We start from the raw sequence: 57,671 nt of genomic DNA on the forward strand, positions 1-57,671 counted from the left end.
TCTCTTTTGCCGCTTTTTCTAATGCCTGTATATCTATATCAGCAAAAGTTTTGTTTTCTCTATAGGTGTTGCCAATAGCTTTATTGGCCATTGCCGCTTCTATTTGTAGCGGCGATAGGCTGGCATGGCGCACAGTTTCTTTCAACAAAGAAGGTAATTGGGAGAAGTTTCGCAACGAAGGCAATAAATCCCTTAAAGCATCTGTATTGCTGCTGATGCTTTCCAATTCGTCTATAATGGTAGCTATATCCTTTTCGTTATAGCCTACCAAGCATTGCTGTAATTGCTTTTCAGCGTCATATACAACTACACTTAACTTGATAAGCTGTGCAATTAAGGCGTTGGCATTTTTATGCGTTGTCAAATAGCTTATTTCGTTTTCGCCATGTTTTGCCCTTAAGCGCTCTATGCTCAGGTATATCATTTCTATATTGTCTACCTGATAGTCTGTTTCCAACTCTTGTTTTGTCTGAGAAACCAAGTTTGCCACTTGGTACTCTGTTTGCAAAAGGGTAAGAACTTGGGTATAGGTTGGCGTCACTGGATGTTTGGAGAAATCATAAACAGCATCCAACTGCCTTTTCAGGCTTTTCCATTGGCCATTCAGGAAGCTGAAAAAGCGGCCTTCTTGTTTTGTGGCAATGGTCAATGCCTGCATGGTATCTTGCTCGCCAAACTTGGTTTTCCAGTTGCTTGCCTGCTGCTTTGCCTGTTCGTGTTGCTTTTGCTGCTGCCGATAGGTTTTTATCTTCTTTTCAAACTTTTTGGTAGCAGGGTTGGTTGTATCTGTCAGGAACAGGTTATTGCCTACCAGCAAAGGCTCAAGCAAAGTAGCGTATTGAACTAAGTTTTTTATTTGGGTAATCGTACTTGCACGTTCAGGGTCAATATCTTCTTTTTGGATGATGGTATTAATTTGCCCCAATAAGCCAATGCTGCTTTTAGTCAGCTTATCCAATAGGTTTTGTGGGTTTTCTGCAACAAAAACAGACCCTTTTACTTTGCTGAAAGGATGGTTGGCAAATATATCTTCTGCCCCTGTTTCTTCTAATGCCTTGCCCAGGTCCTTGATAATCTCTCCAAACTGTAGCCAATCACAATAAGGGGGTAATACTTCTTCCTCTTGTTGGGAGATGGGTTGCAAATGCGCTTTCAATTCTATCAAACGCTCAATCAACTGCCGTATGGATATGCCATTTTTTATGGTAATATCCATATTGCTTGAATGGAATTGGTGCAATATTTCCATTTGCACATGCATAGTCTGTAGTATTGCCTTGCGCTTTACTTCAATACCTGTCAAGTCCATTCGCCGTGCTGTGAAGTCTTCGTACGTAGTTTTTAAATCCTTTACAAAAGATCGTTTGTCGCTTTGGCTATCATGAATATAGCAGCACAACTCGTCCAGCCCCTGTTGTTTCAAGCGATGGTACACTACATCCAGCGCAGCCCTTTTTTCGCAAACGAACAAGATGCTTTTGCCCCTAGCCAAAAAATCTGCTATTAAATTAGTAATAGTCTGGCTTTTACCTGTGCCTGGGGGGCCTTGTATAATATAACTTTCACCCGTCCTACTTTGCAAAATGGCCTTGGTTTGTGTAGGGTCTGCGGTAATGATGTGCTGCCATTCTTCTGGCTTGTTCAGATCATGCACTGCTTCGCTTTGTTGCCTGGGTTGAGTGCTGAACAGTTGCTCAAAAACCTTGTGTTCTATCTGTCTGTCTATAATCTGGTTATAGTCCCTCACCAAGCTCATCTGCTTGTAGTTGAAATTGCCCAGTACCATATTGCAAGTGTCAAAATCCCAGCTATAGGGATTGCTTTCGCTATCGGTCAATTCAATAGACTGACTTTTATCGGTTATAACCTTGCCATTTGTTGTATTGGCTGCCGTATCTACTGTGTCATCATCTGCCACAAACTCAAAAATGGGTTTACGCTGTAAACTTCCTTGTTGGTTGCCTTTTTTCAGCATCTTCTTTTTGTAGCTGACAATGGTTTGCACAGCAACCGTATAAGTTAATTTTATGCGGGGCTTGTCAATAAGGCTCAAGGAAATGCCTTGGTTAGCCCCTGCTATCTGCGCTTTCAACACATCGTAAAATTCGGCTACGCTCATTTCATCCAGATCAATAAAATCGGGTAGCTGTATGCCATACAAGTCTTTTAAAACATTGGCTAGAATTGGGTTTACCTCGGCCTGGTTGTCTTCAATGGAACATATATAGTGGTCTTCGTTCAGTTTCTTGTTTTTCTTCAATTCGGTTGGTACAAGCAGCAATGGACTTTGTATCCGCTCTTCTTTTTCATCTTTCAAATTGTGCCAATTCAAGAAAGCAATCACTATTTTTAATTGGCTAAAACCATATTCCTGTATGTTTTTCTTGTTTTCCGAGCGTATTTTCTCTAATGAAGAAGGCAAGTAAGCATGGTCTTCAAAACGCAGGTATTTGTTGAGCAATATTTCTTTCATGCCAACCACCTTGTCCGCTATTTCTTCGTTCCACGTAAACAATAACTCTGGGCGTATACTTTGATAGTGTAGCACCATGGGCATACTGCTAACCGTAAGGTTTACAAAACGGACATTGGGCTTGTAATACAAAAGGCGGTTGCGGCGGCTGGTATCAAACAGGCGGTTGCGCAGCTTATTGAGTATGTACTGGCTCCTACCTGATAAATCTTTATTGATCCAGCCGCTTAGGTTGCTTAAATCTGCCTGCTTTTCGGGGTTGTAATCACGGTAGTGTTTTAAACGTAGGATAATATCGTACAAATCTGCACTACGCTTTTGCCTGTCCAGCTCCGTCATTTCCGTTATTAGAGAAGCGATGGCAGGGTGTATTTTCGGGTTGATTTGCAAAGGGGTTGCCCCGTGCTGGGCAAATGCCTTCAAATCCTTTTCATTGTGCAAATCAATGCCAAGTGCAATGCTCGCCAAGAGCAAGCCAAGGCAAAATATATCGGTAAGGGCATCGTGATGGCCTAGCAAATGCTCATAAGATTGGTAGCCTAATAAATAGGCAGTATATTTTAAGGGTTTATCAATGTCTAAATGTATTTGCAGGTTTTCAGTTGATTTGGTGCCTTTGTCAAGATTGTCGTTTGTTTTAACCAAATTCGTTACTTCAAAATGCAATGCTTCGTTTTTAGCGAAAAGTAATTTTATTTTTTCAAGTGCTAGGACAGGGGCGTGGGCTTGTTTTGTATCTATATATAAAGTATTGTTGCTAACAAATAGTGTCTCCTCTTTTTCAAAAGGGGCTACCAAGCCTGTTTCGTGCAATTCCAATACTTGTTCAAATAAGGGCAATATGAAAGATACCACATCATCTGTGCTGTACAACCCGTTTTCAAAAGCGGTTGCTATAAAATGATTAAAACTAATTTTTGGGGTGCCTTGCATTTGCCATGGGGTTTTGTTTATCTGTTAAATTTAGGTTGGCTAAGAAACAAGCAATTTAACCACAAGGAACACAAATGTTTTAAACAAAGTACACTAGATAAAGACACTACCCTGGGTTGTGCAGATTCTTTGTGCCCTTTATATGTCCCTTTGCCTTGTGTTCTTTGTGTTTCCCATTCCTTGTGAACCTCGTGGTAAAAACTATCCAGCACAAGATTTAGGATAGCCTAAAAATACGCTGTAGTGAAAATACACTAAAATCCAAACTTGTACTTCGTCTCAAAATTCAATGGCACATTAACGTTGATCCCAGCTTTGCCGATGCGGGTATTCCCTTTCACGCTTACCAGTGCTTCTTGGTTCATCAGGATTGAAAAACCCTTTTTCAGGAAGTCCCCCCAGTTAAATTCTACCGAAGCCGGCACTACAAAAACTGACCTTTTGTCAATGTGCATGCTCGTGTCTAGCAGGTACTTCCCAAGCAAGCTTTGGTTTAAATATACATCGCAGTCTATCTTTTTCAATGTAACGCCAAAACTATTAGGGTTGTAATAAACAAGGTTCATGCCGATGGCAGTCCTGCTTAAACCTAGGTGTTTTAGCTGGATGTCCTTTACTTCCCTGTATTCAAATGCTTGTGGACGCTTGCAAGCGTGCATTGCCAAAAAGGGCAATAGGAGGGCAAATAGGCGTATTTTCTTCATGGTAATGATATTTATAGCAACAATAATAAATAAGGGCGGGATTAAGTCATTTCGTTTCGATTTTTATCGTAATTTTAAGCTAATAAAGTTAGTATTTCCTGTAATTTTATTTTTTAAAATTCAATAAAATTTTTGATTAATTATTTAGTATAAAATTTAGTTATTATTATATTGAAAATCAATGTTTTATAAAATATTTATTCATTTAAAATAACAAGATATTTATTGATATAAACTATAATATAGCCAGTTATTTACCTCTTTTTAGTACGTTCTTTAAAACCCTATTTTAATATATGATTATCATTGAAAATCAATACTTTGCACCTGTAAACTACTATGTTGCTTTGTTTGAAAACACACATTGCAAGATTGAGCAATTTGAAGCCTACCAGAAAATGAGTTTTAGGAACAGGTGCATCGTCGTGGGGAGCAATGGGTTGATAAACCTCACCATTCCCGTGGAAGGAGGAAGGAACAGCAGGCAATTGGTGAAGGACATAAAAATTAGTTATTCCGAGGCTTGGCAGGATAGGCATTGGAAGGCAATAGTGAGCAGCTATGCCAAAGCCCCCTTCTTTGAATATTATAAACACGTTGCAGAAAAACTGATAAAAAAGCAGGATGCTTTTTTGCTGGATAAAAACATGGCCATTTTAGCATGGCTAAAAAAAGTGTTTCATCTGCCCACCGAAATTGAATTGACAAATGAATATGTGGACACAATGTCAGTTGGGGAAAAGGATTTTAGGAATCATTGGCTGCCTAAAAATTACAAGGATGTGGATAGTTCTCAAGTGGTGTATAACCAGGTTTTTGAAAGCAAGCTTGGTTTCAAAAAAAATGCAAGCATAATGGACCTGCTTTTCTGTGAGGGGCCAAATGCTAAAGACTTGCTAAAAGCGGCTGCCACAGGCAACGAAGCAGGATAGTTTGGTATATTGTAGTTATTTTGTATAGTTTCTATTTATCCCTACCTCCTTTAGTACCTTTTTTTAGCTGGATAATGATTAAAAAATTATTTTTCTTTTTTGCCGCCTGTTTAGTTTTTTCATGCTTGAGTGCGCAAAACTTCTCAAATAAGGGGAATGATTTCTGGCTGGGGTATGGGTATCATATTAATATGGATGACCAGCAAACGCAGGCTAACTACAATGCACAGGAAATGGTGCTATATTTTACAACTGACAAGGATTCGGCAATTGTAAATGTAGAAATGCCAGCAAATGGGTACAGGAAAACATATAAAGTAAAAGCCAACCAAGTAACCGAGTCTGATCCATTGCCCAAAAGCGGTGCGCAAGATGCAAGGATAAATGATACAGGCACATTTAACAGGGGTATACATATTTACAGTGACAAGGATATTGTAGCTTATGCCCATATTTACAATTCCAGCATATCTGGTGCAACTTTGCTGTTGCCCACTGCTGTATTAGGAAAGGAATATTATAGCATTAATTATACGCAGTCTTGCAATGATATTAACGCCAATTCTTTTTGCTTTGTAGTAGCCACGGAAGACAATACAACTGTGGAAATTACACCTGCGGCAGACAATAACAATGGCATTTCAGTTGGAAAACCTTTTAACGTAGTGCTGAACAAAGGGCAGATTTACAATGTAATGGGTACAATAGACAAAAATAATGGCAAAATAGGTTCAGATTTAACGGGTACCCACATACGAAGTATTGCAACTCCTGGTACTACTGGCTGTAAAAAAATTGCTGTTTTTTCTGGCTCCGGAAAAATGAGCATTGGTTACGTTACGCCATCCCGCAATAATGCGGGGGGCAACCAGACGGGCAGTGCTGATAATTTATTTGCGCAGGCAATCCCCGCCTCAGCATGGGGCTTGCATTATTTAACAGCACCCACAGGCTCCCAACCCAATAATTATTACCGTATTTGTGTTTCAGACCCTACTACAATAGTAAAATTGAACGGGGTTGTTATCCCATCTGCTTATTTATTAAGGAATTTCTTTTATGAATTAAAAAATAGTCAACCGCTCAGTGTGGCGGGTGATGGTACTAAAACTGTAAGTACAGCAGTTCCAAATGATATTGAGGCAGACAAACCTATTACCATTGCGCAATATTGTACTACGCAAAATACAGATGGCAACCCTGCTAGCCTCGGCGACCCGGAAATGATTTATTTAAGCTCTGTAGAACAAACAATTAATAATATTACTCTTAATTCTACGCGACATTATCAAATTACAGAACACTGGATAAATGTAATTATTGGGGTTGGAGGCGTTAAAAGTTTTACTTTGGATGGTGTTTCGAGGACTGGTGATTTTAAAGTCCACCCACAAAACCCCAATTATGCGTATGCTAAATTTTCTGTTCCTAAAGGTTCCCATTCATTATATTCTGATACTGGCTTTAATGCCATAGCTTATGGCTTTGGCGCCAACGAAAGCTATGGCTACAATGCAGGCACCAATGTGAAAGATTTGTACCAGCCTGTATTTCAAAACCCTTATGCCCGGTTAGATTTTGCGGCAACCTGCACCAAAACGCCTTTTACTTTTGCTGTGCCATTGTCTTACCAGCCTACCACCCTAACATGGGATTTTGGCAATAACCCCAATTTATCACCCAGCAATACTGTTGGCCCTATTGCTTCCCCGGTATATGATAGTACAAATGTTATAGGTGGAAAACACATTTATTATTACAGCACCAACACCACCTATTCATTTTCAAAATCAGGGAATGATACTATTATGTTATATACCACAAACCCTACCCCTGATGGGTGCAATTCAAACACCGCTACATTAGTAGTGCCAGTGGTAGTAAATGACAAGCCAACTGCTAATTTTGTAACCAGCAATACTAAATGCTTGGGCGACAACCTTCAATTTACCGATGCTACTTCGGATCTTGGTGCGAGCACTGTAATATCGGGGGTTTGGGATTTTGTAGATGGTAGCCCTGCACCATTAACCCAGTTGAACCCGCTTCACCAGTTTCCTGCGGCTGGAACATACAAGGTTAAATACCGAGCAATCACCAACTTTGGATGCAGTGGCGACACGGTGCTGCCTGTAACCATTTATCCTTTGCCTGTTGGCAATTTTGGCATAAGCGTTGCAAATTGTATAAAGGACAGCATCGTGTTTTCAGATTCGTCAACAATTAGCAGCGGCACAGTGGTGAAAAGGTATTGGGACTATGGCAATGGCGTAAAAGATACATTGACTACCATTGATTCCAAGCCGCAAGTATATACTGCTGCAGGGCAGGTAACCGTAACATTGGTAACCGAAAGTGCCAATGGGTGCAAAAGCGCACCTGTTGCTAAAACCTTTACCGTGCACCCGCTGCCAATACCAGATTTTTCCACCCCGGGCATTTGCTTGCCGGCTGGGTCGGCTATTTTTAATAATGCCACTACTGTTGCCGACAACTCAACCCTCACGTACTACTGGTTGTTTGGGGATGGAGGGATAGATAGTGTTACAACGCCTGCGCACAATTATGTTACTGGTGGACCATTCACCGTAAAACTAACAGCCACTTCGCAATATGGTTGCAAAAATGATACTTCAAAAATTGTTGCCAATATATACGCCCAGCAAAAAGCAGGTTTCAGCGTAAGCAAGGAAGTTTGCCTTGGCGATTCAACGGTTTACCTAGATCAAACCGTGGCCGCAACAGGCAACACCATTGTAAAATGGCATTGGGATTTTGGCGATGGTAGTGCCATTGACACAACGCCCAACCCCAAGCACCTGTATGCTGCTGCTGGTACAGACAGTGTAAGGTTCTTTGTTTATACAGACCATGGCTGCCCCAGCGACACGGTGGTAAAAGCCACGGTAGTAAATCCATTGCCCACTGCTATTTTTGACATAACAACTCCCCAGTTGTGCGAAACAAGGCCAATCAGTTTTGCCGATAGGAGCAAAGCCAATGTAGGAAATATAGTTAGCTGGCACTGGGATTTTAAGGATGGAACCACGTTAGATGCTACCAACGGTAATCCTGTTATCCATACATATCCTGTTTGGAAAAACGATTCTACGAAATTGGCCGTACAGACAGACAAGGGCTGCAAAAGCGATACTACCAAACTAGTAGCCGTAAGCCCTTTGCCGAAAGTAGGCTTTACCATGCCGGATATTTGTTTGTCTGACAAGAATGCTTCTTTCTTGGATACTTCACATATTGCAGATAACACTGAGTTATCCTTTAAATACCACTGGCGGTTTGATACTACCATAACAGCAGTGCCATTAAATAAATATCCAACGCCGCCAACTGCTACTGGCTACAACCCAAGCGTTGCTTATCGTTACCCGGCAGATTATGTGGTGATAGATTCTGTTACTTCCAGCAATGGCTGTACCAGCGTATTGGCACAAACATTCACCGTGAATGGGGCAAACCCAGTGGCTGGGTACAAGGTATTGCAACCAGCAAGGCTTTGCAGCAACGATAGTGTTAGGATATTGAACACCTCCACTGTTGACTTTGGGCGGCTGGTAAAAGTGGAAGTTTATTGGGACTATGCAAATAACCCCACGGTGAAAGATGTGTATGCAAATTACCCAGATAGCGGGCAGGTTTATAGCCACATATATTCTTCTTTTTTGGTAACCAATGCGGCTACAAAACAATACAAAGTAAGGCTGGTGGCATTTTCAGGCACGCAGTGCAGCAATGAAATTACCCAGACTGTAACGCTAATCCCTGTGCCTAAAGTGCAGTTTACCACCATGCCAGGCATTTGCCACGATACCACTGCCCGACAAATAACACAGGCATCAGAAGTTACGGGCATACCCAAGGCAAGTGATGTGTTTAGCGGCATGGGCGTAAGTGCCACAGGCTTGTTTACCCCGCAATCTATTGCTCCTGGCAAGGATAGCATTCAATATAAATTTACAAGTACCAATGGGTGCAGCGACAGCACGAAGCAAGCAATTGTTACTTGGCCTTCGCCAGTGGCTAAATGGGGCATCAATAGCCCTGCTTGCGAAAGGCAGGCGGTTACTTTTACAGACAGCTCCGTGGCCAAATTTAGCAATATTGCACAATGGGAGTGGAATTTTGGGGACGCTACTACTGCTGTTAAAAACACAGGCGCACCCTTTACCAAAATATACACAACTGCCAGCCAAAATGGTTTTAATGCCAGCCTGCGTGTAATAACCGATAGCGGCTGTAGGAGTGTGTATAACACGCAAAAATTGGCTATCCAATATACCCCTGTGCCAGATTTTGAATTGCCAGTTTCGGTTTGCTTGCCCGATGGCAATGCAACGTTTACCAGCACCACAACCATTGGCGATAAGAGCAGTTTGTTGTTGATAAACCATGCTTGGGATTTTGGCGACCCGAACGACCCAACCCCTTCCACCTCTGTGCCTATCGCCACGCATAGATATACATCCTTGCCGTCAGCAAGTGGCTTTCCAGTAAAGCTTACGGTAACCAAAAATGGTTGTAGCGAAAGCACAACTAAATATTTTACTGCCGTCCACCCGCAGCCAAAAGCTAAGTTTACAGCCATTCCATCAGCAGTGTGCAAGGGGGATTCTATCTATTTTACAGATGCAACCATTAGCCAAAGCCCAGTTACAAAATGGAAGTGGGACTTAGCGGAAGGGTTTACAGACACCGTACGAAACCCCGCACGGGCATTTAATGATAGTGGCATTTTTACAATTACCATGTACAGCTACAACCAGCAAAATTGTATAAGCGATACTGCCAAGCAAACAGTAACCATCAATCCATACCCACATTTGGAACTAGGGGATACTAGATATGTGTTCCTAGGCAGTTCTATTCGGTTAAAACCAGTGTTGGTGTATAATGACAGTGCATACTTATGGAGCCCGTCTACTTATTTAGACGACCCCACGGCACGCGAGCCGTTGTGCACACCCATTTTTAATAAGCAATATAAACTTACGCTAACAGGCAAAGGCAGTTGCAGTATCAGCGATGTCATTGATGTAGTAGTAGTTAGGGATTTGGAAGTGGCCAATGCTTTTTCACCCAATGGCGACCATGTAAATGATACTTGGAAAATAAATAATATAGAAAGCTATCCCAAAGTGGTGGTAGAAATATTTGACAGGTCGGGCCAGCCAGTTTACAGATCAGAAGGGTACAACAACCAAAATGGATGGGATGGCACATATAATGGAAAGCCACTGCCTGTGGCTACCTATTATTATATCATTACCCCGCACAATGGCAAGCAAACAAAAAGTGGGTCTATAACTTTGATTAGGTAGGGGTGAAAAGAAATTTTACGATAATAGAAGTTTTCGGAAATTGCGAATATGCTATCTTGCACGCCGAGAAAAAAGTGAATGAGGGAATCGGGTTGCAAGGTATGTAGGGGCAGAAAATATTCTGCCCCTACAGTGTAAAAGGAATCAGTATAGCCCAGAGAATGGATAATAATATCTTGTGTAGAAAGCATTTTTGAAAAAAAACACATCTATTTAGTGGAAAATCAGGTTTAAAATAGTATTCTTGTTTAAAATTTATAACCCCAAAAGAATAAATTGACTGCAATTGGCAAACATATAGATGGAATGGTATATGCTTTTGGGCTTGTAGTTGTCGTAAATTCAAGAAAAAAGGGGTTGCTAAACAAGAAAATCCAAACTATTAAAACCAATCCATACTAATCTTTATGCGAATATTTTGTTTTGTTTTATTGCTTTTATCAATACATGCCACTGGGTTTTCGCAGGAAGATGGGTATCTTTCGGAAACGGGAACTAATGGCAGGTTATTGGTAAAAAAAAATAAAATAACAAAGGAAATAGTTTGCAACTATTCATACTGCACCAATCTCAAGGGCATTCCTATTTTTGCTGACGTAAATAAAATTATACTTACAGACTCTGTAACCATTTTTTTTGACGAGTATGGCTGTATGCAAAAAAGGATAAGGGAAATGAAAAAAAGCCCCGGTTCTACCTTGGTAGATACTTTTTACTACGATTTAAGCAATAGGCTGGTGCAAATTGGTTCTACCACAAACATGAATGGGCAGGAAGCCGATATAGGATATGCCATATACACATATAACAATTTTGGCAAAGTTGCTCGCCATAGCTCTTCATACACGCTTCAAAACGGTATTATAAAAAATAGCGAGGATGAATATGTTTATAACGATAATGGGCAGTTGATAGAAGTATGGAAAAAATCTAACATTAGCTCTTTGGTGCTTAGTGAAAAATATTTTTACACAAGAAGGGGCAGGATAAAGCGGATTGAAAATTATGATGGCGACTATAATTTGGTATTTAGGTATTGGTGGCGGAGCATCCGCATTTTTTCCAATAATGAAAATGAGTTTTACCATAAAACCAGGCTCTTTTTTAACAGGCACAACCAATGTGTTAAAAAAGTGCATGGCGACTGCGTAGAAGAATTTGTTTATAACCCCGATGGAACGCTTGCTGAGAGTAGCAAGCATTATGATGGAAATATGGTATCTATTACCACGCACAAGTATGTAGTGGAATAGAAAGCACTGTTATTCACACGTACATAGCATAGATATCCAAGAAAAGAAAACATAGAAATTTTCCTCTGTTTTTAGTTGTATAACCTTTTAAAGAATATGGAATGGAGAGAACAACTATGTTTCCTTTCTATTATACTAGCATATGTATATGTGAACTGGGTGTATAAAGCTTTTTCGCTTCATCCTGATACCCCCCAATCTATAAAAACCTTATCTTTGTCCTAGAAATGTACTTGATACAAACTACTTACAAAACTAGTGTCTTGGCATCCTAATCGTAGTTCTTTTTTTACTAATATTAAGATAGTTGTAGTCTCAAAATTTGGTCTTGTATTTATGGCTTTAAAATAGGCACAAATCAGGCACAAAATGAGCATAAATTAAGCACAAAATAAGCATAAATTACGCATAAAATAGGCATAAAATAAGCACAAAATACGCACAAAAATTTGATGTTATTGTTGATAATCAATGGCTTACAAGGGCGGCAACGATTTTTGAAAAAAACAGATAGAGTAAAAATTCCACAATAATGGCAAAACTGAAACTATTTTAATAAAAATGCAATAAAATAGATATTATAAAAATATTCAATAAAAAAAGCAAAAAACTTTTATGCACCCTGTGAACTATGTGCCTATGTGGTGAGTATATTTTTAAATATATTGCACCCTTCAAATTTTGCACATGAAATACCTGCCGCTCAACCCTGAAATATTCATCAATAACCGCAAGCGTTTTATAGCAGAAATGCAGCCCAACAGCATTGCCATATTTGTAAGCAACGACGAATTTCCCAAGAATGGGGATGCCCTCCATCATTTTAAGCAAAACAGCAGCCTTTACTGGCTTTCAGGCATTGAGCAGGAAGATTGCATGGTGATTTTATACCCAGGCTGCTACGATAAGCAGTATGAAGAAATATTGGTGCTAGTAAGGCCAAATGAACTAAAGGAAAAATGGGATGGCAAACGCCTTCGTGCAAAAGAAGCAACTGCTATAGCTGGCATACAAAAAATTGTATGGGTCGATTCTATAGATCCTATTTTGCAAACACTAGTGCATTTAGCAGATAATATATACCTGAATACCAACGAAAACGACCGCAAGGCAAGCCAGATACAATCGAATGAATACCGATTTATTGAGGAAATGAAAAGCCGCTACCCTTTGCACCATTACCTGCGTTCTGCTAAAATATTAAAAGTGCTGCGGGGCATTAAAACAAAGGAAGAAGTGGAAGTGCTGCAAACGGCCATTAACATTACTCAAAAAGCCTTTGAGCGTGTTTGTAAATTTATACAGCTAGGGGTTTTTGAGCATGAAATTGAAGCCGAAATTGTGCATGAGTTCCTGCGGAACAGGGCAACTGGGGAGGCCTATGGCAGCATTATTGCCAGTGGCGATAGGGCAAGGACACTGCACTATATTAGCAACAACCAAGAATGCAAGGACGGGGAATTGATATTGATGGATTTTGGTGCAGAATATGGTGGCTACTGTGCCGATTTAACAAGGACAGTACCTGTAAACGGCAAATTTACCCCAAGGCAAAAAGAAGTATATAATGCTTGCTTGGCAATACACAACTATGCCAAAGCCTTGCTGAAACCGGGCATTACCATAACAGATTACACAGACAAAGTAGGGGAGGAGGCAACTCAGCAGTTTATAAAAATAGGCTTGTTAACACAGGAAGACGTAGATAAGGAAGACAAGGAAAATCGGGCTTACCGCAAATACCTATATCACGGCATCTCCCATCATTTGGGCATTGATGTGCATGATTTGGGTACAAGGACAGAGCCACTGCAAGCGGGAATGCTATTAACGGTAGAACCAGGCATATATATAGAAGCCGAGCAAATGGGCATACGGATAGAAAACAACGTATGGTTAACCGAGGATGGCAATATAGACTTGATGAAGGATATACCGATTACGGTGGAAGAAATTGAAGCAGCGATGACGAAATAGCTATACAAATCTCATAAAACATTGCAGGGTAGAATAATAGTAGCCAAGGGTGAAATCTGTGGCAAGAGAATAGTTGAATAAACCACAAAAAAATATTTAAAATAATAAAATAATGAGTTCAATAAATAGTAGTGGTGAATTAATGATAGGGCCAACTAACCGCTTGATGCGCTTTATCCCTAATATCTTCACCTTACTTAATTTGGTATTTGGGTGTTTGGCTATTATTTACACCGTTCAAACAGGGTTGATACTTAGTTATGATAGCAATGGCGAAAGTTTAGTGGTTATACCTGAAAAAATATATCTAGCAAGCGTATGTATTGGCGCAGCGGCAGTTATTGATTTTTTGGATGGTTTTGTTGCTAGGCTGCTGAACGTGCCATCTGAAATGGGCAAGCAATTAGATAGCCTTGCTGACGTAGTAAGTTTTGGCGTAGCCCCTGGCATGATCATCTACCAGTTCTTGCGCCTTAGTTACGCACAGCAGCCCGATGGGCTTGATGTTAGTACATTGTGGTTGTTTCCTGCTTTTATAGTGCCTTGTGCAGGGGCTTATAGGCTGGCAAGGTTCAATATCGATACCCGGCAAAGTTATGGCTTCCGGGGGGTGCCTATACCTGCTGCGGGCTTGCTTATTGCTTCGTTCCCATTAATATATTGGTACAGCAATTCTGCTTTTATTGTAAGCTTGTTTAGCAATAAATGGTTTTGGTATGCGGTTATTTTTGTAGTCAGTTATTTAATGGTTTCTACGTTGCCAATGCTCGCAATGAAGTTTAAAAATGTAACCATAAAAACATTCCTGCCTTTTATAATTATTGCGGTAATTGGCTTAATAGCAGCATTCCTGGTAAAATGGATGGCTGTACCCGTTACATTTGCATCCTATGTTGTTTTATCCTTATTTTTTAAACAAAACAAAGCATGATTTATACAATTCATATCAATGTAATGCCGCTTAAAAATTTATTGGACCCGCAAGGCAAAGCGGTATTGAGTGGCTTGGCGAATTTAGGGTTAGCCGATGTAAAAGATGTAAGAGTAGGCAAGCGGGTAACCTTGCAAATTGAGGCCGATAGAGAAGATGCAGCTAGGGCAATAGCCGAGGAAGCATCAAAAAAGTTGCTTGCCAATGCAGTGATGGAATATTTTGAAATAGAAGTAGGATAATTAGTTAACAGTTAACGGTCAATAGTTAACAGACGTTGTCCTCAATCTTTAATTAGTACGCATCCTACAAACATTCAGCAAAGTCTGTTAACCGTCGTCCGTAAACTATCAGCTTGAAATTATGCTCTACCTCGTCCCTACGCCTTTAGGCAATTTAAAAGACATCACTTTCCGGGCAATAGAAATATTGCAATCGGTAGATGTGATTTTGTGCGAGGATACCCGGACATCATCCAAATTATTGCATCATTACAATATACAAAAACCTCTTTCTCCCTACCACCAGCACAATGAGCATAAAATAGCCGCACATTTGGTGCAGCAAATGCAGGCTGGCAAAACCTTTGCCCTGATTACCGATGCTGGCACACCCGCCATTAGCGACCCTGCTTTTTTATTGGTAAGGGAATGTATTGCCAACGATGTAAAAGTAGAATGCCTGCCTGGTGCTACAGCTTTTGTGCCAGCTCTTGTAAATAGTGGGTTAACCACCAATAGTTTTGTATTTGAAGGGTTTCTACCTTTAAAAAAAGGCCGGCAAACCAAGTTGAAAAAGTTGGCTTTGGAGGAGCGTACAATAATAATTTACGAAAGCCCCATGCGGTTGGTAAAGTCGCTGGAAGAGTTTGCGGTTTACTTTGGCAGCGAAAGGAAATGCTGCGTAAGCCGTGAACTCACTAAAATGTTTGAAGAAAACAAACGGGGTACTTTGCTGGAAGTGGCTGCATATTTTAAAGCCAAAACGGTAAAAGGGGAGATTGTGGTGGTGATAGAAGGAAAGGAATAGCTTATTATTAATATAGTGCCACTTAGTGCCTTCAAGGCTTTGTGGCTAATTTTTTTTCAAATAGCAAAAAATAATGTTTGATTTAGAAAAACTCATAAGGCCAAATATTAAGTCTTTAGTGGCCTATTCTTCTGCCCGTGACGAGTTTAGCGGCCAGGCAGATGTTTACTTAGATGCCAATGAAAATAGCTTGGGCAGCCCACTGACCAAATGGTATAACCGCTACCCCGACCCACACCAATGGGCTGTGAAAAAAGCATTGAGTGCCATAAAAGGCATTGCCCCAGAACATATTTTTCTTGGCAATGGCAGCGATGAATGTATCGATTTGCTGTACCGCTGTTTTTGCAACCCTGGCAAAGACAATGCAATTATTTGCCCACCTACTTATGGCATGTACCAAGTAAGTGCCAATATCAATGATGTTGAGCTAAGGATTGCCCCTCTGCTGGATGATTTCCAGCTAAACCTTGCCCATATTGAAACCTTGATAGATGAGAATACAAAACTTATTTGGCTTTGCTCGCCCAATAACCCAACAGGCAACTCGCTAAACAGAACGGATATAGAAATGGTGCTGAACAATTTTAGTGGCTTGGTGGTGATTGACGAGGCCTATATTAATTTTGCGAAGCAAAAGACCTTTATACAAGAATTGGGCGAATACCCCAATCTAGTAGTGATGCAGACATTCAGCAAGGCTTGGGGCTTGGCGGCCTTGCGTTTGGGGATGGCTTTTGCCTCAAAGGAAATTATTGATATTTTCAATAAAACCAAGCCACCATACAATATCAACCAAGCCACACAGGAGCTTGCCTTGAAAGCATTGGAAGAAGTAGGCCAGGTGAACGACATGATCAATGAAATTGTAGATATGCGTGAAGCCTTGGCAGATGTGTTGAAGCAAGTGCCAACAGTGGAGAAAGTGTACCCTTCAGATGCTAATTTTCTATTGGTGAAAATAAAGGATGCACATAAATTATATGGGTTCTTATTAACCAAGGGCATTGTAGTGCGGGACAGGAGCAAGGTGAAACTTTGCGAGGACTGCCTACGCATTACAGTAGGCACAGAAAAAGAGAATACAGATTTGATAGATGCGTTGGCAGAATGGCTTGAAGTAGCTAATTTTGGGTAGTGAAATAAGATTGGTTTACCCTAAAAATCATGAAATGTCAACAGAAGGAACAAAAGCAAACACGTGGAAATTAAAGACACCACCTCTATCCTCTGATTATGAAATGTATAAGGATGTAAAAGATGGCAAGGAAGTAATTGTGTGCGTGGTGGGCAAAACAACTTTGTTGTACGATTACCGTTGTTTAAATGATTTGCACGCAATGCTAAAAGCACATGGCAACTGGATGGAACTTGGAAGTGCAGACGAGCAAAAACCAGCAAAAGAAGGAACCGTAGAAGCATGGGGCCGTTCGGAAACAAACCCTGTTGGTGGGTGGTATGGCCTAAAAAAAGGGTTGCGTGGGCGTTTTGGTATGTATGTGCCACCGTTGATGGAAAAGCTGGGATTGGCAGAACTAACGCATGAACCCAAAAACAATAAGATGAAAGCTATGTAGGTTTATTATATTTTTTAAAGCTTGAGTAAAGCCTTTGACTAAATACTAGCATTTACCAAGATGCAGCTTATTCATCTCCAATTATTTTAATTATTTGCCCAATTTAAAAAACTACTTATATATTTGTTCAACAAGGTTGAATTAAAATAAAATAAGTTGAAAGTTGATAAAGACAATTCCCTGCAAAATATAGGCACCCGTATCAAACAAATGCGCATTTCCCAAAAAAGGGTATTGCAAGAAGTCGCAGATTTATGTGGACTATCTAAAAGTATGCTGTCAAAAATTGAAAACGATAAAGCGCTTCCTTCTGTAGCAAGTTTGGTAAAAATTGCCACTGTGCTTGGCACAACTATTTCCAGCCTAATGGAAGAAAATACAGGTTTAGATGCAATTTATACACCCAAGCAAAAATCGTTGAGCGGCCTTGCAAGAACTGGGAAAGGCTATGCCATTTTCCCTTTTGCATCTGGGTTCCATCACAAAAAAATGCAACCTTTTTTGTTCACGGCCAAAAAAGGGGAAGTAAAGCCACACCTTTTATCGCATGAGGGCGAAGAGTTTGTATTTGTATTAAAAGGAGAAATGAAAATGGATATTGGCAATACCAGCTATCATTTAAAAGAGGGGGATAGCCTATATTTTAATGCTACCCAAATGCACGGTATAATGCCCATTTCTGACGAGGTGGAATATATAGACATATTTGTATAAGTACCAAAATTAATCAATAATCATATAGAGATAAATAGCTTGCCATGAATCGGATTTTTTTTAAAACGTGTTTTGCTTTTTTTGTAATGATATGCTTCTTTATTAATGTAGAGGGGCAGGAGCAATCAGCAAGTAAGGCAATAGTGAATATAGACTTTGCCAAAGAAAAAGGTGAAATGAAACCGATATGGGCTTGGTTTGGCTATGACGAGCCAAATTACACCTATATGAAAGACGGCAAAAAACTGCTTTCAGAAATTGCTGAGTTAAGCCCAGTACCTGTATATGTAAGGGCACATAATTTATTAACGTCCGGCGATGGTACACCTGCCCTTAAATGGGGCAGTACTAATGTTTATACCGAAGATGCCAATGGCAATCCTGTATATTATTGGAATATTGTTGACAGTATTTTTGATACCTATATCCAGCGGGGCATGAAGCCATTGGCACAAATAGGTTTTATGCCAGAAGCATTGTCCACGCACCCACAGCCTTATAAACATACTTGGAAGCCTGGCGATCCTTATTCCAAAATAATTACAGGCTGGGCCTATCCGCCAAAGGATTACAAAAAGTGGGGCGATTTGTGCTACGAATGGGTAAAGCATTGCGTTGCTAGGTATGGGGCAAAAGAAGTAGCCAGTTGGTATTGGGAGGTTTGGAACGAAGCTGACGGTAGCTACTGGAAAGGAACAGCGAAAGAATTTTACAAGTTATACGATTACGCAGCTGATGGCGTAAAAAGAGCATTGCCTACGGCAAGGATTGGTGGATGCGATGCAACAACTGGGGGCATTAAATTTTCGGAGGGCTTTATTAGGCATTGTTTATACGATACCAACTATGTTACAGGTAAAATAGGCTCTCCGCTGGAAGTTTTTTTGTTCCATGCCAAAGGCAGGCCAGGATTGGTGAGAGGGGTAGTGCGAATGGATGTTAGCAAACAATTGCGGATTATCACGGACTATCTTACATTATTTGGCAAATACCCAGAGCTGAATGGGTTGCCAATTATTATTGGTGAATCGGATCCGGAAGGTTGTGCAGCTTGCGGCATGGCCACAAACCCGTCTAATGCTTATAGAAATGGCACCATGTATTCTTCCTACACAGCCGCTTCCATTGCAAGGGTATATGAATTGGCAGCAGCATACAACGTAAATTTGATAGGCGCGGTAAACTGGTCGTTTGAATTTGAAAACCAGCCTTGGTTTGCGGGCTTTCGCGACTTAGCTACAAATGGTATTGATAAGCCTGTTTTAAATGTGTTCCGTATGTTTGGCAAAATGGGGGGTCAATTTGTTGAAGCTAGCAGCAGTAGGATGTATGATTTAAAAGACATCCTCGATTCCAGCGTAAGGAAGCAGGCTGATGTAGGCGTATTGGCCTCTAAAAATGGTAAAAAAGCGGCTATTATGCTGTGGAATTACCACGACAATGATGGGGTGGGCGTTTCAGAACATGCCCAATTGAATATAAATGGCATTCCTGCTGAAAAAGCTACGATGGTTCAGTATATTATAGATACGGATCACAGCAATGCGTATGAGGCTTGGAAAAAAATGGGTTCACCTCAGCCGCCTTCTGAAAGCCAAATTGCTATGTTGGAAAAATTGGACGGGTTGCAAAAACTAGAAAAGGAACATAAAATAAATATTGTAGAAAAGGGCTTGCTCCTCAATATCGAATTACCTAAACAAAGCGTTTCTTTGCTTACTTTTGAGTGGAAATAGGGAATGTAGTAGCCTGCCACTTCGATACTTAGTGGCTAAAAAAATAATATTAATTATGAATAAAAAATTGTTGCCTGTATTGTGGCTTTCAATTATTGCTTTTGCGGGATCGGCAAATGGGTTTCCTGTAGAAATAGCCAAGAAAAATATGGCGAAAGATTTAATTGGTGATACCACTAATGCAGGCTTAAAACTTCCCCAAGGATTTACAGCCATAAAAGCGGCGGATCATATAGGTCAAGTTAGGCATATAGTAGTAACACCTCAGGGTACTTTGTATGCAAAAAGTTTCCGCACTGTAAACGGAAAAGGCATTTTTGTATTGAAAGATTTAAAAGGCAATGGCACGTATGAGGTGGTATCTACATTCGATAAGTTTGCTGGTACTGGCATAGCAATTAAAAAAGGCTACTTGTATGCTTCCAGCGATGAAGAGGTTTTTCGTTATAAATTAGATGCTAAGAACGAAGTGATTAACACCGATGCCCCTGAAAAAATAATAACAGGTTTAATCAATAGGCACCAGCACGAAACAAAATCCATAGCCTTGGATAACGAAGGCAATATCTATGTAAATATTGGTGGCTATGCCAATGCTTGCCAGGAAAGCGATAGGCAAAAAGGCTCAAAAGGAATAATGCCCTGCCCCATATTGGACAGTTCAGGTGGTATATGGGTGTTTAAGGCAAACAAATTGAACCAAACTTATGGCGATGGCACCCGCTATGCAACTGGCTTGCGCAATGTAGTAGGGCTTGATTGGAACCAGCAAACAAACTCACTTTTTGTAATGCAGCATGGACGTGACCAATTGTACGGCAACTGGCCAGAATATTTCGATTCAAAAGCAGGTGCAGAGTTGCCATCAGAATGTATGTACGAGTTGCACAAAGGTTCCAATTGCGGCTGGCCTTACATTTATTACAACCACTTGCTGCACAAAAAAATATTAGCACCTGAATATGGTGGCGATGGAAAAAAAGAAGGCAGCAGCGAATACCAAGACCCTGTTCTTGCTTTTCCTGGGCATTTGGCTCCAAATGGATTGCTGTTTTACACAGGCAACCAATTCCCTGAAAAGTATAAAAATGGTGCGTTCATTGCTTTTCATGGCAGTTGGAATAGGTCGCCCTTGCCACAGGCTGGTTATTTTGTAGTGTTTGCCCCTTTTAAAAACGGCAAGCCAACAGGAGAGTGGGAAGTATTTGCAGATGGCTTTTCGGGCAAGGAAGTTGTAACATCTACCCGTGGTGCAGAACACCGCCCTTGTGGCTTGGCCCAAGGGCCAGATGGTTCCTTGTATGTAAGCGATGATAGTAAAGGGACTATTTATAAAATAAACTACAAGAAGTAATTATGAATTAGGAATTAGGAATTAGGAATTAGGAATTAGGAATTAGGAATTAGGAATTAGGAATTAGGAAAGTTTGAAATCTATGTAAATTACCAAATTTCGTATTATAAAGTTAAAGCATTTTAAATAGCGTGTATGAAGAAAATGTTATTGGTAGCTATTATCTGTTCAGCTACAGTTTATGTATGGGCGCAAACACAAAAGCCAGCCAAGAAAAGCATTGCCCAATCCCCAGCAGCTTCTGCGCAAAGAGGGGCTGGCGTATATAAAACCGAATGCCTTAGTTGCCATCAGGCAGATGGGGGAGGGGTGCCACACTTAAACCCGCCTTTGTATGAAAACACGGATGTAGTGGGTGACAAGAAAAAAATTATCAGTATTGTTTTAAAAGGTATGACCGACCGGATACCTATTGATGGTGAATATTACGGCAATAACATGGCTAGCCATGCCAACCTTACCAACCAGCAAATTGCAGACGTGCTAACCTATATCCGCGCCAGCTTTGGCAACAAGGCTAGCGCGGTTACGGCAGAAGATGTAAAAGCTGTAAGGGGTGGAAAGAAAGCCTAGCTTTATAAAAAAGAACAAATGCAATGACTCCCTACTTTTAGGAAGGAGCAATTACATTTTCATCCCTGTAGCTGCTTTTGTTTTTACTAGCACTAAAGTCATCCCACAAATAGGGCATTTGCCAGGCTTGTCGGCAATTACTTTTGGGTGCATAGGGCAGGTGTATTTTTTTGTAGCTGTCTTCGTTTTCTTGGCAGTGCTATCTTGCATTGTTTGAGAAAAACTGACAACTGTTGCAAAAGAAAGTGTAAGGACTAAAAGTAACTTTTTCATTTTTTATATTTTATTGTTTAAATAAGAATGACCATACAAAAGTAACATCCTTTGTATGGCCATTCTTATGGAATTATGGGTAAGAGTTGTAAGATTATTGATTCTAAGTCAATAAAATGCGCTAGCTATTCTTCTTTACAGGTGTTAAAGCCATACCACATTTAGGGCATTTGCCATCTTTATCTATTCTTACACTTGGGTGCATGGGGCATGTATAGCCAAGTTTTGCTTTTTCCTTTGCTGATAGGTTCAAATTCATGCCACATACTGAACATTTGCCGGGCTTGTCGCTAACCTCGGTAGGATGCGATGGGCATATATACGTTTTTGACTGGGCTATTTTTGCCGCTTCTTTTTTAGAAAGGTTCAGCTTCATGCCACAAATGGGGCAATTGCCTGGCAGTTTCATGGCTATGGTGTCATGTTTTGGGCAGGTGTAATACTTGGTATGTTGCATCGTGTCTTTCCTGCCCCCTTTTATTTGTGCAAATACGGTTACAGATAAGATGGTTAAAACTGCCATCATCAGGATTTTCATTGTTTTCATTGTTATAATTTTATTATACAAAGTGAAACAAAAAAGCTGCCTTTGAAAATGACCCTTATCACGTTTGCTCATGCGTTAAGTCATTAAAAGCTAATAGGTAATGGTAATGCCGACCCCTAACCCCATATCGCTATCGTAATGGGTAGAAATATTGATATATTTTGTAGCGATATAACGTAGGCCAGCCATATATTCCTTATCTGTGTTCACCATAAGGCTAAAGCGCAAACGGCTGGTAACAGGAACATCTTCCCGGCTTAGTTGAAATCGGAATTTGCCATCGCCATCTACCCTTGCATCGGCAATTGCTAACATCGGGAGTGTATATGCAATACCTGCAACGGCAGTATGGCGGTTGCTTTTATTACTTGCCTGCCCAAACCAGTTTTTTTCTTCGCTGCCAAAAATGTTTTTGGGGCCGCCTTCCATTTTGTAATGGTAGTCGAACCCTATATATGGGTACCACCATTGCATCCTTCCTACATAACGCCCTATCATTGTTTCGCTTTCGTAGCCGTGCATATCGTGGTAGCCTAAGTGCCAAAGGGTGCTGGCTTTCCAACGGGTTTGTGCCAGCATTGCCATGCCATCGCTACCATTGGTCTCTATGCCCACTTTTGCCATAAAGTGTGGCATCCTATCATCGGCAAATAGTTTTCTTTGCGCCAGTTTGGGGTAGGGTATTTCTGGATTAACGGGTGAGTTGACATAACTAAATACCCTGCCCATGCCACTCATCATGTGGTACAAAATATGGCAATGGAAAAACCAATCGCCACTTTCTGTGGCTGCAAATTCTATAGTGTCCCTTTCCATGGGCATCATATCCAATACATTCTTTAGCGGGGCATAATCGCCTTGGCCATTCAAAACCCTAAAATCATGGCCATGTAAGTGCATGGGGTGGCGCATCATGCTATTGTTGTATAAGATAATTCGCACGTTTTCGCCTTTTTTGATTAGGATTTTATCGCTTTCGGAGACTGTTTTGTTGTCCAATGTCCACACATACCTGTTCATGTTCCCCGTTAAGTCAAACTTTAATTCTTTTACTGGTGCATTTGGCAACGTAGTTGGGCTAGTAGCACGTAGCATTGAATAATTAAGCGTAACCAAATCGGCAGATTGGTTTTCTTTGTCCATTCCCTGACTGCTATCTTGGGCGGGTGATTTAGTATTATCGGCATCCATTATTTCAGGGTACATGACTGTGTTCATGTCCATGGTTTGGTTTTGCATTTTCATGCCGTCCATATTTACCATATTGCCACGCATATCCATCATTCCGTTCATCATTTTCATGCCAGCGAAATAAGTAAGCTTGGGGAGTTTTTGGGCAGGTACTTTTATGCCATTCCCTAACCAAAGCGAGGCGGATTTGGTACGGTCTTCAGGCGTTACCAAAAACTCGTAACTTTTATTGTCTGGGATGGTAACGATTACATCGTAGGTTTCTGATACAGCAATGATTAGCCTATCTACTTCCACAGGTTCTACATCGTTGCCATCGGTTGCAACGACTGTTATTTTGCCGCCAGCGTAGGTGAGCCAGAAATAATCCGATGCCCCGGCATTGGCTATGCGTAGGCGAACTTTAGTTCCTTTGTGAAAAGACCTCACCCCTAACCCCTCTCCGAAAGAGAGGGGAACTTGACCCTCACTAATTTGTTGCTCATTTTTACCATTGATTAAAAAATTATCGTAATACACATCGCTTACGTCCATGGCGTTCATTCGCTTCCATTCATTCGTGAGTTTCGTTTTGAGATTACCCGTTTTTATAGCCTCAGCATAGCTTTGGGTACTGCCTTTTTGAATGGCAAACCAATCCGTAGCATTGTGGAGGCTGCGGTGTACTTCTTCGGGTTTCATGTCAGTCCATTCACTTATCAGAACAGGTATTGTTGGGATGTCTAATTCTTTTCTTTTGTTCATAATAAAAGCCCCGTACATACCTATTTGCTCTTGCAACATGGTATGGCTATGGTACCAATGCGTGCCATGCTGTATAATTGGGAATTTATACAAATAGGTTTTGTGGGGTTCAATTGGCATTTGCGTAAGGTTGGGTACACCATCGTATTGGTTTGGCAAAATCAAGCCATGCCAATGCAGGGATGTTTCTTCGTCCATTTCATTGTGCACATAAATTTCTGCCGTGTCGCCTTCGGTAAAGGTGAGGGTGGGCATAGGTATCTGCCCATTTACGGCAATGGCATGTTTTGGTTTTTTACCAAAAGTTACGATTGTATCCCTTATGTATAAATCGTAGTGGATAGTATGGGGAGGGGTATTATGTACAATGGTTTTTGTAGGTATAGTACCTGCTTTGGGTTTAGCCATGTTCATGCCAGGCATATCCATGTTGCCCATTTTCTTCATTGGATCCATCCCATCAGTAGCATTGCCTTTACCCATATCCTGCATTTTTTTAGCCGTATCTTTTATGGGCATTGGCATGGTTGGCTGCTTAACGGCTTTAGGCTTTTCCGGTATTAATTTCATGCCGCACTTGGGGCAATTGCCCGGCTTTGTAGCATGTATTTCAGGGTGCATAGGGCAAGTGTAAGTGGTAGCAGTTGCTTTTGCCTTTGTGTCTTTTGTACCCATATTCATGCCTTTCATATCCTGTGCTTGTGCAAAGTAACATGCGGCAAGGATGAATATTATTAATGTTATTTTTTTCATTTTTTAATATTTTTATTTGCAACAACTCTTTTTATGAATAAAGATTGCTTTTAAAATGCTAATTAATATTTGTTTTACTTTTTTCATTTCTATTAATTAGCCAATGAAAGGCTATCTGCTGTTTTATTCATCCAATCCATGATTAATGCCTTTTCTTCTTTACTAAGGTTTGCTTTGTTGTGCATCATTTTGTAAGACGATATTGGCATGGCATCATCTTTTATTTGACCTGAGATACCTTTCATTTTACTTATTTGTCTTCTGCTACTGTAACTGCCAAACGTACTAAAGTTCAATTTTTCTTTTCCGTTATCAATATGCCTTTTCATAATCCATCCCACTGGCTGAATGTTGGCATACCAAGGGTAAACGGTATTGTTGCTATGGCAATCGTAACAGGCATTTTGTAAAATAGATTGTACATTGTTTGGCACTGCATAAACCTTTGCAAAATCGGTTAGCAATACCTGCCCACTTTTGTTGCGGACAGATTGCATAAATTGTACTGCAATAAAGAAGATACCCAGAGCCAATATTATTTTTTTAATTGGCTTCATTGCTATTGCATTGTTTGTTTTACTGAACCGCAGGTAGGCATTGCTTTGCCCAAATAAGGGTTTTTGATGTCTTTGGTTTCGCTAATCCATAGTGCACCTTTACCTTCGTTTGCCATAGGACAAAAATCTTTGTACAAGGTCTGCCCACCATTGCCAAAGGTTTTTATTAAGTCGGTAACGTCTTTGCTCAACATTATAAAATGTTCCCTTTGATGGTCAATTTTACCCGCATTTGCTCCGATATGTTCAGCATTTTCTTTTAGGTCGTCTGCTATATCCATATAGCTTTTCATCTCTGCTTTCGACAAACCCTTCATCTCTACTTTTCCTAAAACAGCTACCATAGCGTTTGCTGCGGTGGCGGCATCTTTGCTATTGTCTTTTGCCAAGGCATTTTTTAGTTGCAGATAGTTGGTAAGTATTTCTTTTATGGGAAAAGTGGCAATAATAGTTTGAACTGCTGTATCGCCACCCATTTCTTTTTTTGCTACATCTGGGGTTTTATTGTTGCCATTACAAGCAATTAATGTTGTTATTATAACAGCTATGCTTAAGATTAACTTTTTCATTTGTATAATTTGAATGTTTGAATAAAATAAATAATCAATCCATAGATAGCTATGAGGCCATCAATGAAAATATAAAGACATTAAATGTTCAATGAATCAAATTAAATAAACACAGTTGAGGATGTATATTTTTTGCCCTAGCAGGTTAGGCGGTGCATGAATTGGGGTGCAGGTTTTGGCTATAGATGTTGTACCTATTTGATTGTGTATAAAAAAAGAGGGAAGGATGATTGGGATGCTGAAGAAAGAAAAATTTATTGTGTGCTGTGTTTGATGCTCCCTTTTCAGCTTGACATATATATGTTCATCTTTGCAGCACCCTTCGGATTTGGCTTTAGTCATTCCACACCTACCACATTTTTCTTTTGCCGTATGGTATAGGCTTGCCCCTATATACTCACCCATGCAATAATGGGACTGTAGGTTAGCACCTACAGTTGTGAGACTGTAAATAACTAAAAAGAATATGGCGACTAATTTTTTCACTGATGCAAATTTATGAGTGAAATGTTATTGAATAATTGCTAAACCTATTTTTTTATTGATAACATACTGGCATTAATGGCTACAACTATGGTGCTTACCGTCATTAAAGCAGCACCTGCGGCTGGGCTTAATAAGATGCCCTGCTTGTACAAAACACCTGCTGCCAAAGGCAATGCCACCACATTGTAGCCCGTTGCCCAAATTAAATTCTGTATCATTTTTCTGTAAGTGGCTTTGCCAAATAAAATGAGGCTAACAATGTCTTTTGGGTTGCTGTTTACCAAAACAATACCAGCGGTTTCGGCTGCAATATCGCTGCCACTGCCCACCGCAATGCCCACATCTGCAATAGCCAAAGCGGGTGCATCGTTAATGCCATCGCCAGTCATGGCAACAAACTCACCTTTGGCTTGCAGTTCTTTTATCTTCTCCAATTTTTGATGGGGCAATACTTCTGCCATAAAACTATCCATGCCCAAAGTGTCGCTTACGCTCTTTGCTACCTTGCTGTTATCTCCTGTTAACAAAATGGATTTGATATTGTTTTCTTTAAGTGTTTTTATAGCTTCGGCTGATTCGGGACGAATTTCATCTGACAAGGCAATATAACCTGCCAATTGATTATTGACAATTAGGAATACAACCGTTTCTGTATCGTTGGCTGTGAAGCCATTGGGCATGGCTATATTGTTTTCTTTTAAATATGTGGGGCTTACCACCAACACTTTCTTTCCTTCTATCGTGGCTTCTACGCCTTTACCCGTAATGGCATTAAAGTTTTCGGTTGCAGGGATGGGTATAGATAAATCCTTTGCTTTTTGCAGGATACCAGTTGCAATTGGGTGTTCTGATTGCTGTTCCAAGGCCGCAGCAAGACTGATGATTTCATTTTCGTTAAACTCTTTTTGCAGCGAAACTATTTTTGATACCTGAAACTTTCCAACGGTCAATGTGCCTGTTTTGTCGAAAACAATGGTGGTAATTTTTCTTGCGTTTTCAAAAGCCGTCCTGTTCTTGATGAGCAAGCCGTTTTTTGCTGACAATGCGGTTGATTTTGCCACCACCAGCGGCACAGCCAAGCCCAATGCATGTGGGCAGCAAATAACAATTACGGTAACCATCCGCTCCATGGCAAAGGCTAGGGTTTGGCCTGATAAATACCACGCAAAGAAGGTGGCTATACCTGCAACCAATGCAATGATGGTGAGCCATCTTGCTGCAGTGTCTGCTAATAACTGCGTTTGCGATTTTGATTTTTGTGCATCATCCACCAACTTGACTAGTTGGGATAAATAGGAATCTTTAGCCGCATGGGAAACAGTTACTTTAATAGACCCGTTGCCATTGATGGCACCTGCAATTACTTTATCACCTTTTATTTTTTGTACTGGCTTGCTTTCGCCAGTGAGCATACTTTCATTCAGGTAACTTTCGCCTTCTAAGATGATGCCATCGGCTGCTACTTTTTCGCCGGGCTTTACCAATATGATGTCGTTCTCTTTTAGGGTATCGGTCTTTACATCATGCACCATGTCGGGCATTACCATGTGCGCATCTGCTGGCATTAACTGTACCAACAATTCCAGATCCATTGATGCACCTGCTATTGATTTCATTTCTATCCAATGCCCCAACAGCATGATAAGGATTAGGGTGGCAAGTTCCCAAAAAAAGTCCATGCCAGGCAAGCCAAATACGATTGCCACGCTGTAGCTATAAGCAACGGTTATGGCAAAGCCAATGAGGAACATCATTCCTGGGTTCTTCGCCTTTACTTCATCCACCAAACCTTTTAAAAAAGGGAAACCACCGTATATAAATACGATGGTTGACAAACCCAATAAAATGTATTTGGAACCTGCAAATTGCCAACGGACACCCATAAAGTGCTGTATCATTTCCGATAGCAACATAATTGGGATAGTTAATGCCAACACTACATAGAACCTTTTTTTAAAATCGGCAATCATGCTGTTATGGTCATGCCCTTCCATGCCCATTGGTGGGTTGCTGCCATGCTGATGGAGGGCATGTTTGTTTTCGGGTGCTACCAATACCAACGTCATTCCGCAAATAGGGCAGTTGCCAGGTTTTGCTTCCAATATTTGTGGGTGCATGGTGCAGGTATATTGCTGGAGTTCCATTGCTAAGTATTTATTGTACTGTCGAAAAAGTTAATGGTGCATTTTGTGGTCCATGCCTTTCATTTTATCCATATCCATCTTTGAATCCATACCCATTTTTTCGGCTTTCATCTTGTGCATCCTATCCATCATTTTTGGGTTTTCCATCATCTTTTTGCACATGCCGGCCATCATGGCCGTGTCGTCTTTGCACATATCCATCATTCCACCCATCATGCCTTGCATCATTCCTGGATTGTCTTTCATCATTTTCATCATCTCACCGTGGTGCTGCATCATTACCATTTTGCCATTTTTGCCATTCATCATCGCTTCCATCATTTCATTGCTCATGCTGCTGTCGTTGGCAATGGTTTCCATCATTGCTTTTCTTGAGTCGGGTTTAGCAAGCACTTCCTTCACATCTTCATTGGATTGGCAAGATGCCAAGACCGTAACAATGGCAATTGCAATCAACATTTTTTGTACTGATTTCATGATTTTAAATTTTAGTGTGAAAACATTTTCACAACCTGTAAAGGTTCAAATACATTGCCATGAGCCTGTTACACAATTGCAATAAAAGTTTGCATGATTCACACATTGGGGAAAGTTTTTTTGTTAACAACTGGCGCATGGACTCTGCCCTGTGCCTACACGTTACTTAAATAACGACATAAACGAATACATACTTGATTAATGATTATGCAAATCAAGTAACGGCTACGAACAGGACAGGAGCCCTGCCCGAGTAGGGGGTTGGTTAGCTCGCCATAAGCCGCACAAACACTTGTGGGCAAAGGAATTTGAAGCACTAAGCGAAGATTTGAAATGGGTTATTTTCTTCTTTTTCGTGATTTATTTTTTTTGCCATTTTCTTTTTTTTGCTTGTAAATCATTGATATTCAGTTGTTTATGTTTTTTAAAGCCTCATTTTTTATGATAATTTAAGTGAATTTTATGATAGTTTATTGATAATAGAATGATAGTTTTATAATAAGAAACTAATAGTTTATTGATAAGAAACGGATAAGATTTTGATGGTGGATTATCATTTTCCTAAGCCAACCATCCGTTGCGAGGGTAAAGGCCAAGGTGCCCCTTACTGTAAATCTGGCATAAATAGGTAAATAGACCAAAATGAAAATCCTATATGGGGGAAATATGCCCCCATGAGCATCCAAAAATGCCCCCATATAGGATACTTGTTCAGCAGCAAACAGCAAAGCATTGACTTAAATTATTTCCTGCTTTTGCCAAACAGAAAACAACAAAAAATGAAATTTTGAAATGCACCCGTTCTTGTTTATTGTTGTTTTTTACAGTTATGATTTGCTTTCAATCTTAGTTCTTTCTATGTTTATCAACAAGAGCAGAAAGCTATGCACTCGGCACAATCTGCGCCTATGTTGCGTTTCCACTCAAACATCAATTTATTTCTACAGTTTTAAAACTAGCTAATCTGCCATAGGTCCTTTGTTGGTCTGGAAAGGCAACAACGGCGAAGAAGGGAGGGAAGGGCAACAAGGAAAAAAAACGATAATATAATGTTGTATTATTGGTATTATTGTAGTGCCGCTAATGGCACAAAAAAACTGCAAGTTAAATGAACCACAATAATCCTCGGAAACATCATTATTTGCCAGAATGTTATACTAAAGCATTTACAAATAGTCAGAAGCAGTTGTGGAAACGAAAAAAAGAAAATAACAAAACTACAGTATGTACACCTGCTCAAATAGGTTATGAAATTGATACCAATAAAATAAGAACAAAGGAAACACTTAGTTTAAATGGATTAGAAGATTTTTACTATGTAGAAAAAAATGCCTTTAAAAAACAAGAAAACAATTATACAAACACTCTTGTCAAAGTCATAAAATATTCTGACTCTCCAATTGTTATAGATAAATTTAAATACCATCTTTTTCTTGAAACACTTTTAACTATTAAAAGACGTAATCCTCAAAGTAGAAATGCAATAATTAATGCATATTCTGAAAAATATAATTCACATAAGTAACGTTTCCGAAAAAACTTTCCCCAAATGCGATTTTCTTCATGGAGTTGATTTTGCACAATAAATGCACCTTCAAATTCGTTTATAGTGTAGCAAAAAGTCACTATTATGAAGATGTTTTACCCTGCGGAAGTAGCCGCCATGGAGCAAGCATATTTTTCGCAATTGCCAGAAAGAGAGAAACGCCATTATTGCGCATTGGCAAGCCTAAAATTAGGCCGTGGCGGGGTAGCATATGTCAGTAGCGTGCTGCCTGTTAGCCGCAAGACAATCCTTGCGGGCAAAAAGGATTTGTTGGCCTTGGCCACGGCAGGTGCCGTTTTAGAGGAAGGCAGGCAACGCAAGCCAGGGGCTGGCAGAAAAAAAAAGATGGTGATGTAGCCCTGTTGACAGAATTTATAGAGCTGCACAAAGCGGGCAGTCCTACCAACCCGGATTTATATTGGCTGGATATAAAGCCTTACAGGATTGCTGAATTGTTTTTTGAGAAGCACCAAGTAAAAGTGAGCAACCAACTGGTGAAGCGCGTGCTAAAAACATTGGGCTATGCTTACCGCAAGCGCACCAAGCAGCTGGCCACTGGCAGCTATGCCCGCAGGGACGGGCAGTTCAATATCATCTGGTCTATTATATTGCTGATGAATTTGAAAAACTCAGCTTGGCGTAGACTCCTGTCTACGTCATAGAGTTTGCAAATCTCCCGATTTGCGTCTTCATAAAACCCAGACAGTTCAAGAGCTTATAGCATTTAGGCGGTTCATCTACCAATAGTATTATAATAACCTTTTTCTAAATACTAATATATTTAGTTTATCTTCGTGCAATATTTAGCTTAAAGCATGGAGACAAAACAACCCAAGCTAAATCGTAGTTCTTTTTTTACTAATATTAATATAGTTGTAGTGCCAAAATTTGGTGTTGCGTTTATCACCCACAAATCACTCACTTTTTCTCACAAATCACTCATAAATCACGCACAAATCACTCAAAAAGTACGCACAAAACACGCACGAAACACTCACAAAAATTTTAAATTAGTGTTGATAATCAATGGCTTACGTGAGTGGCAACGATTTTTGAAAAAAAACGTTAGCGTAAAAATCCCACAAAAATGGCAAAACTGAAACTATTTTAATAAAAACCTCGATGAAAAAGACATTATAAAAAATATGCAATTATTCCCTCCTTGCGCTGTTCCTGTTACCTATTCCTTTAGGTAACTTGTCCCCGTTAGTCCACGCAAACTAAGTATCGCTGCTGCAAGTCTGTAACTTGTGCCCTTCGCTCCATTCTTATCGTCATTGCGGGCACGAGAAATCTAACCGAATGTAAACAGGTTGTTATTAATGTGCAAGGAACTAACAAAATTGATAACTGCCTATATGCGGTTAGATTTCTCCTAAGGTCGAAATGACGGTGGTTGATGAACCCGGGTTGATGAAAGCGAGTGCCTGCATAGGTTGCTGTTATACTGGGCGACATGTTCATCAGGGCATGTTGCCTAAACAGGTAAAAAGGATTTCCTAATGCAAAAAAGCCCATAACACTTGTAAGGAAGGGAAATAGATAAAACGATATGTCATTTATATTGCCTAGTTTTTCTATAAGAATATTTACTAGGCAGCCGTTGTAAGAAAAACCATGCTTAAAAGTTTTCGCCAACCCAATATGTTTGCACAATGGCAAATACTGAATTACATAAAACATACCTTTTTATAGACGAAAGTGGCGACCCTGCTTTTTATGCCAGCGGCAACAGGAGCATAGTAGGTACAGAGGGTTTTAAGCCCTTGTTAATTATTGGCATGATAAAGTTAGAGGATAAAAAAGGCATCCGAAATGCCATTGCCTCTTTTATGGACTAACTAAGAAACGACCCCTTATATAACACCCTGCCTTGTATCAACAACCCTAAAGGCTGGTATTTACATGCTAGCTACGATAATTTGAAGTCCAAATAAAATTTATAGACTTTTTGCGCAAGATTGAAGGGTTTAAATTCTATTGTGTAATAGGCCGAAAAAGGTTAGATTTATTCCATAAAAAACACAATAAAAATGAAACCGAGTTTTATTTCGATTTGGTGTATCACCTCCTAAAAGACAGGTTAAACAAGGAAGATGTTTTTTATCAGGTTTTTCTTTCCGCAAGAAATAAAAACACCCAGCACAAATTAAAACAAGTAATAGATAATGCCTTGGAGCGCGATAATTCCAAACTCAAAACGCCTATTGAAATAAGCTATAATTCCGAGATAGTGCAAAGCAAAGACACACCAGAACTTTGCATAGTAGATTATATGCTTTGGGTATTGCAGCGATACATCCTAAAAAAAGAAAAAAGGTTCTATAATGCCTTGGAATCAAAGTTCAGCCTTATTATTGACCTCTACGATTTTAATAAATACAAGGCAAAAGGATCATCTAACTACTACTATACCGAAAAAAATAAATTTGCCCTAGAAAATGTAGCGGAATTTAAAACAGATGGTTACGTTAAGGCATAAAAAAACAATCTTACATTTCCCGTGGGAATACTCCCAACCTGCCCCAGTGGGCATTATGATAAATGTAAAATTGCATGATAAAGATGCAACTGTTTTATTGAATTTGCAAAACTAAAATCAAATTAAGCAGGCTAATCACTTTTAAATTTTCATAACCAACTGGCACAAGGTCTCCGAAATGTGCTTACACGTTACTTAAATAATCACATAAACGAATAAACTCTTGATTAATGATTATGCAAATTGAGTAACAATTATGAACAGGACAGGAGTCTTGCCTGAGTTGGGAATCAATCATTTTCATTTACACCCCAATATTCGAAAACTTCAAACGTAAACTATTGCCAACAACACTTACAGAACTTAATGCCATGGCTGCCCCTGCCAGCATGGGGTTCAACAAAAATCCATTTACCGGATATAATGCCCCTGCCGCAATGGGTATGCCAATAAGGTTGTAAACAAAGGCCCAGAATAGGTTTTGCTTTATGGTGGCCATTGTTTTTTTAGATAGCAACAGGGCTTTGGGTATCGTGTTTAAATCGGAAGTCAATAAAGTCATTTTGGCTACATCTATGGCTATGTCCGATCCCTTGCCCATGGCAATGCTAACATCGGCCTGTGCCAGTGCGTGGCTATCGTTGATGCCATCGCCCACCATGGCCACCACTTTGTCCTTTTGCTGCAATTCTATAATAAACGCCGCTTTGTCTGCGGGCAAAGTGCCGCCTTTGAAACGCTGAATCCCCACTTGCTTTGCTACCGCTTCGGCAGTTTGGGGGTTGTCGCCCGTAAGCATATATACTTCTATGCCCCTGCTTTGCAGTGTTTCAATGGCCTGTTTAGATGTGGCTTTTATTTTGTCGGCAATGGCAACAATGCCAATCACCCTTTTTTCAGAAAAAAAGTAAATAACCGTGTTGGCCGCTTCCTGCCATTCTTTTTCTAATTGCTTAATGTTATCTGTTATAATAATACCTTTTTCCACGATGAATGCTGGGCTGCCAACCCAATACTTTGTATTGTTGTACATCGCTTCCACACCTTTGCCAGTAATGCTTTCATACTGCGTGAACGCTACCAAAGGCAGCTTGCTTTCCTTTAAATAATTAACCACCGCACCCGCCAGGGGGTGTTCTGATTTATTTTCCATGGAAAAGAATATTTGTTTTTCTTCTGTGGTTGCTGCTGCATCCCATTCCATATTGGTAACGCTGGGTTTGCCCTCGGTAATAGTACCTGTTTTGTCGAGGATAATGGCATCTACTTTATAGGCCAGTTCTAAACTTTCTGCGTCTTTTATCAGGATATTGTTTTCTGCCCCTTTGCCCACGCCCACCATAATGGCGGTTGGCGTAGCCAAACCCAATGCACAAGGGCAGGCGATAACCAGCACCGTAACCGAAGTAAGCAAGGCATGGGTTAAGGCATTTTGCCCACCTGACAGCATCCAAACTATAAATGTGAGGATGGCTATGCCCATTACAACTGGCACAAAAATGCCCGATATTTTATCTACCAATTTTTGCACTGGGGCTTTGCTGCCTTGTGCTTGCTGCACCATTTTAATTATTTGCGCCAGCAAGGTATCGCTGCCTACTTTCTCCGCTTTAAAATGCACGGCCCCTTTTTGGTTGATGGTGCCTGCAAATACTTTTGCACCTGCTTCTTTTAATACGGCTACGGGTTCGCCAGTAATCATGCTTTCGTCTATGTAGGTGCTGCCACTAACCACCACGCCATCCACTGCTATTTTTTCGCCGGGCTTTACCATTATTTCGTTGCCAATCTGCACTTGTGCAATGGGTATTTCTTTTTCCTGCCCATCTGCTACTATGCGCACTGTCTTGGGCTGTAGCCCAATTAGTTTTTTTATGGCTGACGATGTGTTTGATTTTGCTTTTTCCTCCAATAGTTTGCCAAGGGAAATAAAGGCAATCACTACTGCGGCTGCTTCAAAATACACATCGGGCTGCAAGCCACGGCTAGTCCAAAATTGTGGGTTTAGCGTATTGAAAACGCTGAACAAAAATGCCACGCCTGTGCTTAAAGCCACCAATGTATCCATATTGGCACTGCCGTGCAGCGCCTGTTTCCATGCATTGATAAAATAGCTTTTGCCAAACCAAAACAAGACGGGCATTGCCAAGGCCATCATGATATAGTTGGCATAATGCATTTCACGGAAAAACATGCCAATAACAACTATGGGCAGTGATAATGCGCTTGCCCAAATGAACTGCGTTTTTAGCTGGTTGTACCTTAATGCCTCTGCTTCTTCTTTTAGGGTTTGGCTGTTTTCCTCATCAATTATCAAATCGTAACCAATGCTTTGCACTGTGGCTTTTAGTTGCTCTGGCGTAATAACGCCAGGGATAAAAGTTACCTGCAAACTAGCATCGGCAAAATTTACATTGGCATCCAACACCCCATTTTGGCTTTTAGACATGCTTTGAACGCTATTGGCACAAGAGGCGCAGGTCATGCCTGTAACGGGATATGCTTTTACAACGGTTGGTACATTGTAACCCACATCCCTGATGGCAGTAACCAAACTGCTAATAGAGGTAATGTCGGCATCTATTTCTACAATTGCTTGTTTGTTGTTCAGTTCTACCTTGTGCTGCAATACCCCATTGGTTTTTGCCAGTGCCTTGTCAATAATCATGGCGCAATGCTCGCTCTCCATGCCTTCTAAAGGCAATGTAACTGATACCTTTTCCATTATTGTTTATTTAAAAGCGTTTTATTGCTCAAGTACAATGTTGAGTAATTAGCCACGAAGGCACGAAGACTCAAAGAAGCACAAAGTTTTAAGGGAAGGAAAATAAAAAGGTTAGATGCCATTTCTGCTTTTTTCTTAGTGCTGCTTCGAGCCTTCATGTCTTTGTGGCAAGAAAGGTGGTGAGAAGTAAAAAAGGTTAATCTACCAGCAAATCATAGCCAATGCTTTTTACGGCTTTCTTTAATTTTGCTGGGCTTACAATGTCGCTGTTAAATACTATGTCAACTTTTTTATCCGGGAAGTTTACAAGGGCAGATTGCACGCCCTCTTGCTTTTGTAGTATGTTCTGAACGCCTTTGGCGCAAGCGGCGCAGCTCATGCCAGTTACAGGGTAAGTTTTGTTTACTGTAGTTTCAATTCCTGTTGATGCAATTGCATTATTTGTTACTGTTTCCATTGTTTAAATATTTTATACAAAGGTCTTTTAACAATGGCTGGTAGCTATTACATTATTATGGTTATTAATTGTAACATTTAAAGATTATCGATGGCTTTGCGTTTATGGTCTTTTAACGATTTGAAATGCGAAGGCGTAAACCCGGTTGTTTTCTTGAACTGGTTAGATAAGTAAGCCACGCTACTATACCCCAGTAGGTCGGCAATTTCCGACAGGCTAAGTTCGTCATACACTAGCAATTCCTTCACCCGTTCAATCTTTTGGGCAATAAAATATTTTTCTATTGTAGTGCCTTCTACTTCTGAAAACAGGTTGCTTAAATAGCTGTAATCGTGGTGCAGTTGTGCAACAATTGCATCGGAAAGATTGGTTTTGATATAGTCGTTGGAATGGTGAACCAAGGTGATAATCGTATTTTTTATTTTTTCAATTATCTGGCTCTTATGGTCGTCAATTATTTCGAAGCCTACTTTTTTTAGTTCTAACGCTAGTACTTGCAATTGGTTTTTGGTAAGAGAGGTTTGCAATTCCACTTCGCCCAATTCTATAGACAATGCAACCAAACCTTGGTTTTCAAGGATTGATTTTACCACCATCTTGCAGCGGCCGCAGACCATGCTTTTTATATAGAGTTTCATTTTTTAGTAATAAGGGGGTAACCTAGTAATCCCTTCTTTTAAACCGAAGGTACAGCGACAAGCCCAAGCTAACATAGTTTTCAGAGCCACCGTCGTGGCTTACAGTTTCATATTTCAAATTCAAATCAATGGGGCAAGACTTTATTGGGATGATATAGCCAGCGTTGGCAGCAAACACTACCCCGTGGAATTTGTAATTCTCTGTATAGCCATTGACATTGATAGATGTTACGCCAACAAGATTATAACCCACTTGTGGTTCTACATAAAAGCCAGTGCCGCTATGGTTTATGGTGTAGCGGTAGCCTATTTTCAACGGCACAACCACGGTACCATCCCCTTCGCCACCATCCTGCAAAGCAAAATCATTAAAGCCGAGTTCAAGCGTAGCACTTGCCCCTTTGGGAAGCGGGTACGCACCTTTTAAATAAGCACCATAGCCAAGGCTGTAGTTATTGGCATTTTTCCCTACCATCTTTACCACCCCAAACTGTGCATTACTTTGTGCAGCAACACAAAAAATCACAGCAACCAACAAAATTATTTTTCGCATAAACAGGATATTTTTGTATGGCTCAAATATATTATTCCAATTGCGAAAAAATATAACCCACTGCTAAAAATATTGGAAACCACTACAAATTATCCATATATTCCTGCAGCAACATGGTAGCTGCCACCTGGTCTATATTCCCTTTTACCTGCCTGTCTTTCTTTTTCATACCCATTTGCACCATGGCACGGGAAGCATTTTTGGAGGAATAGCGTTCGTCAACGGTTTGCAAGGGGATGGCAGGGAAGTTTTTCTGCAATTGTTTTATGGCTGCCAATACCAATGGCGTGCCGTGGGTAGGTGTATCGTCAAGGTTTAGGGGCATTCCTATTAATATCAGTTCTACAGGTTCTTTGCTGAAATAGTCTTTTAAATAAGGTATTAATTGCTTGCTTTCGATGGTGTCTAAAGCAGTTGCAATGATTTTAAAGGGGTCAGTAACTGCTATGCCAGTGCGCTTGCTGCCGTAATCGATACATATAATTCTAGCCATATTTTATTGAGTAAGTTTGTCTGAACCACGATTTATAGGATTCAAGGGATTAAAATGCTTCGTCCCAATGTATTTATGCCTAGATTTAATGGAGTAAAAAAGGTCTATAAAAAAGCTATCAAATCCGCAATTACAAACACGGCGAATACAACGCTGGCAATGCCATTGGCAGTCATAAAGGCTATGTTTACCTTGCTGAGGTCGTTGGGTTTTACGATGGCGTGCTGGTATATAAGCATACCTACAAAAAGAGCTACGCCAATCCAGTACAGCCAATGGAAATGCCCATAAAAGCCTGATGCAATAACACAAGCAGCACTAATTAGGTGCAATAACTCACTAATTTTTAATCCCTTAGCTGTGCCAACCACGGCAGGGATGGAGTATAGGTCTTGCGATTGGTCGAAAGCTATATCCTGCAAGGCAAAAATGATATCGAACCCACTAACCCAAAAAACCACGGCAAAGGAGAAAAGGATAGGCAATACATCGAACCTGCCTGTAACTGCAAGGTATGCCCCAATAGGAGCCAATGACAAACCAATACCCAATACCAAGTGGCATAAGGCGGTGAAACGCTTGGTGTAGCTATAAAATAGGATAATAAACAAAGCTACTGGGCTAAGATAAAAGCAAAGGGGGTTGATAAAGTAAGTAGCCACAATAAACAAAATACAAGAACCGATAGTGAAATTCAAGGCATTGCTTGCCGAAATAATACCTGCTGGTATTTCCCTACTAGCTGTACGGGGGTTTTTTGCATCAAACTGGCGGTCGAGATAGCGGTTAAAGGCCATGGCGGCACTCCGGGCGGTAACCATGCAGAGGAGGACGAGTAAGAAGGTAATGCCATACCTTATGTACCAAGGACCGATATTTAGCCTATTTGCCTCATGGTTAATTACCCCTAGGGCAAACCCAATCAAAGCAAAGGGCAATGCAAAAATTGTATGGGAAAATTTGACAAGGGAAAGGTAATTTTTAACTGTACTCATGTACTAAGAAGATAATTTTAATTTATAACAATATACTTCACTTTCATTAGCCACGTCATTTCGACGCAGGAGAAATCTAACCGCTTAATTAGTGTGTCTTTTTCGATGAGATTTCTCCTGCATCGAAATGACGGAAATTTACCCCAAAAAACGTTGCTCACACAGTTTCCATAACACAATTCCTGCCGCTACACTAATGTTCAAGGAATGTTTGGTGCCTAATTGGGGTATCTCAATGCAGCCATCACAATAGGGGAGGAGTTCACTAGCTACGCCTTCTACTTCATTGCCCATGATAACAGCTATTTTATGCGATGGTTGCCAAACAAATTTTTCCAAGGAAATGCTGCCTTCCGCTTGTTCTACAGCATATATTTTGTAGCCCCTTTCTTGTAAATCAGTAATAGCGTCAATTGTATTTTCATAATACAACCAATCTACCGTTTCTGTTGCGCCTAGGGCCGTTTTGTGTATGTCCCTATGGGGAGGCTGCGGTGTATAGCCACATAAACAAATGGCTTCTATCAAAAAAGCATCGGCGGTACGGAACACACTACCCACATTGTGCATACTGCGGATATTGTCTAGGACTACAATAACCTTATTCTTTTCAGATTGCTTGAATTCCTCTACACTCATCCTGCCCAATTCGTCCATGCTCAGTTTCCTCATTACTCCCTTTCCTTTGGCTGCAAAAGTAGATGCTATTCTGCAATATTTAATCGGAAGTTAATCGGGAGTTAGTGGGGAGTTGGCGGAAGTTGGTTCGTGGCAAAAAATACTCATTATCCTTGCCCTTTTGTTAAATACACATAGGCGAAGGCTTGGGAATGGTATTTGTTTGAATAATGATTGTTGGAAACATATTTATAACCCAATAAAATTATTACTATGGACACTCAAGAATTAGAAGTAGACAACCTTACAGGCATTAACCACGAAGGGAATTATATAAATACGCCGCCAAAGTATTTAACGGCTTCCTCTATCATTGGCGATGAAGTACACGATGAAGCAAAGGAACACATTGGCGATATAAAAGACATCATGCTAGATATTGCCACGGGAAAAATAGATTACCTAGTAATAGAAACAGGGGGCCTGCTTGGCATTGGCACCAAGTATTTTGCCACCCCATTTAATTTGCTGTCAATAGACCCAGAGAACAAGTCCTTCCTGTTCAATGGCACAAAAGAAAAATTTGAGAATGCGCCAGGCTTTGACAAAGACCATTGGCCAGATACCAATGCAATGCAATTGGTGTACGACTACTGGAGTTTTATTTAGCCAGTCTGAACCTAGATTTTTAGGATTAAAGAGATTAAATGGATTTTTTCGTAGCAGATAAATTATTGCCATTATGTATGTAGCGGGACTATTGATTTCCCTAAATATACATAATGGCAATATTCAGTTAAAGGGTGGGGGCAAGCCCAGCCCCTATACACGCCAACATATCCCCCATTTTTCCCCAAAACATACAAGCAACCAAATCAACAAAAACGCATAGTATCTTCGCCGCTATGTCTAAGGCAAGTTCAGAAACACCTTTAATGCAGCAGCACCGGGCTATTAAGCAAAAATACCCAGATGCTATTTTGTTGTTTCGTGTGGGTGACTTTTACGAGACCTTTGGCGATGATGCGGTAAAAGCGTCCGCTGTATTAGGCATTACGCTTACCAAAAGAAACAATGGCGATGCCAATAGCAGCCAATTGGCGGGCTTCCCACACCATGCTTTAGATACATATTTGCATAAGCTGGTAAAAGCGGGCTACCGTGTGGCCATTTGTGACCAACTGGAAGACCCCAAGCTAGCCAAAGGCATTGTAAAAAGGGGCGTAACAGAATTGGTTACACCTGGCATTGCTACCAACGACAAATTATTAGAACACAACAGCAACAACTTTTTGGCAGCCGTGCATTTTGATGGGGATGTATTGGGCGTGGCTTTCTTGGATATTAGCACTGGGGAGTTTTTTGTAGCAGAGGGCAATGCAGAATACATAGACAAACTATTACAAAGCCTGAAACCCGCCGAGGTGGTTTACCAACGCAGCTACCAAAAACAATTCAAGGAATTGTTTGGCAATAAGTTTTACACCTATACCATGGAGGCATGGCTTTTTGAGGAAGCTTTTGCCACAGAAAGTTTGCTCAAGCATTTCCAAGTACATTCCCTGAAAGGATATGGCGTGGAAAACCTGCATACTGGCATTGTAGCGGCAGGGGCTATCTTGTACTATTTAAAAGAAACTGAACACCCTAACCTGCAACATATTACATCTGTGCAACGGATGGAAAAGGATGATTATTTGTGGATGGACAGGTTTACCATACGCAACCTAGAATTGTTGAATGCTGGTTCTGGCGATGGCAATTGCCTGCTAAAAGTGCTGGACAATACCGTAAGCCCAATGGGTGCAAGGATGCTGAAACGCTGGGTGGTGCTGCCACTAAAAGACATACAAAAAATAAATGAGCGGCTGGATACTGTAGAGCATTTTATAATGCAAACAGATATTCGTAAGCAGCTTTCAATAGCCATCAAGCAATGTGGCGATGTGGAGCGGCTGGTAGGCAAGCTGCCCATGAAAAAGATAAACCCAAGGGAAGTATTGCAACTGGCCAAGGGGCTTCAACAGGTGGAACATATCAAATTGCAACTAAGCATCAGCAATAATGATTACTTAAAAAGACTAGCAGATGCACTAAACCCTTGCCATTTTATCATAGAAAAAATAATTGCCGAGATAAACGAAAATACGCCCATTGCCATCAACAAAGGCGGGGTAGTGAACAAAGGGGTAAACGAAACGCTTGACGAATTGCGGCAAATAGCAAGCGGGGGCAAAGATTTTCTATTGAATATACAGCAAAGGGAAGCTGAGCAAACAGGTATTTCTTCCCTTAAAATTAGTTTTAATAATGTGTTTGGCTATTACTTGGAAGTAACCAATCTTCATAAAAGCAAAGTGCCTGCCGAGTGGATTCGCAAGCAAACCCTTGCCAATGCCGAGCGTTATATAACCCCGGAGCTGAAAGAATATGAGGAAAAGATAATGGGGGCAGAGGACAAGATACTGGCCATAGAAATAGATGTGTACAACAAGCTATTGCTCGCCTTGCAAGATTATATTGCACCAATACAAGTTAACGGGAATGTGCTTGCCATATTAGATTGCCTACTTTGTTTTGCTGACAATGCCCTGCAATACCAATACAAAAAACCACAATTGCATGAGGGCTTGGCTTTGGAACTTAAAGAAAGCCGCCACCCGGTAATAGAACGTACCCTGCCTCCCGGTGAGAATTATATAGCCAACGATATTTTTCTAAGCCCGGAAGAGCAGCAAATTATTATACTCACAGGGCCAAACATGAGTGGTAAAAGTGCTATCTTGAGGCAAACAGCATTGATTACCTTAATGGCACATATTGGCAGCTTTGTGCCAGCAGCATCTGCAAAAGTACCATTGACAGATAAGATATTTACCCGCGTGGGTGCCAGCGACAACCTAAGCGGTGGGGAGAGTACCTTTATGGTGGAGATGAACGAAACGGCAAGCATTATCAACAATATATCTGAACGCAGTTTGGTATTGCTGGATGAAATAGGCCGTGGCACTTCTACTTATGATGGCATATCCATTGCCTGGAGTATTGTGGAGTTTTTGCACAATTCACCCGCTTCGCCAAAAACATTGTTTGCCACCCACTACCACGAGCTTAATGAACTGGAAGAAAAATTGGCTTTGGTAAAAAACTACCATGTTACCAATAAAGAAATAGCCAATAAAATAATCTTCCTGCGTAAGCTAGCCCCGGGTGGCAGCACGCATAGCTTTGGTATCCATGTGGCGAAAATGGCGGGGATGCCGCCTAAATTGATAGAACGTGCCAATGATATTTTAAAGCAGCTAGAAGCCAAGCATGTAAATGATGAGGAAGAAACCGCTGAGAGCGAACAGCCAATAGTTAACAGTAAGAATACACGTAAGGCAGTAAAGAGCCTTAGCACCCCACAGGTGCAGTTGTCTATTTTTGATGCACATTCCCAAACATTTGAAGATATAAGGAAACTACTGGCCGCTATTGATATTAACCGACTTACACCTATGGAAGCTTTATTGAAATTGCAGGAGATAAAGGAAAAAATAAGGGACTAGTTTTTTTGCCACTAAGGCACAAAGACAGAAACCAGCACAAAGAAGAACAAAAAACACATAAAGTATAAAACGCTACCAAGGCATGCTTTTTAACTTAAATAGTATCAAAATTTGCATGAAATACATACCTAAGTAGCATAAATCACTGTTTTTTAAGATTTTCTTTTTTCAGTACTTATAACACCTAAATTTGCACCCGTTATGAGTAAAGTAGAACATTATCGGAAGCTGTTGGGGGTTACCAAACAAGCAGATTTAAAAGATTTGAAATCGGTTTACAGGAATCATATGAAGGACTGGCATCCCGACAAATTCCAGGACAAGGAAGAATCAGAAAAATTAGCTGCTGAAAAAAAGAGCAAAATTGTTATTGAAGCATACCATTTTTTGGTAAGCATTGCCCCTGAAACCATTGAGGCAAGCCTAGAACAGTATTACCAAACACTGGATACTGCGAGCATTGAGGATTTTGAATATAAAGGTACTACCCTGCGTATCGATTTTTCTGATGGGCATAGCTACGAATATTTCGATGTGCCAAAAGCCGCTTATGTAAAACTGGTAAACGCACCAGCCCAAGCACGTTTTGTGCGCAGGCATATCAGCGAAACTTATGTTTACAGGAGCGTGAATAAGATAGTGGCAGCGGCTTAGAACGTTGTGCGTTTTAAGTATTAAGTTGTACGTTTTTTAATCTCAATATAAGTATATCAAAAAAGAAAGAACCCTTGGATATTGAATCCAAGGGTTCTTTCTTTTTATGCGTTTTTTTTCATTTCTGTTAGCATAGCAATAATTTTGTCAAGCTTTTCCACTTCAAGGGTGTTTAGCTTGATGGCGAGTGCTTCTATTTCCAGTTTTGCATCTATATTGGTATTATAATCCGCCAGTGCCTGTGCCCTGTCCCGGTCATTCTGCCTGTTTTGCGCCATCATAATAATGGGTGCTGCATAAGCCGCCTGTGTGGAAAACACTAGGTTGAGCAAAATAAAAGGGTACACATCCCAATGGTAACAAAAGCCAACCATATTCAGCCCCATCCACAGCACCACAAGTACCGTCTGGATAATAATAAACCGCCAGGAGCCCATGCCATTTGCTACCGCATCTGCCAGCCGGCACCCAAAGCTAGATTCTTCTACATGCTGCTCATGCCAATTTTTTGTTTTCTTCATGTTTTTTTCATTTGAATTAAGAGGGATTCAAACGAATATAGAAGGATTTTTTGAGTAAAATAAAGTAATACTTTTATTTAATTTTCACTAAAATTGTTTTAGTTAATGTATCACTAGAAGAACCTACAACCTTAGATTTAATATTAAATCTACCACTAACCTTAAAAGGATTAGAAACTATTATGCTAGAAACATGTTTTTCAGAAAACGCAAACCCAGGATATACTAAATTAATACTTGTGTCTAAAGGTGTTATTTGATAATATACTTTTACTGGATCAGAAATAACACCCCTGCCTGGATTTCTGAAAAGGTTTGTAGATATAGTAATATTATTACTTGTATCAGCTAAATATTTATCAGCACTTATTAATATATCATCCGGAGCAGCAAGATTAAATGTAATTAAAGTATCAATGATAAAAGTTTTTACAGAAGCTTTTACACGCACCATTTCTGGCATATTATTTTTTAGTGCTACAGTTGCATATCCTAAAGCATCTACTTGAACTGTCATTAGAGTATCGTTATTAGAGAAAGTACCGCCTGATGTAATAAAAGTAACATTTCTACTTGCATCATCTGATTGAGAATTTATTTTTACAGTTAAAATACAATTAGAAACACTATCGGCATCAATTTGATTATTTGATACGTTAGTAAACGTAATAATATCATTTAGGTCGGGCCCACTATTACTTCCTACTCTATATAAATCATCCTCTTTTTTACATGAAAAAAAAGAAAGTATTAGGAATGATAGAACAATTATTATTTTTCCCATGCTAAAATTTTTAAATTGTAAAGTGAATAAGTATGGAATCATATTCTTCTATTCCCAAGGAGTCAGTTACAGTTACATTTATTTTAAACACATCTCCATCATTAAGTCCTCCGCCAGCTTTTATAACAATATCTTTTTGAAAAAGGTTTTGTATGAACTTATCTGTTTTCCAACTAATCTTTTGTGTCTCATTTCCGCCTTCATCTAAAAATACTACAGGGTCATCCGTCAGAATTTCTAACATTTTTATAGGAAAACCGCTTCCTCCATGATTGTAAAAAAATTTACAAGAATTGTTTCCTTCCGAAATTTGATTTGAACTAATTGAAGTTGTAAGCATAATTTTTTTTTAATTTGTTCTGAAAATTGAGTTTCCTATACCGTTAAGTAATGACTGTACTCTAACATCAATGGAAAATGAAACAAAAGGTGAGGCTTTCGCTGTAAGATTATTTCTATCTAAAAGAGGGTTTTTGGGTTCGGTATAGTAAAAATAAAAACCACTATTTATTTTTAACCATGTCCACAAACGAAAACCTGTGCCAAGGATTAATGCTTTGTCACTTAACAAAACCCCACGCCTAACACTATCTTTTGCAACTGATTCTAAAGACATACCAATTAAAAGTGAAAATCTAGATCTTAAAAAATTCCCAAAGCCTTTATATTGCCTTAAAGGGGTAGAATCATTTAGTGGTGAAGGCGAAATATGAATGCCTAGGTAAGGCATCCATCGTCCAATTCCCCATACATAGCTATAGCCTGCTGTAGATGTTATAAATTGATTAGCCTGTTTTACGAATTCCTTTGGATAAGTAGTAGCTAGCGCATTTTCAAGCACAACATTATCGACAATTATTTTTTCAATAATAGTGTTGATAGCGTTGGACTTTTCAGTAATTACAACATTTATTAAACTATCCCAATTTTCAGCATCAAGTTCTTTAATTCCTGCAAAATTAGAAGATATAAATATCGTATTATCAACACTATCAATGTATTTTTTTATTGGCTTGAATTCATTTTGAAATTTAACAACCAAATTCGAATCCTTATTTAAATTAAACCAATTCTGAGCTAGTAAATCATTTTTTATTTTCAATATATATGAATTTATCATTGAAGAATCATTTACAAACTTTTTAGATTTTTTAAATACAGTGTCTTTATTAAACCTTTGCTGATAGGTGTTTATATAGCCACTAATTATGCTCAATGTTTTGAACATTTCCCCAAATGCGCTTTTTAATTTAATATTTACGCTATCTATATTTGCTACTGCGTATTTCTTATTAGTTGCTTTAATTATAACTGATACATTCTTGACAAATGATGCTGCAATAACTTTGTTGCTTATATCAAGATTTGTATTCCTCTCATTGATATTTTTTTTTGCAAAATCATTTATCATAGACTCTGTCTTAGTATCTTGTTCTATCTTGGCAATCAATTCTTTTTTTGCTGCATCATTAAGTTGCTGTTGGTCTAAAATCTTCACTTCAATAAAATAGCCTACGCTAGGTTTTAATGTAATAAAAGATTTTGTATAAGCATCGGTAGACGAAAAGTCAATTCCATAAAAAATTGTATCAAGTGCAATAATAGGATTTTTAGAAAAATTTAAAACATCATTATTCGTTATTATTCTAAGAGTTTTAGATGCACTATGAACATTTTTATAACCAACATCATTAAGTATTCCATGATAATTTGTAATATCTACTTGATAAATGTTTACAATTATTTGCTTGACCTTTTGTGAATCAATATTTAAAAAATGGATTCTAAACGGTAAGTCATAAGGCAAAATCCCCTTTATAGTATCTGGATTTTTAAAATCGTATTGTATATCCTGTCCATAACTATTGACAGCAAAAAAACACACCAATAGAATAATAATTAATTCATATTTTCTCATAAATAAATTTTAAATAGCCTACTCTCTCCCGTTTTCGGCTACCCGGTTGCCTGAAATACAGGCTTTTTTGTATAGTTAACGGCGTAGCATTACGTTAGCTGTACTTGCGTACAACTGTACCGTTGTATTTTAAAATTCATAGCTCCGCAAAGGCAATCAAGTTGCACTCATCCCCAAAAAAGTCCATTTATTGCCTAAAATCTGCTAATGGTTCTTTCTTTCTTGTGCAATTGGAACATAACGCTGCTGCACATTTTTCAAAAGGGACACTTAGGCTTTCAATATTTCCCCTTAAATTTTAGATAGGGGCGTATTATTGGCTAACAGCAAAGCCACTTTTATCAGTCAGCATCTTTATAATCTTAATATAGGACAATATGCCCAGCATATTTACACATCATAGCAATTGGAAACAGTAGTAAACAGCTAAATTGGATAAGGGCAATAAAGATTTTAATCTCTCTAGGAAGTGGCTTTGCTTTTGGTATAGCAATAACGGCTATGCAAAATATAAAATTCAGGGTTCAACTGATAGGTTTTATCTGATTTGTTTCATAAGCTAATTTTATGTGTTTAAGATGGATTTGATATAGGTTTTTTATTTCGATATAAAGGAAAGGATATTTTTTTAATAAAAAAAATTATTTTGTTAAAATGTAGAAATATTTCAACATTTTTCTTGATTTCACCTTGTTTTCTGTCGCTTTTGCCATTTGTCAAGGCAAAAACGTTTACCAAAAGCTAAAACCGCTTTTCATCAAGTTGCTATTTTCTACTTTTATGGCAAAATAAATATTCATGAAATTTTCTTGTCTTTGTGCTTTGGTTATTATAGGGTTTGTTTCCTTTTCATTTAGCAATGCTGCTGTAGCTCAAACTATGCAGGGCTGCGACAGCACGCCACAACTGAACAAGCAGGTAATTGCTTTTGTGAACTCGAAAATGGGCAAGCAGGTAGGCCGCGGCGAGTGCTGGGACCTTGCTGCCGAGCCGCTGAACCTACTGGGGGCCAACTGGAACAAGCAACTGGTATATGGCAGGCAAGTAGATTATGAAAAAGAATGCGTGTACCCTGGCGACATGATGCAGTTTGAGGGCGTTACCATTAAATATACAACACCAGACAGGGTAAAGCATATAGAAAAGATGGAGCACCATACCGCCATTGTATATGAGGTAAAGGGAAAAGGCTACTTTATCATTGCGCACCAGAATACGGGCATGTGGGGCAGGAAAGTAGGCACCAGCGAGCTTGATTTGCAGAACATAACCAAAGGCAGGTTCACCATTTTCCGCCCTTATAAATAATAGCCACTAAGACTCAAAGAAGCACAAAGGAATTAATAAAAGAAAAGGACTGCATTTTTTTATTGCTATAGTCATATAGTCTTTTTTGTTATAAGTCGAAAACCTTCCTTTAGCATCTTTGTGCTGCTTAGTGCTTTCGTGACTTTGTGGCAAAATAAATGTCCTTATCTTTTGTGCATCTTTGCGCTTTTGTGCCTTCGTGGCTATCTATCTTCCAATGGTGAAAAAGAAGTAGTTTTAGCCCTCTGAAATTGTGATTATGCGGTTGTTTATTGTTGCTATTGCTTGTTTTATCGTTTCTATTGTTGCTGCCCAAAACAAAATGCCTTATTTGTTGGTAGGCACTTATACCAATGGCAAAAGCGAGGGTATATATGTTTATCAATTTAATACCGAAACAGGTATGGCCACGCTGGTAAGCAAAGCCAAAACAGACAATCCCTCCTACTTAGCCATCAGCAACAATGGGCAATTTGTTTATGTCGTAAAAGAAGGCGGGGGAGATAATGGCAGCGGGGCTTCGGCTTATGCCTTCGACAAGCATAGGGGCCAGTTGCAATTTTTAAACAAGCAATCTACCCATAGCGACGGGCCTTGTTACGTAACCGTTGATAGCCAAAACAAATGGGCTTTCACCGCCAACTACAAGGGAGGCAGCCTTTCTGCTTTCCCTATAAAGCCAGATGGTAGTTTAGATACACTAAGGCAATTGATACAGCATACAGGCAACAGCATTGTAAAAAGCCGCCAGAAAGAATCGCATGTGCATACCGTAGTGTTGTCTCCAGACGAAAAGTATTTGTTTACGAACGACTTAGGCACAGACAAAATAACCCAATACCCTTTTAATCCTCAAACTACAAGTGTGCCTCTTTCTATAGAAAACAGTATTGAAACACAAAGCACGCCAGGCAATGGCCCACGCCATATTGCTTTTGCGCCAAGCAAAAAATATATGTTTGTAATAAATGAACTAAGCGGCACAGTAGATGTTTTTGGCTTTAAGCACAACCACTTGAAACTGAAGCAAACGATTAGCACAGACAGTACCAACAACCTTGACAAAGGCAGTGCCGATATTCATTTATCTGCCGATGGGAAGTTTTTATATGCCACCAACAGGGGCAGCTACAATACCATTGCCACTTATGCAGTAAACACATTAACTGGCATATTGAAGCTGTTACAAGTGCAGCCAACAGGCGGCATCATGCCACGTAACTTTACCATTGACCCCACAGGTAAATTTTTATTGATTGGCCATCAAAAATCTGATAATATTATTATTTTCAAAAGGGATACTGCTACAGGTTTGTTGAAGCCAACAGGCATGAGCATTGAAGTAGGAAGCCCTGTATGTTTGAAAATGGTGGGTAATGAGGAGTAGAAATGGCTACTAAATACAATTCTGGACAATTAGGTACGAAGATTTAAAAGAGTAAAATAAGTTACATTTCTTTCTTCTTTTTTTCTTTGTGCTACTTCGAGTTTTCGTGCCTTAGTGGCTAAAAAAACTATTTCGCCCCACTGTTATCCACCGCCACTACCGGCGTAGCCCCTAGTTTTTTAATAATCTGCATCACCTTGATAGCAGTACCCAAATGAGAAGTGCTGTCGCCATTAATAACGACAGAAGGCTTGTCCGTTTCCTTGGCAAGGTATTCTTTCAATGCCCCGGGCAGGCTATCTATCGATACTGGCGTTTGCCCTATGTAAATCTGCTGGTTCTTGTCCACGGTTATCACCACCGTTTGCTTTGCCTTTGTGTCGCTTTTTCCCTTGGGGTTAGATACCTTTATTACATTAGGATTAGCCAATGTGGAAACGATAAGAAAAAACAGCAGCAGTATGAACAAAATATCGTTCAATGCGCCTGTATGCACTTCGGGGTGGTTTCTTAATTTTTTGCGTATATTCATACTAAAGTCGTAAGTGGTAAGTTGTAAGTAATAAGTTTTAAGCAATTATTTGTTCTTGCTTTTAATTCAAAACTTAAAATTTAAAACTTAAAATAATTCTATCGTGTGGGTTCTTGTAAGATGTCAATAAAATCTGCGCTTGCCGCTTCCATTTTATTAGCCGTCTTGTCTATTTGCGAGCTTAAAAAATTATGCCCTACGTATGCAATCAAGCCAATAATTAAACCTGTGGCACTGGTAACCATTTTAGTATAAATACCTCCAGCAATAGTACCCAAAGTATATTCACCAGTAGAAGCAATGCCATAAAATAATTGTACCATGCCCACAATCGTACCTAAAAAGCCAAACATAGGGGCAATTCCAGCAATTAATGACAAGATAGATAAGTTGCGCTCCATCTTATACATTTCCAGCTTGCCCACATTCTCCATGCTTTTTTCTATGGCATCTATGCTTTTACCTATGCGCTGAATGCCCTTGTCAATCATCTTGGCAACAGGGTTGTGGGTATTTTTAGCTAGGTTTCTTGCGGCAGAAATATTACCAGTTACAATATTGTCCCTTATTATATTCATAAAGCCCGCATCTATTTTAGATGCTTTTCTTATGGCAATCAATCTTTCAAAGAAAACAAAAATGGTTGCAACCAACAAAAAATAAAGCGGATACATTATAAAGCCGCCCTTTTGTAGCATATTCCAAAGGGAAATTTTTTCAACAACCGGGATGGCATTCGCCACAGCTTTGCTGGTAGAATCGGCAATGGCATTGGTAACTTGCAAAAAATAGAACATGAACAATGTTTTTATTAATATTGGCTAAAATAGTTTGTTTACAAAACCTAAACACCTACTGTGCATAAAATTGTAAAACGCTTAACTATTAATTATGAATTATGAGTTATGAGCTATGAGTTATACACAATTAGTTGTAAGTCATAAGTGGTAAGTCATAATTTGTAAGTACACGTTCAAGTCTACTTTTCCAAACTTATCACTTACGACTTATTTCTTCATCATCCCCAAAATCTGCTTCATGGTCTTGTCCATGCCTTCCGGGCTGCCATCAAGGAAAATCATATTGCCATTGCCATACTCGGCAAAGTTTTTAATGGCTTCTGTCCACATGCTGAATAAAATCACGTTGGTATCCAAATTGGCTTCTTTCATTTTTTCTGCCGCTTGGCTCATCCCCTTTGCCACTTCCTCCCGGAACAATGCCACGCCCTGCCCACGCAACTTTGCTGCTTCTTTCTCTGCTTCTGCCGATATTTTTATGGCATTACCCTCTGCTTCTGCAGCTTTTGTTTTTGTAATCAACAATGCCTGCCCTTCGTTTTCTGCAGCGGCTTTTAGGTTGTTGCTTGCCACAACCTTGCTCATGCTTTCCATCACGGCTTGGTCGAATGTAATATCGTTTATCTGCAAATCTTGCAAGTGGTAGCCCCACTCTTCCAAGGAATGGTCTATCTGGTCTTTTACATAATCCACTATTTCTCGGCGGGCTGTCAATATTTCAGCTTGTTTTTTGGTGGCCACAAAAGCCCTGATTGATCCTTCTACGGTGCGTATCAACGCTTGCATCAAATCTTTGTCGCTGATAAATTTAAAGGCAACTTTTTTTACCGTTTCTTCATCGGCATTTTGCACGGAATACAACAACATACTCTTGAAATAAACATTTGCTTGGTCAATGGTTACTGCCTGAAATTCCAGTTCCACGCTGCGGTTTTGTATGCTGATGCGTTTATAAACCTGCTCAATCAACGGTATTTTAAACCGTAAGCCGGGTAGTAGGATACGCTTGTACTTGCCAAATAGGGTTATCACCACTATTGTGCCTTGGTTTACCGTTATCAAGCCGCTAAAAATGATAAATACTACAACAAATAGCCAAATAAAATTAAATGCTGTACTCATAGTTATTAATTTTTCAGGAAAGATAGTTGAATTAGGAATTAGGAATTAAGAATTAGGAATGATTAACCCAAAAATCCTGATTTTTAATTCCCAAGCACTAATTTCTTACCTCCAATTCTTAATTCCTAATTCCTAATTCCTAATTTTATTGCCTATCAATTTCTATTCCATTGATTTTTAAACTATATAAACCTATATTTTTGCGGGCATTCTTAAAATTGATACTTTAAACAATAAAATATGCGTTCAATAGCGTTCAGGGAGGCACTGCGTGAAGCCATGTCGGAGGAAATGAGAAGGGATGAAAAAGTGTTTGTGATGGGTGAAGAAGTGGCCGAGTACAACGGTGCTTACAAAGTAACGCAGGGCATGCTGGCTGAGTTTGGCGACAAACGCGTAATTGACACGCCTATTGCAGAGCTTGGTTTTACAGCCATTGCTGTGGGTGCTGCACAAAATGGGCTTAGGCCAATTGTAGAGTTCATGACATGGAACTTTGCCGTGTTGCCTTTGGATCAAATATTGAATACTGCTTCTAAAATGTTGGCCATGAGTGGTGGGCAAATTGGTTGCCCTATCGTTTTCCGTGGGCCAAATGGTAGTGCTGGCCAGTTGGGTGCGCAACACTCTACTGCTTTTGATAGCTTGTATGCAAACATTCCGGGTATTAAAGTTGTGTCCCCATCTAATGGATACGATGCAAAAGGCTTGTTGAAACAAGCCATCCGCTATGAGGAAGACCCTGTTATATTTTTTGAAAGTGAAGTAATGTATGGCGACAAAAGCGAAGTACCTGAGGAAGAATATTATATTCCAATCGGCAAGGCTGATATAAAAAGGCCGGGCAGGGACGTAACTATTGTTTCTTACAACAAAATGATGAAAGTAGCCCTTGGTGCTGCTGCTGAATTGGAAAAAGAAGGCATCAGTGCAGAAGTGATAGACTTGCGCACGATCCGCCCGCTGGATTGGCATACGATACTTGAAAGCGTAAAGAAGACAAACCGCTTGGTAATTGTGGAAGAACAATGGCCTTTTGCCTCTGTAAGTTCTGAAATTACTTACCGCATACAGAAAGAAGGGTTCGACTACCTAGATGCTCCTATACGCCGTATTTGTAGTGCTGATGCACCAATGCACTATGCACCAAACCTTGCAGCACTGGCTATACCAGATGTGCCAAGAACGGTAAAACTGGTGAAAGAAGTTATGTACATGAAAAAGTAAATGGGAATTAGCCACAAAGGCACAAAAGCTCTAAGTTGCACAAAGGAATTAAGTAGAGAAAAGGGTTGTATAAGTATCTTTTTAAGATACATAAAAAAATCCCCCGGAAATGTTGCATTTTCCAGGGGATTTTTTATTTATACAACAAAGCCTAATGTTTTTCAAACTTATTCATTTTTATCCCATTCCCTGTTTTTACTACAAGCAAATAATGGCCTGCAGCCCAATTGCCCGTGGCTATGCTTTCGCTCGCTTTAAATGCTTGGTTCTCAAATACCATTTTGCCTTCCATATTATAAATTTTTACGTCAGAAGCAATATCTTCTGGTATTGACAAATGTATATTTCCATGAGCAGGGTTGGGGTAAACATTGTATGAATATACCTTGCTGGCTGGCTGCAGCGAAACAATATTGCTATAAAATGCTTCGCCGTTTTTATCCTGCTGCTCTATTCGGTAATATGTTGTGCCATTAACAGGTGTTGGGTCGCTAAACTGGTAAGCACTCCTGCTTTTATCCGCCTCAACAAAACCTATATTTTCAAAATATTGCTGGTTGCCACTACGTTGAACAATAAATTTGCTGGTATTGGCTGTGTTTTCAGCTTGCCATTTTACCAATGGCAAATTTTTCTGTAGGCCAACAGATAAACCGTGGATACTAAGCGGCACTATAGTACCTATCTTATTATAGGTTGCTTGCCAATTTATATCATCCGTCGTTTGAAAAGTGGCTATAGGTTCGTGGATGCCATTTACATAATAGGCATAAATTTTTTGTGTCCCAATCTCGTAATTAGTACCCATAATATTAGTTGAAAAATGTACTTGTGCCTTTACTCGCAGCACATCCGTATAAGTTGCCCCAGGAAGGGTCATTGTGCCATAAGCATCTGCTGTCAAGGTATCTATTATCACTACGGGAACGTTATAAGTCGGGTCTATGTAATAAGTTGATGACACAAATACTTTCTGATAACTCATCGGATACGACAAATGAGCAATTGCAGGGGTATAGCGGGTACTAGTGGCGGTACTGTCATTGTAATAGCCTAAAACATTATAAACTGTATCATTATTATTAAAATAATTATATTGTCTTGCTGCCGAATCGTAAGATGCAATGGTTGCATCTGGAAAGCTGTCTATGCCTGGTGTGTCGCTCGAAGGTGCTATGTACAAAAAAGTATTAAAAGCAACACTGTCTATCATATTACTAAAATCCCATGTTTGGTTTTCACCACTTGTTAATGCATCTTTCGCAATGCTAGACGATAAAACCCATTGCTGCGTATATTTATCACCAGTTACAGGATTTACGCCCGCAGCAGTTAGTATTGGCTGCCCGTTTGCATATAAAAGCCCTGTTATTATAAAAAACAAGAGAAAAGTTGCAACTTTCTTCACAATATTCACAATTTTGATATATATTTTCAAATATATTGAAAATATGAAAAAATAAAAATATAATCGGCAAGGGCATTTTTATAGTTCACGAAAGTTATAATCTTGGAAAGTAAAACTGCAACAAACACACCAGAAACCTAAGTTGCACTAAGTACATAACTACTGGTATGCCACTTGATGGTTCAATGTAATTAGCAGATGCTGTAACTACTTTTTGGTAACTCATTGCATACGACAAATATGGGATTGAGGGGGCATAACGGGTGTTAACCTACTTGCTATTGTCGTAACTTCCTAAAAGATTGTAAGCAGCATTATCATTTTTATAAAAAGTGTACTACAGTGCCACCGCATCGTAGGAAGCAATTGAAGGCATCGGCAGCTGTCTGTCTATGCCTTTTTATAATACCCCTTTAGTGCTTGGCAAGGCATTGCTTAAAGGATCCCTTTTAACAGCCATTTTTATGGCTTTGGCAAAAGCTTTAAAGATAGCTTCTATTTTATGGTGCTCATTATCGCCCCGGCAATAGATATTCAAGTTGCATTTTGCCGCATCGCTGAACGATTTAAAGAAATGGAAAAACATTTCTGTAGGCATTTCCCCTATTTTTTCGCGCTTGAACTCGGCATCCCAAACCAGCCAGTTTCGGCCGCCAAAGTCTATCAATACTTTTGCTTCCGCCTCGTCCATGGGCAGGGCAAATCCATAGCGTTCCATGCCCCGCTTGTCTGCCAAGGCTTTGCCAAAAGCCTCACCAAGGGCAAGGCCCGTGTCTTCTATAGTGTGGTGTTCGTCTATATGCAGGTCGCCCTTGGTTTCTATGTTTAAATCCATTTTGCCATGGCGGGCTATTTGGTCTAGCATGTGGTCGAAAAAGCCTAGCCCGGTATGTATATGGGCTTTGCCGCTTCCGTCAAGGTTTAACTCCACTTTTATTTTTGTTTCGTTGGTGTTGCGCTCGTGCTTTACATGCCTAAGCCCTAGTTTTAAAAATGTATAAATCTCGTTCCAATCGCTGGTTTCCAAGGCTATTGTTGGCCGCAGGGTTGCTTCCTGCACCGCAGTTAACTGCAGGGTTTGCAAAGGCGAAGTAAGGTAAATGGCTTTCGCCCCAAGGTTTTTAGCCAGTTGAATATCGCTCCACCTGTCGCCAATAACAAATGAATTTGCCAAATCGAAATCAGGATTATCCACCAAGTGCTTTACCATGCCCGTGCCGGGCTTGCGGGTTGGCTTGCCCTCGCTTGCAAAGCTATCGTCCACATGCACTTCGTCAAACACAAAGCCTTCCCCTTCCAGCGTGCGCAGCATCAGGTTTTGGTAAGGGTGGAATGTTTCAGCAGGGTAACTAGTGGTGCCTAGCCCATCTTGGTTGGTAACCATCACTTTGTAATAATCTAGCTCGGCCGCTATTTTACTCAATGCCCCAATAGCGCCTTTTACAAAACTTGTTTTTTCTATGCTGTCTACCTGAAAATCTGTTGGCGGCTCCTGCAGGATAACGCCGTCACGGTCTATAAAAAGGATTCGCTTCATGCTAAGCAGTGCTGTTATTTGCGGCAAATATAACTTTTTGGCTTAACCGACAACATGAATGCAGTGGTTTAAACCCAAACCGTATGCTAAACTATAATTTTGAAGCATTTTTTTTGAAGCACTTTATTTTGCTTCAAAAAAAATGCTTCAGATTTTATGAGTTGTAGTGTCTGAAACGGGATTTATAGGATTTAATAGATTAAATTGATTTTATCGGAGCGAAGAACAGATTCCATCTTGCTTAGCAATCTAGGCAAGCTGGAGTTAATTCAACTAGTCCTACTAATCACAGGGATGTTGGTTTAGACAATTATGTTTTCTGCTTCCTTTCATTTTTCTAACGCTCAAGTTTTGAAATTGCAAGAAGTGGTTAAATGGTATAAAATATTTTGGGGGTAGGGGTGGTGAAGGGGAGGGAGGGAAATTGTTTTACTGAATGAAATTGCCAATACTTATTTGTATTTATATTTAGCAACTCTTTTGAAAACAACCACTTAGTAAAAACAAGTTTATGAGCTTTGAAATAAGTAAAGATTATCCTGCCATACTTAACAACCTCAAAGAAACAATCAGGCAGGCTCGAATGCAGGCTACTATTGCTGTAAACAATATCCTCCTTATAGTATATTGGCAGATTGGCAATACAATCACGAATCAGGAAAAAGCCGAAGGATGGGGAACAAAAACTGTTGAAAAATTAGCGATTGATTTAAAAGCCGAGTTTCCTGACATGAACGGCTTATCTCCCCGCAACTTACGGTACATGCGAGATTTCGCCTTGGCTTACCCTCAGTTTTCAATTTTGCAACGGAGCGTTGCAAAATTGAAAGAAGCTGATAATCAACCATTTATAATTTTGCAACGCTCCGTTGCAAAATTACCTTGGGGGCATAATTGTACATTGCTTGATAGGGTTAAATTGCCAGAGGAAAGGCTGTTTTATGTACAAAAAACATTACAAAACGGATGGACAAGGGATATGATGATTAACCAGATTGAATCAAATCTGTACAAAAGGCTGGGTTCACTTAGCAATAACTTTAAAACAGCTTTACCAGCTTACGATTCTGAACTGGCAATACAGTTGTTTAAAGACTCTTACCATTTAGATTTTTTTATGCTGAGTGAGGAAGCAAAAGAAAAAGATTTGGA

Annotated in this window: 51 protein-coding genes (2 of these 51 cut by a window edge); 25 read left to right on the forward strand and 26 right to left on the reverse strand. The window is 39.7% G+C overall.

Going from position 1 to position 57,671, the window contains the following annotated elements; genetic code table 11:
* Both ACHFIY_RS03285 and ACHFIY_RS03290 read right to left on the reverse strand, forming a co-directional pair.
* Positions 1-3,406, reverse strand: partial view of an AAA domain-containing protein gene (locus ACHFIY_RS03285; RefSeq protein ID WP_410844630.1) — the 5' portion only. Its footprint begins 2,009 nt before the window's first position; 3,406 of the gene's 5,415 nt are visible here — the first part of the coding sequence; its start codon is at positions 3,404-3,406; its stop codon lies beyond the left edge, outside the window.
* Between the two features lie 254 nt (positions 3,407-3,660).
* Positions 3,661-4,110: an LEA/WHy family protein gene (locus tag ACHFIY_RS03290; RefSeq protein ID WP_410844631.1), complete on the reverse strand. Its 450-nt coding sequence runs from the start codon at positions 4,108-4,110 to the stop codon at positions 3,661-3,663.
* 296 nt (positions 4,111-4,406) lie between these two features.
* Between ACHFIY_RS03290 and ACHFIY_RS03295 the strand changes: the two genes are divergently transcribed.
* The 13 genes from ACHFIY_RS03295 to ACHFIY_RS03355 all read left to right on the forward strand — a co-directional run bounded on the left by ACHFIY_RS03295 (position 4,407) and on the right by ACHFIY_RS03355 (position 21,522).
* On the forward strand, positions 4,407-5,042 hold the full coding sequence (locus ACHFIY_RS03295) for a WbqC family protein (RefSeq protein WP_410844632.1): 636 nt from the start codon (positions 4,407-4,409) through the stop codon (positions 5,040-5,042).
* A 191-nt stretch (positions 5,043-5,233) separates the two neighbouring features.
* Entirely contained in the window at positions 5,234-10,378 is a 5,145-nt protein-coding gene (locus ACHFIY_RS03300; protein ID WP_410844633.1) for a PKD domain-containing protein, read from the forward strand.
* 407 nt (positions 10,379-10,785) lie between these two features.
* A complete protein-coding gene (locus tag ACHFIY_RS03305; protein ID WP_410844634.1) occupies positions 10,786-11,631 on the forward strand; it encodes a hypothetical protein in 846 nt (281 codons plus the stop codon).
* Positions 11,632-12,318: 687 nt separating this feature from the next.
* Positions 12,319-13,608, forward strand: coding sequence for an aminopeptidase P family protein (locus ACHFIY_RS03310; protein ID WP_410844635.1), 1,290 nt, complete (start codon positions 12,319-12,321; stop codon positions 13,606-13,608).
* Between the two features lie 112 nt (positions 13,609-13,720).
* The gene (locus ACHFIY_RS03315; RefSeq protein ID WP_410844636.1) at positions 13,721-14,539 is read left to right on the forward strand and encodes a CDP-alcohol phosphatidyltransferase family protein; all 819 of its coding nucleotides are present in this window, start codon (positions 13,721-13,723) and stop codon (positions 14,537-14,539) included.
* A complete protein-coding gene (purS, locus tag ACHFIY_RS03320; protein ID WP_410844637.1) occupies positions 14,536-14,781 on the forward strand; it encodes a phosphoribosylformylglycinamidine synthase subunit PurS in 246 nt (81 codons plus the stop codon). Before ACHFIY_RS03315 ends, purS begins: the two co-directional genes overlap by 4 nt.
* 121 nt (positions 14,782-14,902) lie before the next feature.
* Positions 14,903-15,568 (forward strand): 16S rRNA (cytidine(1402)-2'-O)-methyltransferase, encoded by a 666-nt coding sequence (rsmI, locus tag ACHFIY_RS03325; protein ID WP_410844638.1) that lies wholly within the window; start codon positions 14,903-14,905, stop codon positions 15,566-15,568.
* A gap of 73 nt (positions 15,569-15,641) precedes the next feature.
* A complete protein-coding gene (hisC, locus tag ACHFIY_RS03330) occupies positions 15,642-16,706 on the forward strand; it encodes a histidinol-phosphate transaminase (protein WP_410844639.1) in 1,065 nt (354 codons plus the stop codon).
* A 34-nt stretch (positions 16,707-16,740) separates the two neighbouring features.
* Positions 16,741-17,145, forward strand: coding sequence for a DUF6855 family protein (locus ACHFIY_RS03335; RefSeq protein ID WP_410844640.1), 405 nt, complete (start codon positions 16,741-16,743; stop codon positions 17,143-17,145).
* Positions 17,146-17,301: 156 nt separating this feature from the next.
* A complete protein-coding gene (locus ACHFIY_RS03340; protein ID WP_410844641.1) occupies positions 17,302-17,859 on the forward strand; it encodes a helix-turn-helix domain-containing protein in 558 nt (185 codons plus the stop codon).
* Between the two features lie 44 nt (positions 17,860-17,903).
* Positions 17,904-19,595, forward strand: a complete 1,692-nt coding sequence (locus ACHFIY_RS03345; RefSeq protein ID WP_410844642.1) for a GH39 family glycosyl hydrolase — start codon at positions 17,904-17,906, stop codon at positions 19,593-19,595.
* Between the two features lie 55 nt (positions 19,596-19,650).
* On the forward strand, positions 19,651-20,949 hold the full coding sequence (locus tag ACHFIY_RS03350) for a PQQ-dependent sugar dehydrogenase (protein WP_410844643.1): 1,299 nt from the start codon (positions 19,651-19,653) through the stop codon (positions 20,947-20,949).
* Between the two features lie 135 nt (positions 20,950-21,084).
* Positions 21,085-21,522: a c-type cytochrome gene (locus ACHFIY_RS03355; protein WP_410844644.1), complete on the forward strand. Its 438-nt coding sequence runs from the start codon at positions 21,085-21,087 to the stop codon at positions 21,520-21,522.
* A 51-nt stretch (positions 21,523-21,573) separates the two neighbouring features.
* Here ACHFIY_RS03355 and ACHFIY_RS03360 read toward each other — a convergent pair whose 3' ends face one another.
* The 8 genes from ACHFIY_RS03360 to ACHFIY_RS03395 all read right to left on the reverse strand — a co-directional run bounded on the left by ACHFIY_RS03360 (position 21,574) and on the right by ACHFIY_RS03395 (position 29,263).
* Positions 21,574-21,795: a heavy metal-binding domain-containing protein gene (locus ACHFIY_RS03360; RefSeq protein ID WP_410844645.1), complete on the reverse strand. Its 222-nt coding sequence runs from the start codon at positions 21,793-21,795 to the stop codon at positions 21,574-21,576.
* Positions 21,796-21,916: 121 nt separating this feature from the next.
* A complete protein-coding gene (locus ACHFIY_RS03365) occupies positions 21,917-22,342 on the reverse strand; it encodes a heavy metal-binding domain-containing protein (protein ID WP_410844646.1) in 426 nt (141 codons plus the stop codon).
* Positions 22,343-22,432: 90 nt separating this feature from the next.
* Positions 22,433-25,030: a multicopper oxidase domain-containing protein gene (locus ACHFIY_RS03370; RefSeq protein WP_410844647.1), complete on the reverse strand. Its 2,598-nt coding sequence runs from the start codon at positions 25,028-25,030 to the stop codon at positions 22,433-22,435.
* A gap of 92 nt (positions 25,031-25,122) precedes the next feature.
* A complete protein-coding gene (locus ACHFIY_RS03375) occupies positions 25,123-25,587 on the reverse strand; it encodes a heme-binding domain-containing protein (RefSeq protein ID WP_410844648.1) in 465 nt (154 codons plus the stop codon).
* 2 nt (positions 25,588-25,589) lie between these two features.
* Positions 25,590-26,156 carry a DUF3347 domain-containing protein gene (locus ACHFIY_RS03380; RefSeq protein ID WP_410844649.1) on the reverse strand — a complete coding sequence of 189 codons (567 nt, stop codon included), beginning with the start codon at positions 26,154-26,156 and terminating at the stop codon, positions 25,590-25,592.
* A 96-nt stretch (positions 26,157-26,252) separates the two neighbouring features.
* A complete protein-coding gene (locus ACHFIY_RS03385) occupies positions 26,253-26,642 on the reverse strand; it encodes an HYC_CC_PP family protein (RefSeq protein WP_410844650.1) in 390 nt (129 codons plus the stop codon).
* A gap of 44 nt (positions 26,643-26,686) precedes the next feature.
* Positions 26,687-28,786, reverse strand: a complete 2,100-nt coding sequence (locus ACHFIY_RS03390; RefSeq protein WP_410844651.1) for a copper-translocating P-type ATPase — start codon at positions 28,784-28,786, stop codon at positions 26,687-26,689.
* A 30-nt stretch (positions 28,787-28,816) separates the two neighbouring features.
* Entirely contained in the window at positions 28,817-29,263 is a 447-nt protein-coding gene (locus ACHFIY_RS03395; RefSeq protein ID WP_410844652.1) for a hypothetical protein, read from the reverse strand.
* Positions 29,264-30,371: 1,108 nt separating this feature from the next.
* Here ACHFIY_RS03395 and ACHFIY_RS03400 point away from each other — a divergent pair.
* The 5 genes from ACHFIY_RS03400 (at position 30,372) to ACHFIY_RS03420 (ending at position 33,291) form a co-directional block, all read left to right on the forward strand.
* Positions 30,372-30,788 carry a DUF4238 domain-containing protein gene (locus ACHFIY_RS03400; protein WP_410844653.1) on the forward strand — a complete coding sequence of 139 codons (417 nt, stop codon included), beginning with the start codon at positions 30,372-30,374 and terminating at the stop codon, positions 30,786-30,788.
* A gap of 105 nt (positions 30,789-30,893) precedes the next feature.
* Positions 30,894-31,166, forward strand: a complete 273-nt coding sequence (locus tag ACHFIY_RS03405; protein WP_410844654.1) for a hypothetical protein — start codon at positions 30,894-30,896, stop codon at positions 31,164-31,166.
* 5 nt (positions 31,167-31,171) lie between these two features.
* The gene (locus ACHFIY_RS03410; protein ID WP_410844655.1) at positions 31,172-31,471 is read left to right on the forward strand and encodes an ISAzo13-like element transposase-related protein; all 300 of its coding nucleotides are present in this window, start codon (positions 31,172-31,174) and stop codon (positions 31,469-31,471) included.
* 993 nt (positions 31,472-32,464) lie between these two features.
* Positions 32,465-32,650 (forward strand): hypothetical protein, encoded by a 186-nt coding sequence (locus ACHFIY_RS03415; protein WP_410844656.1) that lies wholly within the window; start codon positions 32,465-32,467, stop codon positions 32,648-32,650.
* Positions 32,651-32,760: 110 nt separating this feature from the next.
* Entirely contained in the window at positions 32,761-33,291 is a 531-nt protein-coding gene (locus ACHFIY_RS03420) for a hypothetical protein (RefSeq protein ID WP_410844657.1), read from the forward strand.
* A 304-nt stretch (positions 33,292-33,595) separates the two neighbouring features.
* On the opposite strand, the gene ACHFIY_RS03425 is transcribed toward ACHFIY_RS03420, so the two are convergent.
* The 7 genes from ACHFIY_RS03425 to ACHFIY_RS03455 all read right to left on the reverse strand — a co-directional run bounded on the left by ACHFIY_RS03425 (position 33,596) and on the right by ACHFIY_RS03455 (position 39,824).
* On the reverse strand, positions 33,596-36,016 hold the full coding sequence (locus ACHFIY_RS03425; protein WP_410844658.1) for a heavy metal translocating P-type ATPase: 2,421 nt from the start codon (positions 36,014-36,016) through the stop codon (positions 33,596-33,598).
* 196 nt (positions 36,017-36,212) lie between these two features.
* A complete protein-coding gene (locus tag ACHFIY_RS03430) occupies positions 36,213-36,473 on the reverse strand; it encodes a cation transporter (RefSeq protein WP_410844659.1) in 261 nt (86 codons plus the stop codon).
* Between the two features lie 77 nt (positions 36,474-36,550).
* Positions 36,551-37,111, reverse strand: coding sequence for a helix-turn-helix domain-containing protein (locus ACHFIY_RS03435; protein ID WP_410844660.1), 561 nt, complete (start codon positions 37,109-37,111; stop codon positions 36,551-36,553).
* A gap of 22 nt (positions 37,112-37,133) precedes the next feature.
* Positions 37,134-37,664 carry a hypothetical protein gene (locus tag ACHFIY_RS03440; RefSeq protein ID WP_410844661.1) on the reverse strand — a complete coding sequence of 177 codons (531 nt, stop codon included), beginning with the start codon at positions 37,662-37,664 and terminating at the stop codon, positions 37,134-37,136.
* Positions 37,665-37,746: 82 nt separating this feature from the next.
* Positions 37,747-38,157 (reverse strand): Holliday junction resolvase RuvX, encoded by a 411-nt coding sequence (ruvX, locus tag ACHFIY_RS03445; protein ID WP_410844662.1) that lies wholly within the window; start codon positions 38,155-38,157, stop codon positions 37,747-37,749.
* A gap of 104 nt (positions 38,158-38,261) precedes the next feature.
* Positions 38,262-39,152, reverse strand: a complete 891-nt coding sequence (locus ACHFIY_RS03450; protein ID WP_410844663.1) for a UbiA-like polyprenyltransferase — start codon at positions 39,150-39,152, stop codon at positions 38,262-38,264.
* A gap of 138 nt (positions 39,153-39,290) precedes the next feature.
* Entirely contained in the window at positions 39,291-39,824 is a 534-nt protein-coding gene (locus ACHFIY_RS03455) for an RNA methyltransferase (protein ID WP_410844664.1), read from the reverse strand.
* Positions 39,825-40,043: 219 nt separating this feature from the next.
* Here ACHFIY_RS03455 and ACHFIY_RS03460 point away from each other — a divergent pair, with 219 nt between their 5' ends.
* From ACHFIY_RS03460 to ACHFIY_RS03470, 3 genes are all read left to right on the forward strand, one after another.
* Complete coding sequence (locus ACHFIY_RS03460; protein ID WP_410844665.1) at positions 40,044-40,439, forward strand: PRC-barrel domain-containing protein; 396 nt, start codon at positions 40,044-40,046, stop codon at positions 40,437-40,439.
* A 236-nt stretch (positions 40,440-40,675) separates the two neighbouring features.
* Positions 40,676-43,321, forward strand: coding sequence for a DNA mismatch repair protein MutS (mutS, locus tag ACHFIY_RS03465; protein WP_410844666.1), 2,646 nt, complete (start codon positions 40,676-40,678; stop codon positions 43,319-43,321).
* A 201-nt stretch (positions 43,322-43,522) separates the two neighbouring features.
* The gene (locus ACHFIY_RS03470) at positions 43,523-43,975 is read left to right on the forward strand and encodes a KTSC domain-containing protein (protein ID WP_410844667.1); all 453 of its coding nucleotides are present in this window, start codon (positions 43,523-43,525) and stop codon (positions 43,973-43,975) included.
* A 104-nt stretch (positions 43,976-44,079) separates the two neighbouring features.
* Here ACHFIY_RS03470 and ACHFIY_RS03475 read toward each other — a convergent pair whose 3' ends face one another.
* The 4 genes from ACHFIY_RS03475 to ACHFIY_RS03490 all read right to left on the reverse strand — a co-directional run bounded on the left by ACHFIY_RS03475 (position 44,080) and on the right by ACHFIY_RS03490 (position 47,198).
* Entirely contained in the window at positions 44,080-44,496 is a 417-nt protein-coding gene (locus tag ACHFIY_RS03475) for a DUF1003 domain-containing protein (RefSeq protein WP_410844668.1), read from the reverse strand.
* Positions 44,497-44,569: 73 nt separating this feature from the next.
* Complete coding sequence (locus tag ACHFIY_RS03480) at positions 44,570-45,280, reverse strand: hypothetical protein (RefSeq protein WP_410844669.1); 711 nt, start codon at positions 45,278-45,280, stop codon at positions 44,570-44,572.
* Positions 45,281-45,290: 10 nt separating this feature from the next.
* Positions 45,291-45,620: a hypothetical protein gene (locus ACHFIY_RS03485; RefSeq protein WP_410844670.1), complete on the reverse strand. Its 330-nt coding sequence runs from the start codon at positions 45,618-45,620 to the stop codon at positions 45,291-45,293.
* Positions 45,621-45,629: 9 nt separating this feature from the next.
* A complete protein-coding gene (locus ACHFIY_RS03490; protein WP_410844671.1) occupies positions 45,630-47,198 on the reverse strand; it encodes a hypothetical protein in 1,569 nt (522 codons plus the stop codon).
* A gap of 798 nt (positions 47,199-47,996) precedes the next feature.
* Between ACHFIY_RS03490 and ACHFIY_RS03495 the strand changes: the two genes are divergently transcribed.
* Positions 47,997-48,506, forward strand: coding sequence for a hypothetical protein (locus ACHFIY_RS03495; RefSeq protein ID WP_410844672.1), 510 nt, complete (start codon positions 47,997-47,999; stop codon positions 48,504-48,506).
* A gap of 259 nt (positions 48,507-48,765) precedes the next feature.
* A complete protein-coding gene (locus ACHFIY_RS03500; RefSeq protein WP_410844673.1) occupies positions 48,766-49,893 on the forward strand; it encodes a lactonase family protein in 1,128 nt (375 codons plus the stop codon).
* A gap of 127 nt (positions 49,894-50,020) precedes the next feature.
* Here the strand turns inward: ACHFIY_RS03500 and ACHFIY_RS03505 are convergent, their stop codons facing one another.
* The 3 genes from ACHFIY_RS03505 to ACHFIY_RS03515 form a co-directional block, all read right to left on the reverse strand.
* The gene (locus ACHFIY_RS03505) at positions 50,021-50,425 is read right to left on the reverse strand and encodes an ExbD/TolR family protein (protein ID WP_410844674.1); all 405 of its coding nucleotides are present in this window, start codon (positions 50,423-50,425) and stop codon (positions 50,021-50,023) included.
* A gap of 98 nt (positions 50,426-50,523) precedes the next feature.
* The gene (locus ACHFIY_RS03510) at positions 50,524-51,222 is read right to left on the reverse strand and encodes a MotA/TolQ/ExbB proton channel family protein (RefSeq protein WP_410844675.1); all 699 of its coding nucleotides are present in this window, start codon (positions 51,220-51,222) and stop codon (positions 50,524-50,526) included.
* 210 nt (positions 51,223-51,432) lie between these two features.
* Positions 51,433-52,347, reverse strand: coding sequence for an SPFH domain-containing protein (locus ACHFIY_RS03515; protein ID WP_410844676.1), 915 nt, complete (start codon positions 52,345-52,347; stop codon positions 51,433-51,435).
* Positions 52,348-52,587: 240 nt separating this feature from the next.
* Here ACHFIY_RS03515 and ACHFIY_RS03520 point away from each other — a divergent pair, with 240 nt between their 5' ends.
* Positions 52,588-53,574 (forward strand): pyruvate dehydrogenase complex E1 component subunit beta, encoded by a 987-nt coding sequence (locus ACHFIY_RS03520; protein WP_410844677.1) that lies wholly within the window; start codon positions 52,588-52,590, stop codon positions 53,572-53,574.
* 151 nt (positions 53,575-53,725) lie between these two features.
* On the opposite strand, the gene ACHFIY_RS03525 is transcribed toward ACHFIY_RS03520, so the two are convergent.
* Both ACHFIY_RS03525 and hisB read right to left on the reverse strand, forming a co-directional pair.
* Positions 53,726-54,982: a T9SS type A sorting domain-containing protein gene (locus tag ACHFIY_RS03525; protein WP_410844678.1), complete on the reverse strand. Its 1,257-nt coding sequence runs from the start codon at positions 54,980-54,982 to the stop codon at positions 53,726-53,728.
* 400 nt (positions 54,983-55,382) lie between these two features.
* Positions 55,383-56,519 carry a bifunctional histidinol-phosphatase/imidazoleglycerol-phosphate dehydratase HisB gene (gene hisB, locus ACHFIY_RS03530; RefSeq protein WP_410844679.1) on the reverse strand — a complete coding sequence of 379 codons (1,137 nt, stop codon included), beginning with the start codon at positions 56,517-56,519 and terminating at the stop codon, positions 55,383-55,385.
* 511 nt (positions 56,520-57,030) lie between these two features.
* Between hisB and ACHFIY_RS03535 the strand changes: the two genes are divergently transcribed.
* Positions 57,031-57,671: the beginning of a PDDEXK nuclease domain-containing protein gene (locus ACHFIY_RS03535; protein WP_410844680.1), read on the forward strand. It continues 988 nt past the right edge of the window; 641 of the gene's 1,629 nt are visible here — the first part of the coding sequence; the start codon lies at positions 57,031-57,033; its stop codon lies beyond the right edge, outside the window.

It is taken from the genome of Parasediminibacterium schistidii, assembly GCF_046546515.1.
Taxonomy (GTDB): domain Bacteria; phylum Bacteroidota; class Bacteroidia; order Chitinophagales; family Chitinophagaceae; genus Parasediminibacterium.

What these genes read in the sequence shown, in the direction of transcription:
- ACHFIY_RS03370 (WP_410844647.1), bottom strand. Translation starts at nt 25,030, where the DNA reads ATGAAAAAAATAACATTAATAATATTCATCCTTGCCGCATGTTACTTT.
- ACHFIY_RS03400 (WP_410844653.1), top strand. Translation starts at nt 30,372, where the DNA reads ATGAACCACAATAATCCTCGGAAACATCATTATTTGCCAGAATGTTAT.
- ACHFIY_RS03345 (WP_410844642.1), top strand. Translation starts at nt 17,904, where the DNA reads ATGAATCGGATTTTTTTTAAAACGTGTTTTGCTTTTTTTGTAATGATA.
- mutS (WP_410844666.1), top strand. Translation starts at nt 40,676, where the DNA reads ATGTCTAAGGCAAGTTCAGAAACACCTTTAATGCAGCAGCACCGGGCT.
- ACHFIY_RS03300 (WP_410844633.1), top strand. Translation starts at nt 5,234, where the DNA reads ATGGATGACCAGCAAACGCAGGCTAACTACAATGCACAGGAAATGGTG.
- ACHFIY_RS03520 (WP_410844677.1), top strand. Translation starts at nt 52,588, where the DNA reads ATGCGTTCAATAGCGTTCAGGGAGGCACTGCGTGAAGCCATGTCGGAG.
- ACHFIY_RS03440 (WP_410844661.1), bottom strand. Translation starts at nt 37,664, where the DNA reads ATGCGAAAAATAATTTTGTTGGTTGCTGTGATTTTTTGTGTTGCTGCA.
- ACHFIY_RS03505 (WP_410844674.1), bottom strand. Translation starts at nt 50,425, where the DNA reads ATGAATATACGCAAAAAATTAAGAAACCACCCCGAAGTGCATACAGGC.
- ACHFIY_RS03395 (WP_410844652.1), bottom strand. Translation starts at nt 29,263, where the DNA reads ATGAAATCAGTACAAAAAATGTTGATTGCAATTGCCATTGTTACGGTC.
- ACHFIY_RS03425 (WP_410844658.1), bottom strand. Translation starts at nt 36,016, where the DNA reads ATGGAAAAGGTATCAGTTACATTGCCTTTAGAAGGCATGGAGAGCGAG.
- ruvX (WP_410844662.1), bottom strand. Translation starts at nt 38,157, where the DNA reads ATGGCTAGAATTATATGTATCGATTACGGCAGCAAGCGCACTGGCATA.
- hisB (WP_410844679.1), bottom strand. Translation starts at nt 56,519, where the DNA reads ATGAAGCGAATCCTTTTTATAGACCGTGACGGCGTTATCCTGCAGGAG.
- ACHFIY_RS03380 (WP_410844649.1), bottom strand. Translation starts at nt 26,156, where the DNA reads ATGAAAAAGTTAATCTTAAGCATAGCTGTTATAATAACAACATTAATT.
- ACHFIY_RS03475 (WP_410844668.1), bottom strand. Translation starts at nt 44,496, where the DNA reads ATGAAGAAAACAAAAAATTGGCATGAGCAGCATGTAGAAGAATCTAGC.
- ACHFIY_RS03500 (WP_410844673.1), top strand. Translation starts at nt 48,766, where the DNA reads ATGCGGTTGTTTATTGTTGCTATTGCTTGTTTTATCGTTTCTATTGTT.
- rsmI (WP_410844638.1), top strand. Translation starts at nt 14,903, where the DNA reads ATGCTCTACCTCGTCCCTACGCCTTTAGGCAATTTAAAAGACATCACT.
- ACHFIY_RS03405 (WP_410844654.1), top strand. Translation starts at nt 30,894, where the DNA reads ATGAAGATGTTTTACCCTGCGGAAGTAGCCGCCATGGAGCAAGCATAT.
- ACHFIY_RS03290 (WP_410844631.1), bottom strand. Translation starts at nt 4,110, where the DNA reads ATGAAGAAAATACGCCTATTTGCCCTCCTATTGCCCTTTTTGGCAATG.
- ACHFIY_RS03415 (WP_410844656.1), top strand. Translation starts at nt 32,465, where the DNA reads ATGGCAAATACTGAATTACATAAAACATACCTTTTTATAGACGAAAGT.
- ACHFIY_RS03480 (WP_410844669.1), bottom strand. Translation starts at nt 45,280, where the DNA reads ATGGGAAAAATAATAATTGTTCTATCATTCCTAATACTTTCTTTTTTT.
- ACHFIY_RS03315 (WP_410844636.1), top strand. Translation starts at nt 13,721, where the DNA reads ATGAGTTCAATAAATAGTAGTGGTGAATTAATGATAGGGCCAACTAAC.
- ACHFIY_RS03515 (WP_410844676.1), bottom strand. Translation starts at nt 52,347, where the DNA reads ATGAGTACAGCATTTAATTTTATTTGGCTATTTGTTGTAGTATTTATC.
- ACHFIY_RS03335 (WP_410844640.1), top strand. Translation starts at nt 16,741, where the DNA reads ATGTCAACAGAAGGAACAAAAGCAAACACGTGGAAATTAAAGACACCA.
- ACHFIY_RS03455 (WP_410844664.1), bottom strand. Translation starts at nt 39,824, where the DNA reads ATGAGGAAACTGAGCATGGACGAATTGGGCAGGATGAGTGTAGAGGAA.
- ACHFIY_RS03435 (WP_410844660.1), bottom strand. Translation starts at nt 37,111, where the DNA reads ATGAAACTCTATATAAAAAGCATGGTCTGCGGCCGCTGCAAGATGGTG.
- ACHFIY_RS03510 (WP_410844675.1), bottom strand. Translation starts at nt 51,222, where the DNA reads ATGTTCTATTTTTTGCAAGTTACCAATGCCATTGCCGATTCTACCAGC.
- ACHFIY_RS03305 (WP_410844634.1), top strand. Translation starts at nt 10,786, where the DNA reads ATGCGAATATTTTGTTTTGTTTTATTGCTTTTATCAATACATGCCACT.
- ACHFIY_RS03350 (WP_410844643.1), top strand. Translation starts at nt 19,651, where the DNA reads ATGAATAAAAAATTGTTGCCTGTATTGTGGCTTTCAATTATTGCTTTT.
- ACHFIY_RS03470 (WP_410844667.1), top strand. Translation starts at nt 43,523, where the DNA reads ATGAGTAAAGTAGAACATTATCGGAAGCTGTTGGGGGTTACCAAACAA.
- hisC (WP_410844639.1), top strand. Translation starts at nt 15,642, where the DNA reads ATGTTTGATTTAGAAAAACTCATAAGGCCAAATATTAAGTCTTTAGTG.
- ACHFIY_RS03360 (WP_410844645.1), bottom strand. Translation starts at nt 21,795, where the DNA reads ATGAAAAAGTTACTTTTAGTCCTTACACTTTCTTTTGCAACAGTTGTC.
- ACHFIY_RS03355 (WP_410844644.1), top strand. Translation starts at nt 21,085, where the DNA reads ATGAAGAAAATGTTATTGGTAGCTATTATCTGTTCAGCTACAGTTTAT.
- ACHFIY_RS03450 (WP_410844663.1), bottom strand. Translation starts at nt 39,152, where the DNA reads ATGAGTACAGTTAAAAATTACCTTTCCCTTGTCAAATTTTCCCATACA.
- ACHFIY_RS03365 (WP_410844646.1), bottom strand. Translation starts at nt 22,342, where the DNA reads ATGAAAACAATGAAAATCCTGATGATGGCAGTTTTAACCATCTTATCT.
- ACHFIY_RS03295 (WP_410844632.1), top strand. Translation starts at nt 4,407, where the DNA reads ATGATTATCATTGAAAATCAATACTTTGCACCTGTAAACTACTATGTT.
- ACHFIY_RS03495 (WP_410844672.1), top strand. Translation starts at nt 47,997, where the DNA reads ATGAAATTTTCTTGTCTTTGTGCTTTGGTTATTATAGGGTTTGTTTCC.
- ACHFIY_RS03390 (WP_410844651.1), bottom strand. Translation starts at nt 28,786, where the DNA reads ATGGAACTCCAGCAATATACCTGCACCATGCACCCACAAATATTGGAA.
- ACHFIY_RS03375 (WP_410844648.1), bottom strand. Translation starts at nt 25,587, where the DNA reads ATGAAGCCAATTAAAAAAATAATATTGGCTCTGGGTATCTTCTTTATT.
- ACHFIY_RS03460 (WP_410844665.1), top strand. Translation starts at nt 40,044, where the DNA reads ATGGACACTCAAGAATTAGAAGTAGACAACCTTACAGGCATTAACCAC.
- ACHFIY_RS03490 (WP_410844671.1), bottom strand. Translation starts at nt 47,198, where the DNA reads ATGAGAAAATATGAATTAATTATTATTCTATTGGTGTGTTTTTTTGCT.
- ACHFIY_RS03310 (WP_410844635.1), top strand. Translation starts at nt 12,319, where the DNA reads ATGAAATACCTGCCGCTCAACCCTGAAATATTCATCAATAACCGCAAG.
- purS (WP_410844637.1), top strand. Translation starts at nt 14,536, where the DNA reads ATGATTTATACAATTCATATCAATGTAATGCCGCTTAAAAATTTATTG.
- ACHFIY_RS03430 (WP_410844659.1), bottom strand. Translation starts at nt 36,473, where the DNA reads ATGGAAACAGTAACAAATAATGCAATTGCATCAACAGGAATTGAAACT.
- ACHFIY_RS03485 (WP_410844670.1), bottom strand. Translation starts at nt 45,620, where the DNA reads ATGCTTACAACTTCAATTAGTTCAAATCAAATTTCGGAAGGAAACAAT.